The organism is Oceanisphaera sediminis (assembly GCF_039539745.1).
GTDB lineage: Bacteria > Pseudomonadota > Gammaproteobacteria > Enterobacterales > Aeromonadaceae > Oceanimonas > Oceanimonas sediminis.
Window position 1 is genome coordinate 1 of the sequence record NZ_BAABDS010000032.1, and the last position, 57,671, is coordinate 57,671.

Here is a 57,671-nt window from a genome sequence, read left to right on the forward strand (position 1 = left end):
AGAAACACTACACCGCCATGCTCAGCCTCGTATCAACGGTGATATGGCTGGCATGATTGAGAACGCTCCCTAGGCCTGAATAAAATCCGGAATTAAGCAGTATCCTCTATGAATAAAACAAATATTACCGTGGCCGGGCTGGGTTATGTGGGCTTGGCCAATGCAGTGCTGCTGGCCCGCCATCACTCTGTGGTGGCTTACGACATCAACCCCTCCCGGGTGGCGCAGCTGGCCGAAGGGCAAAGCCCGGTGCAGGATGAAGACATCAGTCACTACCTGGCCACAGAGCCGCTTAACCTGCATGCAACCACGTGCCCGCAACAGGCGTTTGCCGAAGCCGATTATATTGTGGTGGCTACCCCTACCGACTACGATCCGGAGACCAATTTCTTCGATACCAGTTCGGTAGAAGCCGTCATTGAGCTGGCCAGCGCCATTAACCCCACAGCTGTGTTTATTATTAAATCCACCGTGCCGGTGGGCTTTACCGCCCAATTGCGCCAGCGACTGGGTTATGAAGGCATTTTGTTTTCGCCCGAGTTTTTGCGCGAAGGCCAGGCTCTGCAAGACAACCTCTATCCTTCCCGTATTGTGGTGGGTGGCACCAGCCCTGCCGCACACCACTTTGCGGCTCTGCTGCAACAAGGCGCGCTGGCCAATGACGTGCCCGTGCTTTTGGTAAACAGCTCGGAGGCCGAAGCCATCAAGCTGTTTGCCAATACCTATCTGGCCATGCGAGTGGCCTATTTCAACGAGCTGGATACCTACGCCGAAAGTCATGGTCTGAATGCCCGCCAGATCATAGAGGGTGTGGGGCTGGATCCACGTATAGGCCAACACTACAATAACCCCTCGTTTGGCTATGGCGGTTATTGTCTGCCCAAAGACACCAAGCAGCTGCTGGCTAACTACCAGAACGTGCCCAACAACCTGATCAACGCCATTGTGCAGGCCAACCGCACCCGCAAGGATTTTATTGCCGAATCGGTGCTTAAACGCCAGCCCGGGGTGGTGGGTATATACCGACTGGTGATGAAGTCGGGCTCCGACAACTTTCGTGCCAGTGCCATGCTGGGAGTTATAAAACGGCTTAAGGCCAAAGGCACCAGTGTCGTTATTTATGAGCCAGCACTGAACCAGCCAACCTATGCTGGCTGCCCCCTTGTTACCAGTCTGGCTAATTTAAAACAGCAGGCCGATGTTATTTTGGCCAACCGACTGACCACCGATTTACAAGACGTTGCCAACAAAGTATACACTCGGGATATTTTTGGCCAGGACTGATAAAAAGCCCCATTGGGCGCAAGATAAAAATATTAATTTGCAGGAGCACGCATGAATTTGACTATCGCCGCCGCGGCATTTTGTAACTGGCAGCAGGCAACACCCATATTGCAGCAGCTTGGCACTGGCAGCCAGCCAGCCGCTACCGAGCTGGCTACCGAGGCTACTATGCAGCAACTGGCTGAGCTACTGGCTAGGCACGGCAACGGCGCTGTGGTGTTGTATGCCCCATTAAACATGGCGTTGGAACATGCGGCTGACATGGGCATAGAGCCTTCTCAGGCTATGGCGTTATGGCAGCTTAATACCACTCAGTTAATCCGCTTTTGCAAGCAGCAGCGTGGCAAGACTCTGTTATTCAACCTTGCAGATGTGCTGGCTGCTCCGCAGCTGTTCAAAACCCTGTGCGCCCAGAATTGGTCCGACCTTACGGTAAAGCAAGCGCCGGCAGCGGCCGGTGTGCAGCCGGTAGCTACCCTTTATCGTTTGCTTGGGCAATGCTTGCTCTCCAGCACTCCTGGGCTGCTTGCACTCTCTCAACAACTTGACGCACTGGCGCAGCCCTTGTCATCGGCGCCGACCACAGCCCCCACTGCCAGTGAGCTTAACCAACTGGTAGCAGACCACCATGCAGGCAGCCTTGCCCAGCAGCAACTGAAAGAGGCTAACCAGCAAAATCAGTGTTTTAGCGAGCAGGTAAGTACCCTTATCAAAGAAAAAGAAGCCGCCTTGCAATCGGCCAGTGCCCGAGCTGAACTTGAGCAAGAAAACACCTTATTGCTGGAGCAGCTGCACCAGGTTCAGGAAGCGTTAGAGTCCAATTCCCTGAAGCACAACGCGCAAAAAGTGGAGCAGGAAAAGACTCTGATCCAGGCCAGAGAGCAGCTGAATCAGGCACAAATAACGCACAAAAAGCAGCTAGAGGCGCTTACCCAAGAAAAAGCAGCCGCCCTGCAATCGGCCAGTGCCCGAGCTGAACTTGAGCAAGAAAGTGCCTTATTGCTGGAGCAGCTGCACCGGGTTCAGGAAGCGTTAGAGTCCAGCTTGCTAGAGCACAACGCACAAAAAGCGAAGCAGGAGAAAACTCTGGGCCAAGCCAGAGAGCAGCTGAATCAGGCACAAACAACGCACAAAGAGCAGCTCGCCACACTGCGCCAGCAACTGGAGGCGCTCACCCAAGAAAAAGCAGCTGCCTTGCAATCAGTCAAAGCCTATGCCGAGCTCAAGCAAGAAAATACCCTCTTGCTTGAGCAACTGTTTGTGGTGCAAGAAGAATTGGAAAAACACCTTACTGCCAGTCAGCCACAAGCAGAACAACACACCAGCATGGCCGTCAGCGCACAAACAGATGCCAATGAAGGTGTTAAACCCGCTAAACAGCCTTCTGCGCTCAATCGCCAGCTTAAAAAGCGAGCAGAGAAAAAAAGGCTCAAGCGCAAGGCAGCCGAGCTTGCCGGCTCACCGCTGTTCAATACCGAATGGTATCTTAAGGAGTATCCGGATGTGGCTGCCGACAAAACATTCAGTCAGGATCCGGCTCTGCATTATTTAACGTGCGGTGGTTTTGAAGGCCGTAACCCCAGCCCGCATTTCAACAGTCAGGATTATCTGAATGCCAACCCGGATGTAGCCACTGCAGGCTTTAACCCGCTATATCACTATTTGCGCTTTGGCGAGGCCGAGAACAGGCCGCGTTATTAATGACTATTTCTGTATTTAATACTGCAATTGATGAACCGGCTTATCGCGCTCTGTTTAATGCCAACTGGTATCTTGACCACTATAAAGACGTGGCAGCTGCCGGTATGGATCCCTGGCAGCACTTTATTCGCCACGGCATGAGTGAGCAGCGCCTGCCCTGCCCGGTAGCTGCGTTATCACTGGAAGAGCAATTATGGCAAGGCCATGCCTCTGCGCTTGAGCCATTGCAAGCCCTGGCCCGGCAACAGGGGCTGGAAGGTGCCGTGGCCGGCTGGGTACTGGGCCGCTGGCACTCTGCCCATGGTGACCATGCTCTGGCAGAGCCCCTGCTTTGGCATTTTTTTTCCGAGCCTGCTGCCCGGCTGGTGGTCCGTCACGCCGGCCCTTGTTTATTGCTGTTCAGCGCACTCTGGCACCAGAACAAAACAAGTGAGGCAGCAAGCTGGCTGGCCAACCCGCACTGGCCAGAGGTGGCAGATCAGGCCCTGGCCCGGTTGATGCTGCCCCAACACCATCGGCTGACTACACTGAACCGGTTTTTTCAGGCCCATGCCTTGTGCCCAGTTGAGCTGCAAAACCCTAATGCCGGACTCATGCTCGATAATCTTGCCGCACACACCGTACCGGCCGTTCAACGCCGGCATTGGTGGCAACGCCAGCCTCTGGTGACGGTGATCATGCCTTGCTATAACGCCGAGGCTACCATTGCTACCGCGTTGCGCAGCCTGCAGCAACAAAGCTGGCAGAATCTGGAGATCCTGGTGGTGGATGATGCCTCAACCGATGGTTCCGCCAACCTGGTAGCCCACCTGTCCGCACAAGACCCCCGCATCTCACTGCTGCGCCATTCAACAAACCAAGGGGCCTATGCCGCTCGCAACACCGCACTGGCAGTGGCGAAAGGGCATTTCATTACCATCCATGATGGTGATGACTGGTCACACCCACAAAAAATTGAACGACAGGCAGCAGGGCTGTATGCGTCAAAGCGCGCCGTGGCAAGTGTCAGCCATTGGGTGCGTTGTACCCCGGAGGTGAATGTTACGCCATGGCGGCAGGAAGAAAGCTGGGTTTACCGTAATGTGTCGTCGCTTATGTTTCGCCGTGTTGTTTTGCGCAAACTGGGCTTTTGGGACAAAGTATCGGTCAATGCCGACACCGAATATTATTACCGTATTCTCAAACGGTTTGGTACTGCCGCCATCACCGAAGTGATGCCGGGTATTCCACTGGCATTTGGCCGGGTTGATGATCAATCGCTCACGCAGCAAAGCCATTCTCACCTGCGCACCCAATACCTTGAAAATGGTCTGCGCCGCCGTTATCACGAGGCGGCACAGCAGTGGCATAACACTGCAGCTGCCCGCAATTTGTATTTGTCCCAAGCCCCTGGCCAGCGCCCCTTTTCCGCCCCTGCCCCCATGTGCCGGGGAACAGAAGAGCAAAAGGCGCACAACCTGGCGTTGCTGGCGCAACAAAGCGGGCTGTTTGATGCTGCCTGGTACTTGCGCCGCTATCCGGATGTGGCTGCCGCCGGCATGGATCCCTGGCTGCATTACCTGCGCCACGGATATAAAGAAGGTCGCGATCCTGGGCCCGGTTTCAGCGGATCTGGCTATCAGTGGGCTGAGCCCAGGGCCCAAGGGAAAAACCCGTTGCTGCATTTGCTGAGCACAGACCAGGCGGTTGGCTACACACTCCCCATTCACCAGGGGAGGTTAACGTGGCAGCCGGGCAGGCCGTCATTACTGTTGTGCGCCCATCAGGTAACCGAACAGTGCTATGGGGCCGAACGCAGCTTTATTGATGTGTTGCAGGCCTTGTCTGCCCTGCCCTTTAACCTGGTGGTAACCTTGCCTTCGGCCATCGCTGCCGGCTATGTTGAGCAAATAAAGGAGCTCAGCCATCGGGTTGTGATTTTACCCTATCACTGGTGGCAAGCCGGTCGAACGGTTGAGACTGAGACCGTTAGTCAGTTTGCCGAGCTCATTCGGCAGTTCAATATCACCCTGGTATATTGCAATACCCTCACCCTTTTAGAGCCCCTGCTGGCGGCCAAAGAAACCTCTGTGCCAAGTATTACCCATGTACGTGAGTTGCCGGAGCATGATGCACCTTTATGTGAGGCCTTGCAGTGTCAGCCCGAACAAATACGACAGCACCTGCTGCAGCATTCGGACTTTTTTATCGCCAATTCACAAGTGGTTGCCAATTACCTCAATGCTCCCGAGCGGGTGTGTATCATTCCCAACATCATTGAATCCGCCAGATTTGATCTCCCCCTGCCCCGTTGTGCTCGTCTGCAACTGGGGATGATCAGCAGTAATCTGCCCAAAAAAGGCCTGCACGATTTTGTTCGGCTTGCGGCGCTGCTGCATGAGCAGGGCGTTACCGTAGATTGTGTGCTGATTGGCCCGGAAAACGAGCATACTCGGGCTCTGTTCATCGAGCAGGCTCCTCCCGCTAATCTGCGTTTTGCCGGATATCTGCCTTCACCGCAAGAGGCCATTGGCCAGCTGGATGTATTGGTCAACCTGTCGCATTTTCAGGAATCGTTCGGCCGTAGCGTGCTGGAAGCCATGGCCGCCAGTCGCCCCGTTATCTGTTATGACTGGGGCGCCTTGCCGGAGCTGGTGGTGCATGGTAAATGCGGCTTTTTAATCCCCATGGGCGATGTAAAACAAGTCGCGGAATATGCCACTCTGTTGGCAAGCGATAAAGCCATGCGCATAAGTATGGGACTCGCAGGTAAGGCCCGTGCACAAGAATTATACAGCCCTGTTGTGATGCAACAGGTAATGGAAGCTTTGTTTAAAGCCCGTTTGGGCAATAATTTTTAACCAAGAGAAATACACATGCAATATCAGTCGTTCCCTGGTGTTAAGGGTGGTTCAGCGTCCTTGCAAAAACTGGCAGCATTACGCCTGCCTTCGCTTACTGGCAAGCGCTTTCTTGATGTTGGCTGTAATGAAGGTTTTTTTTGTGGCTATGCCCTGTTTGATGGTGCCACCCGTATTGTGGGCATGGACAAGTCTGCCCAGGCCATCGGCAAGGCCTCGGCCCGCTTTCCGGATGTGGAATTTATCAACCAGTCGTGGGATGCCCTGCCGGAGGGGCCCTTTGACGTTATTACCCTGCTTTCTGCCCTGCATTATGCCGAGGATCAGACCGAGCTTATCCATCGACTGATGGGATTACTGGCGGATGATGGCCTGCTGGTACTGGAGATCAGCATGGCGCCAGGCCAGAAAAATGACTGGGTTAAGGTAAAGCGCGCCATAGACGAACGCTATTTCCCTACCCGCATTAAATTAGGCCATGTGCTGAAAGACTATGCCTGGAAGATAATCGGCCACAGTGTGATGCAAGACGGAGATCCTCTGCCGCGCTATGTTGTGCATATTCGCAAGTTACAACCGTATGCTTGGCTATTGATGCAAAACCCGGGCTCAGGCAAGTCAACCATCGCCCGCAGAGGTTTTGGTAACAGGAAAGATTTACCAATAATATCTGGTGATCTAGTTTACCGGAGAATATCCACAGGGCAGCATGAAGTAACCACAAAGTTACATAAACTAGTCCAGGAAACATATCGTAGTACCTGCATAGATAAAGTTACTCAAAATGTCATGTCTCAGGGCTTAGCAGATGAAATGGTGGCTTTGTGGTCAAGCCTTGCTGGCTTTCAGGACTTTGTGCTCGACTCTTATGTGCCGGAAGAGTTCCGCCAACAGATAAAAGATGCTCTGCAATCTCTCGGTTATTTTCCGGTTGAGGTATCGTGGGATAATAACAGCCCTCTGACTAAATCACAGACTACCTCAAGCAAGGCCAGGCAGTATGAAGCTCACTTGAAAAAGGAGCAGTCTGCCCTTGACTACCAAGGTGTTCAGGTTACCAAACAACTGAAAAAAGAGCTTAAACCTCTCATTCAGTGGCATCTGGATTCTCCCGGTAGCGGAGAATGGTGCGCCGGCGCAAAAACCGTCCGCATTGCCGGCTGGGCGGTTACCAAAGATTATCTGCAAACCAGCTACCGCCTTTACGCTACCGGGCCGGAGGGCGAAGTGTATTTTTCACCAAACAAGGTAAGAGCAGATGTGCTGGATGCCGTTTTTGGCAGCGCGGAGGCCTCTCCCGATTTTTGGCAGGCTCATCCCTGTGGCTTTTCCTTTGACCTGCCTGCTGGATGGTTGGAAAGCGGCTTTGAATTAGGGCTGGTGATCAATGATGCCCGCATTCCGCTGGCGCGCATTGACATTTCGCAACCCAGAGCCGCCAGCCTGGGCACGCAATTGGTGCAAGGTATAAAACGGCTACGGGGTTAACATGACGCGATTACCGGCCTTGACGGTTAAAACACAACTGCAGCATCTCCAGCTTGATATTGGCTCTGCCATTGGCCCTGGTTGGGTGCTGGTAAGTGGCCAGCTGGAATATGATGAGCCGGAGCTGGAAGCCGTTCTGGTTACTGAAAGCAAGCAAGGGGAAACGCTGTCGTTTAACCTGCCGGTGGCGCTTAAAGGCAAACTGTATGAGCTGGTTCGATTGCCAAAACAGGTTACTGATACTTGGCTGGAGGTAAAGAGTATCGGCTCGGTGACAGGTGCAGACTCGGTGCGGATTGAATCCATCAATCCTTTCACCAGCCGCTATTTGATGTGGCGAAGGCTGTACAACACTTACACCCTTGCTTCAAAATCACAACGCCGCCTTTTAGGTCTGACTACGGGAGGCATGCTGTTCAAGCCTTATCCGTCTTACGCCTTGGTCGGTAAAAGTCGCTACTATACCGCCTCTCCTTCTTACCCCGAATGGGTTGCCCAGTCCGAGCAATTCACCTCGGCGGATAGCCTGCGCCTGAAGCGTACCGTCAAACGGCTCGGATTAAAGAGCATGATGGTCGAAGTGGTTATCGATGCCCGGAGCCTTGACTCGGCAGAACCTGTTTTGGAGTCACTGACCTCCCTGCACGCCCAACTGGAAATCCCTTTCCGGCCATGGGTGCTGACCTCTGCAAACGCTTTGCCCCAGTGGGCAGAAATACTGCAGGATCAGGCTGAATTAATCAGTGACGATAGCCTCGCCGCACACGCTGGTTTGCCCTGCTCATATCAACCCCAATGGGTATTCATGATGCAGGCGGGCACTCGGCTAGCGCCCTGGGCCCTGGCTTGGATGGCCACGGAAACCAGGAATTCGAACACGGCCTTTATTTATTCGGATCACGATTACCTGGTTGACGGTAAACGGGTGAATCCTCAGTTCAAACCGGATTGGTCTGAAGAGCTGGCCCGCACTTCCGGCTATGTGGGTTCTGCTTTTGCGCTGCGGGCCGATCTGTTTAGCCAGGTTGTCCAAGAAACCGGTTTTGATTGTGCCTATCAGCTGGTGCTGGATGCAGCGGCACTGACCGGCCCGGAGGCGATAAGCCATATTCCCGCGGTGCTGTGTCATTACGGGCCTCAATGCGCCGTAACCGCCAGCCAACAAGCACTGGAACAGCACTTGCGCCGGCGTAATATAGCGGCAAGGGTAGAGCCACAGGGGGCCCATCAGCGAGTGCGTTATCAACTGCCTGCCAATCTGCCCAAGGTGTCTATTGTGGTACCCACCCGGGATGCATTGAGTTACCTGAAAACCTGTGTAGAAAGCCTGTTGCAAAAAACCACCTGGCCGGACTACGAACTGCTTATTGTGGATAACCAGAGCAGTGAGCCGGCGGCTCTGGCCTATCTTCGGCAGCTAGATCAGGATGCCCGGGTAAAGGTGCTGCGCTACGATCAACCCTTTAACTTTTCTGCCATCAATAACTTTGCGGTGAAACAGGCGAACGGTGAAGTTATTTGCCTGCTGAATAACGATACCGAAGTGATCAGCCCCGACTGGCTGGAAGAAATGGTCTCTCGCCTGCTGCAATCTGGTGTTGGTGTGGTGGGTACCCGGCTGTACTTCAGTGATGGCCGGGTGCAACATGCCGGAGACGTGCTGGGCCCCGGCGGCTGCGCTACCCATTTGCACGGCATTCTGGAGGCAGACGACCCAGGCTATATGCACAGGGCTGTGCTGGCTCAGGATTTGTCTGCGGTAACAGCTGCCTGTTTTGTAACCCATAAACAGCTATATCAGCAATTGGGCGGCCTGGATGAAACCAACCTGACCGTGGCTTTTAATGATGTGGATTATTGCCTGCGGGTAAGAGAAGCCGGACAACGGGTGATTTATACCCCTTACGCAGAGCTGTATCACCATGAGTCCGTTTCTCGCGGCAAAGATGATTCACCGGAGAAACAGGCCAGGGCCAAACGTGAAGCGAAATATATGCGCAGCCGCTGGGGGCACATCATTGAACGCGATCCCTTTTATAATCCCAACCTGAATTATTCGCAACCTAATTTCAAGCTGGGCAAGATCCCCCGGGTAAGCTGGCCGTGGTAAGCCAGCAGCCCAGGGCCCTGATAGTGGAACAGGGCGCCAATCCTTCCAGCGATTTTTTTGTGCGGCCATGCCTTGTGGCAAAGAGTGAACGCATTATCGTTGCCGGGCTTGATGCACCTGCACCCTTGTTAACCGGGCCATTGGCCAGAGTGGTATTTGTGCGCTATGTCACCCCGGCCTGGCGGCTATGGGCGGAAAAACATCGCTCGCAACTGGGCCAGGTGGTGTTTTTTATGGACGACGACCTGTTCGATTTACGCGCTCATGCCGGCCTGCCGCTGCGCTACCGCTGGAAGCTGTACCGGCAGGCCTGGCAGCACCAGGCCTGGTTTAAAAAAATGGGCGCACAGCTGTGGGTGTCTACTCCCTGGCTGGCAGAAAAATACGCCGGCTGGCAGCCTACCGTCCTGCAACCGCAGTCACCCTACTCTGGTTTGGGCTCGGGCTTGAGTGTGCAAAAAACCCTGTTTTATCATGGTTCTGCGTCGCACAAGTCTGAGTTTGAGTGGCTCTATCCGGTGTTTGAACAGGTGTTAAGCCAGGAGCCCACCTTAAGTGTTGAGCTAATTGGCAATAGCAAAGTACGCAACAGGTTTGCGGCCTTGCCCCGGGTGCATGTACTGCACCCCATGAAATGGCCAGCCTACCAGGCCTTACTGGCCCGCCCGGGTCGCACCATTGGCCTGGCGCCGCTATTGGATAATGGCTTTAACGCCGCCCGCGCCCCCACCAAGTTTTTTGATATTACCCAGGCCGGTGCCGTAGGCATTTATGCAGATCACCCGGTTTATCGCCCCCTGGTGCGCCATGAGCATAACGGCCTGCTGTTACCTATGAAGCAACAAGTGTGGGTAGATGCTATTTTGCGCTTAAGTAAAGATGACTCAACTCGGGAAATGATAAGAGAAAACGCAAAAAAGATAAGCCATGCGTAGGGTCGAATTCATTCGACCAAACCCAGTGTGCTGTTCTAAAATCGGTCGAATACACCTTATAAAAAAATGGCCCCTACAACAGCACGAAACTGAAAACTTAGGTTAAAGATTTCAACAATAAGAGATGCAATAATGCGTAAAATTTTGATTACTGGCGGAGCCGGTTTTATTGGCTCGGCAGTGATCCGCCATATTATTCAGCACACATCAGATACGGTAGTAAACCTGGACAAGCTCACTTATGCAGGCAATCTGGAATCATTGGCCACGGTCGCGAATTCGCCTCATTATCATTTTGCTCACCTTGATATTTGTGACCGTGCCGGACTGGATACTTTGTTTGTCGAACATCAACCCGATGCGGTGATGCATCTGGCGGCGGAAAGCCATGTAGACAGATCCATTTCCGGCCCGGCGGAGTTCATCAATACCAATATTGTGGGCACTTATACCTTGCTGGAAGCGGCACGCGCATATTGGAATGAGCTGAATGCTGAACGCAAAGCGGCGTTTCGTTTTCATCACATTTCTACCGACGAAGTGTATGGCGATTTGCACGGCACCGATAACCTGTTTACCGAGGCCACGCCTTATGCCCCAAGTTCACCCTACTCTGCCTCAAAGGCCTCCAGTGATCATCTGGTCAGAGCCTGGCACCGTACCTACGGCCTGCCCTCGATCATTACTAACTGTTCCAACAATTACGGGCCTTATCACTTCCCCGAGAAGTTGATCCCGCTGGTGATTTTGAACGCGCTGGAAGGCAAGCCCCTGCCCATCTACGGCAAGGGCGATCAAATTCGTGACTGGCTATATGTAGAAGATCATGCCCGCGCTTTATATGAAGTGGTCACCCGTGGTGAACCAGGTGAAACCTATAACATTGGCGGCCATAACGAAAAGACTAATCTGGAAGTGGTGAATGCCATTTGCAGTATTTTAGACAAACTGGCACCTTCACCATTTTCACCCTACGCCTCTCTGATCACCCATGTGGAAGATCGCCCCGGTCATGATGTTCGCTATGCAATAGATGCTGCCAAAATTGAGCGCGAATTGGGCTGGGCGCCGCAAGAAACCTTTGAGTCCGGCATTCGTAAAACCGTAGAGTGGTACCTGATCAATGAAGATTGGGTAAGTAATGTGAAACAGCGCGGTAAGCCTTAAGAAAAGAGTTCAAACATGCATATTGTGTTACTGGGTAAAAATGGTCAGGTAGGCTGGGAGCTACAACGGGCGTTGGCGCCATTGGGGCAAATAACGGCACTGGATCGGCACAGCACCGAGTATTGTGGAGATTTAAGTCGCCCGGATGAACTGGCACGCACCCTGCGCAAACTCAAGCCTGATGTGATTGTGAACGCTGCCGCTTATACCGCCGTAGACAAAGCCGAACGAGAGCCAGAGCTGGCCTACCAGATTAATGCGGCCAGTGTGGCCGTGCTGGCAAAAGAGGCCGAGGCGTTGGGGGCCTGGCTGGTGCATTATTCCACCGATTATGTGTTTAACGGTAAAGGCACTCGCCCATGGCAGGAAACCGATACGCCCGACCCACTCAATATCTATGGCAAAACCAAGCTGGCCGGCGAACAGGCCATTACGATGTATTGCTCTCGCCACCTTATTTTTCGCACCAGTTGGGTATATTCGGTACGCGGCAATAACTTTGCCGGCACCATGTTGCGCCTGGCGCGGGAACGGCAGGAACTGGCGGTAGTGAGTGATCAGATTGGCGCCCCCACAGGTGCAGAGCTCATTGCAGACTGTTCGGCTCAGGCATTGCGCATGGCGCTCGCCAAGCCAGAACTGGCAGGCCTGTATCACCTAACCGCCACGGGTGAAACCAGCTGGCACCACTATGCCGCCTTTGTCTTTGATCATGCCCTCTCGTTAGGTGAACCACTCAAGCTGGAGCAACTCAAGGCCATGTCCAGTCATGACTGGCCTGCTCCGGCTCAGCGCCCCACTAACTCCCGCCTGAACACTCAGTCATTTACTACTGCTTTTCAGCTTACGCTTCCCCCTTGGCAAATAGGTGTCACCCGCATGCTGAACGAACTATTGGATAAAAAATCATAATGAGCACTCGAAAGGGGATTATCCTCGCCGGTGGATCCGGCACTCGGCTGTATCCGGTAACCATGGCCGTAAGTAAACAACTGCTGCCGGTGTATGACAAACCCATGATCTACTACCCGCTGTGCACGCTTATGCTGGCGGGTATTCGCGATATTCTGATCATCAGTACCCCACAAGATACGCCGCGTTTTGAGCAGCTACTGGGAAACGGCAGTCAGTGGGGTCTTAACCTGCAATATGCCGTGCAAGAAAGTCCCGATGGTTTGGCACAGGCATTTTTGATTGGTGAAGACTTTATTGGTCAGGATAATTGTGCGCTGGTGCTGGGTGACAATATTTTTTACGGTCACAATCTTCAGGCGGAACTAATGCAGGCCAGTGCTCAGGCAGAAGGCGCGACTGTGTTCGCCTATCATGTGCAGGATCCTGAACGTTACGGCGTGGTGGAATTCAATGAACAAGGTCAGGCACTGTCACTGGAAGAAAAACCGACTGAGCCGAAAAGTAATTATGCCATTACCGGCCTGTATTTTTACGATAACCAAGTAGTGAATATAGCAAAAGGATTGCAACCTTCCGCTCGCGGCGAGTTGGAAATTACCGATATTAATCGGCACTACCTGGAGCAAGAAACACTGTCTGTATCAATCATGGGCCGGGGGTATGCCTGGCTGGACACAGGCACTCACGAAAGCCTGAACGAGGCCAGCAATTTTATTCAAACCATAGAGCACCGGCAGGGGCTGAAAGTCGCCTGCCCTGAAGAAATTGCCTACCGAAAAAGCTTTATTAATGACAATCAGGTGCGCCAACTAGCCGCTCCTCTCGCTAAAAACGCGTATGGCCAGTATTTACTACGCCTTATCCAACCTGGGTTTAAAGCATGAATATCATTAAAACCAACATTCCCGACGTTTTGATTATCGAGCCCAGAGTGTTTGGTGACGAACGCGGCTTCTTTTTTGAAAGCTTCAACGAACGACAATTCGAGTTGGCTGTCGGCAGACCGGTTAAATTTATTCAGGATAATCATTCCCGCTCAGCCAGGGGTGTACTACGTGGCCTGCATTACCAAGTTACACAGCCCCAAGGAAAACTGGTGCGATGTACCCAGGGGGAAGTGTTTGATGTGGCGGTAGATATTCGCCCCAACTCCCCTACATTTGGTCAGTGGGAAGGTATATTTTTATCGGCCGAGAACAAGCGTCAGGTGTGGATCCCCGAAGGCTTCGCCCATGGTTTTGTGGTGATCTCCGAGATAGCCGAGTTTTTATACAAAACAACCGATTATTACGCCCCCGAGCACGAGCGTAGCATTAGGTGGGATGATCCCACACTTGCCATAGACTGGCCGGTGCCCTGCCCGCCCGTGCTTTCGGAAAAAGATAAAAAAGCGCTACTGTTTGCCAATACCGAACTGCCTGGCTAAATGTCAGCCACAGCACTCAATTCATAACCTCGACGTTTGGCTAGGTGTAGGCGCCGCTTCAGCTGGCGCGAGTTTGCAAACAGCGTGGCGTCTGAAGCATTGGCACCGTCTGATCCGGCAGCTGAAGCGCCGGCTACAAAAATTACAGGGCTTTATATCTTTTATGCTGCTTACCACCTCACGCGGTATCTGGCGCCAGCGCCAGGTGCTGAATACGTTTCTATCTCCTCATTATCTTGGCAAGCAGGCAACCCCCGAGTTAGCGGCTGTGGTCGGCTGGGGCATAAAACCCAACACCGAACGCGCTCGTGCGTTGGCAGCCAAGCGTGCCCTTCCCTTCTGGCAGCTGGAAGACGGCTTTATTGGTTATATCGGTCATCCGGCCAGTGGTTCTACCCGCCTGTCGCTGATTGTGGATCAAGTGGGTGTGTATTACGACGCCACTCGCCCTAGTCAGCTAGAACAAATGCTGGATAACATCAGCTGGTGGAATAACGACTGGCAACAGCGTGCTGAGTTGCTGCAAGCCACGCTGGTTAATGAAGGCATTACCAAATACAACCACTATGCGGATAACAGGTTGCCGACAGCCATTGCTGAACGGCTGGACTCTTCGCGACCTAAGGTGTTGGTGATTGATCAAACCAAAGGCGATCAATCTGTGCGGTTAGGGTTAGGCGACGAGCAGAGCTTTGCCGATATGCTGGCTGCCGCTAAGGCAGATAACCCAACGGCACAAATTATTGTGCGCACCCACCCGGATGTGCTGCTGGGCAAGAAGCAGGGTTATTTAACGAAAGCGGCCGAGAATGATACAGAGAGTAATGTATTGCTGCTGGCCGAGTCGGTTAACCCGTTTGCGCTGATGGCGGCGGTAGACAAGGTATATACGGTTACCTCGCAACTGGGCTTTGAAGCCTTGCTGGCCGGCAAGCCGGTGGTCTGCTTTGGTGCCCCCTTTTATGCGGGCTGGGGGGTAACGGACGACAGAGTGAGTATTCCGCGCCGTGGTCAGCCACGCACCGTGCCGCAGTTGCTGGCCGCTGCTTATCTGCGTTATTGCCGCTACGTGGACCCGGTTACCGGTGAGCGCTGCCAGCTGGAAGATATACTGGATTTGGTTCTGGCGCAGCGCAGCCCGGTACCGATGGTGGATACCCTGTATGCGGTGGGATTTTCGCTGTGGCGGCGACGCTTTACGCCCCGGTTTTTAAGCCGCTATGCCAGAGAAGTGAAGTTCGTCGATGTCCTGCCTGCTTCTGTCGGGTCGGGTTCACACGAGCGGTCCATTGAAATGGACCCTACACGTTCCGTAGGGTCGAATTCATTCGACCAACTGCAGAATATGGATTCCCGCCTTCGCGGGAATGACAGGGGTATGGATTCCCGCCTTCGCGGGAATGACCAGAACCTGGTTTCTTCTCCCCCTGTAGGGTCGAATTCATTCGACCAACCGCAGAGTATGGATTCCCGCCTGCGCGGGAATGACGGGAAGGAGCGCGGGAATCCCCCCCCCCCTCCGTCGCCCCTGCGAAGGCAGGGATCCAGTGCCGTGCTGATCTGGGGCCGCAAATTTGAAGCGGAGCTGGCCGCCAGTACCTTGCCGGTGTGGCGCATGGAAGACGGCTTTTTACGTTCGATAGGGCTGGGGTCGGATCTGCGCCGGCCGGGCTCACTGGTGGTCGATAATCTGGGCATGTATTACGACCCCCGCACCTCCAGCGCCATTGAGCAGTATCTTGTCGGGCATGAGTTTTCTGCTCTTGAGCTGCAATTGGGTGAGCAGCTGGTTAGTCATTTTAAAGAGCAGGCGCTCACCAAATATAATGTAGGCAATAATACCCAACTAAACTGGCGCCAGCATGCCGGCGATCGCCCTATTCTATTGGTGCCGGGCCAGGTGGATGACGATGCTTCTATTCAGCTGGGCAGCCCCTTTGTAAAAGGCAATGCCGCTTTGTTGCAGGCGGTACGCCGTGAGCATCCCGAGGCTTTTATTGTGTTCAAGCCCCATCCGGATGTGGTGAGTGGCAACCGTATAGGTCAGGTGCCCAATGCCGTGCTTGAGCAATGTGTAGATGCGATTGAAACTCAAGCCGGTATTGTAGCTTGCCTGGATGCCTGTGATGCGGTACATACACTAACGTCACTAACGGGGCTGGAAGCCCTGATCCGTGGCAAGCCGGTTACCGTGTGGGGCCAGCCGTTTTATGCGGGTTGGGGGCTGACCCAAGACAAGCATCCCGTCACACGCCGAGGTCGTGCCCTGCCCTTGGCCGCTCTGGTGTATGCCACCTATGCCTGGTACCCGACTTATGTGGATTATCCCAGCGGCCTGTATAGCACACCATTGCGCATGGCCTGGCGGCTGGCGCAAGAACGGACACAGTTCAAAGAGCCGGACAACAGCGTATTGCGCTGGGTCCATCGGCGCCTGCGCAAAGCCCGGTTTTTGTGGGAAGCGTTAAAGGGGTAAGCTCTGGCAAGCTGTACAAGGCGCCGCTTTCGCTGGCGCGAATTTGCAAACAACGCCATATCTGCAGCATCGGTGTCGTCTGCTCCGGCAGCTAAAGCGCCGGCTACAAAACATGGCTCCGGTGTTTGGATTGGGCTGTAGGCGCCGCTTTAGTCGGCGCAAACTCACAAACAACGCCATATCTGCAGCATCGGTGTCGTCTGCTCCGGCAGCTAAAGCGCCAGCTACAAAACATGGCTCCGGTGTCTGGATTGGGCTGTAGGCGCCGCTTTAGCCGGCGCAAACTCACAAACAACGCCATATCTGCAGCATCGGTGTCGTCTGCTCCGGCAGCTAAAGCGCCGGCTACAAAAACACGGTGCCGGTGTTTGGATTGGGCTGTAGGCGCCGCTTTAGCCGGCGCAAACTCACAAACAACGCCATATCTGCAGCATCGGTGTCGTCTGCCCGGCAGCTACAGGGTGGGCTTACCGTTTTCTGCCAGCAACTTTTTCATCAATGCCGGATTTCGTGGCAACAAGCCGGCCTTGAGGCCAAACGGTTTGAATATGGCATTGAGTACCGCCAGCGAGGGGCTGCCGGTGTCCCGTTCTATGTCCGACAAGGTGCGCCGGCTCACGCCCACCAAGGTTGCGTATTCGGTTTGCGACATGTTCAGCAGATCTTTTCTGAGGGTTCGCAGCAGCTGGCCTTCGGTGATCTCGCCGGTAAACAGCCGCGTCAGCAAGGCTATTAGCAGGGCTTCTCGTTCACTGGAGCTCGGCTTGTTCATGGCAGCTTCCAACTGTTCAATTTTTCGTCCAGATAATCAAGCCCCATTACCGGCATGCGGATAATACTGTCGGGTACGCCTCTTCTCTGAAGTCGCTGCTTGAGTCCACTCAGTTGCCGGGCCAACGTTCCCAGCTCGGCCAGCAACTGTGCCGGATCCACCACATCCGCCAGACGCTCGGCAATAGCCTGCCAGTTGTAACTCCCTCCTTCTTCCAGCGGACTGCCCCAAGTAGTGGTGCGCGGCACCGTTTCCGGATCCGCTTTCATGGGCGCAAAATCATAGATGGGCGATAGCCAGATACCGTCCGGCTTTTTCAGTAAGGCGGTATTGCGACCATGATTGTCCGAGTTGCCAAACACCACATTCAGCAGATCCCGCTTGGCCCACTCAATAACAAACCCTTGCCGATTAAACGCCTCTCCCTGTTCCGTTACCCGGTATTGTTGTTCCAGCAAGCGAATCAGCTGCCGTAATGTTTCTTCGTGGTTCAGGTAGCTACCCGGCGCCTTATTCAGCACCGAATAAACAGACTCCAGCCCGTAACGGGTTAGCTGGCCTTTTACCATTGCCACATCAAAGCGGGGCAACCAAAGCGAGGGAAAACGATCGCCCTCTATCAGCCGCATGCCTTGAGTGCTGATGGTGCTGATGCCCAGGCTATGCAGTTCCTGATAGTAGTGATATTCGGCCCGCAGAATATCGCAGTCGATGGCAGTGCGATTATTACGAGGAAACTTGACCAGATAATGGGTATCCGGGGTGTGCAGATCATCCTGAAAGGTGTCTATCCAGACTTGGTTGCGGTCTGAGCAGCGGAGCAACAATTTGGGGGCCTCGCCACCGGCACCGGTGGCGCCACCGCTGGCTACCCCCATTTGCTGAGCATATTCCAGAAAGTCGGTGTTGCGCTCTACCACTTCTGCCATGGGAAAACGTCGTTGTTTAAGGCCGCTGCCGACAGGTAATTCGGGCAGTGATTCTTTAATGCGCAAGTTGCCAACCGGCGCTATGGTGCCCCTGCACAGCAACTCTGTGTCTTGTTTATCGGGTGACGTGTTACCAAGCCCCAGCTGATTAACCCAATAGCGGCGGGCCGCACCGGCGGGCATGATGTCGTCAAGAAAGCCAAACCAGGTGGGCGAGTCGTGGGGTATCATCAGCTCAATAGGCAAAACCAGACTGCAGGCATGCTCATCATCCCTTTGTAGCCATTGCAGGGCATAGTCAAACTCGTACCCCAACCGCACCGATCCACCTCTGCCCAGTTGTGGCTGTTTAAGGGTCAGCTCGGCCGCATCATGCCAGGCTCCCTGATGGAAGATCTGAACAGTCAGATCGATAGGATTCATCACACTACCATGAGAAAATTATTGCTCAACAATAACATGAATAGCTTAAATTGAGCAAAAATACACTCAAAATGTAGTTTGGTTTTTATTTTTGAGCAATTTATTGCGTATTTTCATTTTGAAGAATAGCTGTAGGTTTGTATAAACATGCAGATGGCTCGTAAGCCAGCTTTAGCTACGCTAATTTGCAAGCGGTGCTGTGTCTGCAGCATCGATGTCGTCTGCTCCGGTAGCTAAAGCGCCGGCTACAAAAACACGGTGTCGTGCTACAACCAAACCGCATCCCATAACGGGTAATCGCCCACCCGCCGTACCAGCCCTGCTCTTATCGGATTGGCCACGATATACCTGGCCACCTGTTGCAGGTTTTCATCTTGCCTGATGGCATGATCGTGAAAGCCTTTCTGCCATAGTCCACCGGTACGGCCGAGATAGTGATTGGCGGTTTTCGCCGATCGCCCTTTGAACACGTGCAAAGTGCGCGCCAGCGTGGTTGTTTCGTTAAGTTGTATCAGCCAATGCAGATGATCAGGCATCAACACCCATGCCAGAGACTGTACGTCCAGATACGCCTGCACATGTTGCAACTCCCGTACAACCAAACGACCAATCTGCCAGTCGGAAAAGAATGGTTGCCGGTAACGGGTACAAACGGTGAGGTGGTAGATATGCCCGGGCAAAGAACATCGGCCGGCCAAGGCATCATTGTAAGACATGGTGGTGACTCAGACGTGAGTGGTGACTGTCAGTTTAGCCGTTTCTGTAGCGGCTCAATGATGCTGCAAACTCGGCATCATCTGCTCCGGCAGCTAAAGCGCCGGCTACAAAAGCACCCCGATGTCTGGGTTGGGCTACAAGGCGCCGCTTTAACCGGCGCGAATCTGCAAGCGGTGTTATGCCTGATGATTCGGCACCGTCTGCTCCGGCAGCTAAAGCGCCGGCTACAAAAGCACCCCGATGTCTGGGTTGGGCTGTAGGCGCCGCTTTAGCCGGCGCGAATCTGCAAGCGGTGTTGTGCCTGATGATTCGGCACCGTCTGCTCCGGCAGCTTCCGACCCATCCGGATTATGAAAGAAAGGTGTTAAAGTTGCCATGGACAGGAAGCTATGGTTTAACGTCTTATTCTCAGATTGCCAACCCACAGGAGTACACATGGAGCAACTGGCGAACATTATAGAACTGGCGCGCCAACGCTCAGATATTGCTGCTCTTTGGCTGTATGGCTCCCGGGCAAGAGGGGATTATCATGCCGGTAGCGACTACGATCTGGCGGTGGTCTTTACCTACTGGGAGCCAGATGCATTGTCTCGCCGGCTAAGGCCGGAAGAAGTAGCAATAGACTGGCAGCATCAGCTTGCCATGCAGGAAGGCACCATCAGTGTGGTGGACCTGGCCATTGCTCCCGTTCCCCTTGGCTGGAGTGTGCTGAGCCAGGGCAAGCTGTTACTGGATCTATCCCCTTCTCACCGAATGCAGGCAGAGCAGCGTATTTATTCCATGTGGGAGCTGGATTACGTTCATGCCCACAAAGTCGGAGAACAACATGGTTAACACCGGGCCAAATGCCTACCTGAATGCACAAAAAGAACACGTCGATCAGTGTGAACTGGATTTGACCGAGCTGCAGCAACGATTGCAACAAGCCCCCTGGAGCCGTTTTGAACAAAGAGCGGCAGAGAGAACCCTGCAAGTGCTCATAGAATCATGCATTGGTCTGGCCAAGCACTGGGCCAAAAAAGAAACCGGCATGGCCAGTAATGAGGCGCTTACCGCCTTCAACCGGCTGGTTGAAAAAGGGGTTATTGACAAAAGCACCCCCTGGCGCAAAGTAATCGGGCTCAGAAATGCGCTGGTGCATGACTACCTCGAAGTGGATCCCGCCATTGTGCACGATGTGATCGCATCGGATTATCATCAGGCGCTTATCGAGTTTGCCCGCTCGGGGATCAAGGCGCTGGGTTAACCATGCCGCTTACCAACAAGATCCTGATGTTCATCAGGTCGACGGCTTAAACAAAACCAGAACCAAGATCAACAAGGGTCGAATTCATTCGACCCTTGTTGATCTTGGTTTTTATGTGCCCGACTCTTGCTCCACTGCCCTGGATTTGAGTCCCAGGGCAAACAGCACCATGCCAGAGAGCAGTATGCCCACCGTGATCACCAGCAGCTTGCCGTAGCTGTGCTCCACGCCGAACAGCGGGCCTATCAGATCGAGCCGGCCGCCTTTTTCGAGGAAATACAGCCCGGCACCGGCCAGGGCCACGGCAAAGTTGGTCACGAAGCTCCAACGCGCCACCTCCCGCCCGGCGAAGATACTGAACAATATCACCGGGGTCAGCGCCAATGATGCGGTGCCGCTGACCGCGACCGCATCAAACAAGTCTTTGCTGCCGACAAACACCAGTATCAGGCCACCCAGGGCAAACAGCGCCATGGCCAGCCGGCCGCTGCCGGCAGAAGGTCGTCCCAGCCCCATGTCCACCACCAGCAGCTTGGATGCGCTGGACAGGGTCGAGTCCAGGGTGGAGGCGGCAGAAATGACCAGCGCCAACCCCAGCACCAGCATGGCCGGAGTGCCGAGCAATCGCTGCAGGGTGAGCAGCACGTCTTTGTCTTCTCCGCCCTGCAGGCCGGCAAACACCCCGAGCAGGCCGAAGGCCATGATCAGCAGCGCCGATAACCAAAAGGCATGCAGAAAGCTGCGTCTGGTAGTGTCCCGGTCGGCGATAAAGCCTCTGTCCATCATTACAGGATCGTGCAACGGGTAACTCAACACCTGCAACAGCGCCACCACCAGCAATATCCAGCCCGGGCTATTCCATTCGGGGCTGCTGGCCAGCACGCTTGACCAGTCGAACAGCGGATGCAGCAGCGCCATAGCGAACAGCAGCACGATGAGCACGATCAGCAGCCCCATCTGCAGCACATCGGTACGCAGCGAGGCGCGCAGACCGCCGGTCATGGAATACAGCAGCGTCAGCGCCGACACCGCCAGAATGGCCCCGGTGTAGGCGCCGGAGCCCGCCACCCCGAATACCATGCCCACCACCAGCAGATTGGCAAATACCTCGGTCAGCAGCCGTGTTGATATCAGCAGATTAAAGCAACTGCTGCCCACCCGGCCGAAACGGGCCACCAGAAACGTCTGAATATTATGCACACCGTATTGATAACGCAGCCGGTCCACAATCAGCCAGCCGGTAAGAAAAGAGCCGTAATAGGCGGTATAGGCCAGGGCGCCGGCGATACCATAGAAGTACCCTAAAATGGCGGCATTGAGCAGCGAGCGGGCGAATATCCAGGTGGTGACCTGGGAAAAGGTCAGGGTCAGCAGGCCGGGCTGGGCGCCCTGCTCGTCTCGCCCGGAGAAAAATCCTTCTGCGGTACGCACCCGCGGCGCGAGCAACAGGCTCAGCAGGCCCACGCCCGCAAGCATTACGATGAGTATGGACATGGGAAAGTCGGCCATGCAGATCTCCTTATCAACTGGTCAGTCGTCTGAACGATTTTGATGGGTAAAGCCTTTCACGTCTCTTTAGCCCGACACCGCCTCCAGCTCGGCCAGCCAGTCATCCACCGACATCGCCAGCTGACCGGTGATTTCCAGCGCTCGATGCTCGAAGATGTCCTGATCGGGATGCCGTGCCTGCCAATGTTCGATCACCGCATCCCGGTGTACCAGCAGCGCCTCGATATGGGGCCGGAACAACACCAGCATGTTGCTCAACCAGATATTCACCGGCCAGGACGGACTGGCATGATCGATAACGAAGCGGTCCAGCATGGCGATCACCGCCTCGGCCGGATACCAGCTTTCATCGGTCACCCAGCGATTGCAGGCGAACAGGCCTGAAGGGTAACCCCAGGCATCCATGGAAATGGCGACCAGATGCGCGATGGCCTTGTCCCCCCGGGGCCAGGGCGCACTGGCCCGGGGATACTCCAGCATACTCAGCTCAGCAGGTATGCCTGCCCCGCGCAAAAAGGTATGGAAGTGGCCATGCTCCGGCTCGCCACCACGATGGGCATGATAGTAATACTGGCTGTGGCTCTCTGTATCGAACACATCGTCCAGGGGATAATGGGTCATCTCGAAAAAGGTCCCCTGCCCCTTGAGCACTTCTCCGACGATATTGACTCCGCCCTTGGTCATCACCCGGTAGCATTCCCGAATACGAGCACCGGCCTCGCGCATCCGGCTGATGTCTGCTGGCCTGAGCCGGGCCGCCACCGGCGGCACCAGTTCGGGCAAGGGTTGGAGTGTGAGTGCAGTCATAATCGCCCTTACTGTGACTTGACGGCGCAGGGATTCTTCGCCGCACAAGGATTAGCCGCACACGGGTTCTTCACCGCACAGGGATTGGCCGCACACGGGTTCTTCACCGCACAGGGATTGGCCGCACACGGACTCTTCACCGCACAGGGATTGGCCGCGCACGGGTTCTTCACCGCGCACGGATTGGCCGCGCACGGGTTCTTCGCCGCACAGGGGTTATTCACAGCACAAGGGTTCTTGGCGGCACAGGGATTAAAACCGGTCTGCTCCGTTTGTACGTAAGCCACCAGAGCCGCCAGCTCTTTCGAATCCCAGGCCAGAGGCTGAGACGCCATGGGCGCCACCATGCAAATCTGGATCATCTCATCCAGATGCACCTGGCTCAGGCCAAACTGGTTCTGCGCCATCGCCACCGGATGCGGGTACGCCATGGCAAAACTGCCCTGATACATCTGCTGACCCTGATGGCAGCTGCCGCAAGAAAGACCGTTGCTGCTGAGGCTGGTGTCATTGAACAGCGCCTGGCCCAGGCTCACCAGCTCGGCGTTGTCGCCCTGATAGGGCTGATAGTCGGCCGGGCGCTGCACGGCCTTGGCGGCACAGGGATTGACCGCCGCCGGTTTGGCAGCGCACGGGTTCTTGGTCGCACAGGGGTTGGCCGAGCACGGATTAGCCGCACAAGGGCTCTTCACCGCGCAGGGATTCTTGGCGGCGCAGGGATTAGGTGCACAAGGGCTCTTCACCGCGCAGGGGTTCTTGGCGGCGCACGGATTAGCCGCACAGGGGCTCTTCACCGCGCAGGGATTCTTGGCGGCGCAGGGATTAGGTGCACAAGGACTCTTCACCGCGCAGGGGTTCTTGGCGGCGCAGGGATTAGGTGCACAGGGGCTCTTCACCGCGCAGGGGTTGGCGGCGCAGGGTTTCTTGCTGAAGGCAATCAGCTGGCTGCCACTGGCTCCCGTCTCAATGGCCTGCACCGGGCCCGACAACGCCAGAGCCAGCAAAGAGGCCGACACCAGGGCGGCCACGGGGGTAATACGAAAGTGAGTCTCGGACTGAATATGACATAGACGCATGATCATGCTCCTCAAGATAAAATCATCCATGAAAGGCTCGGGATAAATCAGCCTTACCGGTAAATACAGTCGCGAGACAGGTACCGGTTATTACACCAATCGACCCGCCTTTTTATCGCGATAACAAGACGGGCAGCTTCACGTTATACCCATACCACCAAAGAATCGACTGTTTATCCTCATGTGAATCCCAAATACGACGCCCGAATATCAATCCGAATGGGCTCCCCGTGTTCATGGCTTGCCATGCTGCCGGGCGATCAGCATATAGAGTGAGGGCACCACGAACAGGGTGAACAGGGTACCGATGGCCATGCCGCCCACCAGCACCAGGCCGATGGAGTTACGCGCCGCCGCCCCCGGCCCCTCCACCAGGGTCAGCGGAAAGTGCCCCGCCACGGTAGCGACCGAGGTCATCAGCACCGGGCGAAAGCGGGTCATGGCCGCCTCTTCGATCGCCGCCAGCTTGTCTTTGCCCTGCTGCTGCTGCTTGTTGGCAAACTCGACGATCAGGATGCCGTTCTTGGCGATCAGCCCCACCAGGGTCACCAGCCCGACCTGGGCGTAAATATTCAGGGTGGTGGTCCAGCCGTCGGTCCAGTAAGGCAAGTCCGGATTGGGCATTTTCAGCACGGTGAAGATCAGCGCGCCGAACATGGCCAGCGGCACCGAGCCCAGTAAAATCACCAGCGGGTCGCGAAAGGAATTGAACTGCACCGCCAGCACCAGAAAGATCATCAGTATCGCCAGCCCCAGCGCCGGCAAAAACTTGCCCCCTTCGGTACGCAACTGGCGCGACTCGCCGGTGTAGTTGACGGTATAGTTCGCCGGCAACAGCTCTTGCGCCGCGTCTTCCAGCACCCTCAGTCCTTCGTCCAGCCGGGGCGTGATGCCCGACAGCTTGACCGCATTGAGTTGCTGAAACCGGTTGAGGGAGCGCGGCACCGTGCTGTCGCGCAGGGTGGCGATGGCGCCGAGCGGGATCAATTGCCCACCCGGCCCGCCGATATAGATGTCGGTCAGCTGATCCGGGTTGAGCCGCTCGCCCCGCTCCAGCTGGGGGATCACCTTGTAGGCCCGACCCGCTATGTTGAAGCGATTGACATAGTTGCCTCCCAGCGCCGCCCCCAGATCCGCCCCCACCTGCCGCTGGGTCAGCCCGAGGGCGGCCAGCTTCTGGTAGTCGAGCACGATTTCCGACTGGGGCTGATCGATCTTGAGATCGATCACCGGCGGAAAATAGAAGATTCCGCTTTCCATCGCCTTCAGCTGCAGCTGCTCGGCATACGCCAGCATCTGCTCCGGCTCGTCGGTGGAGGAAATAATGAATTCCACCGGGAAATTACTGCCCCCGGGCAGTGCCGCCGGCTGACTGGCGAACACCTGCAGGCCGGGAATGGCGGACAGACCGGCCTGCATCTCGGGCACGATTTCCCGAATCGAGCGGCTGCGCTGATCCCAGGGCTTGACCACCATGCCGCTGAAACCGCCGATGCCCAGGGCCGCCGAGAACGGATCCGAGGGCGACAGCAAAATCTGGAAGGTCAGCTCCCGCTCGGGTGCGCCCAGAAACACCTGCTCCGCCGCCCGCCCGAAATGAATTTTCTGATCTGCCGAGGCGTTGGCCGCGTTGTTGATGATGCCGAACATGAACCCCTGATCCTCGAGCGGCGCCAGCTCCTTGGGCGAAAACAGATACATGGGCCCCACCAGCAGGGTCAGCACGGCCCAGAAGACATAGACCGCCGGCCGTATCGTGAGCACCCGCGCCAGCCCCCGGCCGTAGGCCAGACGAAAGCGGTCGAATCTGTGGTTGATCCAGCCGGTAAAGCCGCGCTCTTCCCGCTCGGCGCTGCGCAACAGACTGGCACTCATCATGGGAGACAGGGTCAGCGCCACCACGCCGGAAATGGTCACGGCCCCGGCCAGGGTGAGGGCAAACTCGCGAAACAGCGAGCTGGTCAGGCCGCCCTGCAGGCCGATGGGAGTATAAACGGCGGCCAGGGTGATGGTCATGGCAATGACGGGGCCAATCAGCTCTCGGGCGCCGATCAGCGCCGCCTCCACCGGCGTGCGCCCCTCGCGCAGGTGCCGCTCGACGTTTTCCACCACGACGATGGCATCGTCCACCACCAGCCCCACCGACAACACGATGGCCAGCAGGGTCAACAGGTTGAGGGTGAAGCCGAAGGCCTGCATCAGGAAGATGGCGCCGACCAGCGACACCGGAATGGCCACCACCGGCACCAGCACAGAGCGCCAGGAGCCGAGAAACAGAAAGATCACCACGATAACGATAAGCAGGGTATCCATCAGGGTGCCGACCACCTCGTGAATGGCGTTGTCGATATATTCGGAGGCGTCATAGCCTATCTGGGCGCTCAGCCCGGCGGGCAAGTCCCGGCCCAGAGCGTCCAGGTCCGCGCGCACCCCCTGAATCACCTCTATGGTATTGGTGTTGGGCAGCGGAAAAATCCCCATGAACACCGCCGTCTGGCCGTTGAAGCTGACCTCGGTGTCATAGTCCTCGGCGCCCAGCTCCACCTCGGCCACGTCCTGCAATCGCACCAGGGTATCGCCCTGTTGGCGCACCACCAGCTGGCGGAACTGCCCGGCGGTATGCAGGTCGGTATTGGCGGTCAGATACACCTGCACCTGGGCCCCCTTGGTGCTGCCCACCGCCGACAGAAAGTTGTTGGCGGCCAGGGCCGCATTCACCTGGGACGGGCTGATATTGAGCGCCGCCATGCGATCCGGCTTGAGCCAGACCCGCATGGCAAAGGTACGGGCGCCGAAAATCTCGGCCCGCTGCACTCCCGGCAGTGCCGCCAGCCGGGGCTGCACCACCCGCACCAGATAATCGGTAATCTCGCTCTGAGACAACCGTTCGGACGAAAAGCTGAGATAGGCGGCGGCAAATTCCGAGTCTGCCGACTGCACGCTGATCGCCGGCACCTCCGCCTCCGCCGGCAGTTCGTTGCGCACCTGATTGACCTTGGCGGTAATGTCGGCCAGCGCCCGGGTCGGCTCGTAGTTGAGCTTGAGCCGGGCGGTCACCAGCGACAGGCCGAGCAGGCTCTTGGACTCCACGTAATCGATGCCGTCGGCGGAGGCGATGGCGCCCTCGATGGCGGTGGTAACGAAGCCGCGCACCACCTCGGCACTGGCGCCGATATAGGGGGTGGCCACGATCACCGAGGCGTTCTCGCTTTGGGGATACTGGCGCACGCTAAGGGACCACCAGGCCTGCAGACCGGCGATCACAATCACGATGCTGACCACCAGCGCCAGCACGGGGCGACGGACGAAGATATCGGTGAAGGCGACCATGATCAGCTGTTACCCGGCTGGGGATCGAGTTTGAAGTCCGGCGCCAGGCTATTGTCGACCACCACCACCATGCCCGGGCGCAACTTGAATACGCCGGTCGACACCACCCGCTCGTCCACCGCCAGCCCCTCGGTGACCGCCACGAAGTCGCCACGCCGAACGCCGAGGCGGACCGGCCGCGACTGCACCACCAGTGACGAGGCGCCATCCGCCGCCTGCTCTCCCTCTTCCAGCACGAAAACCGCATCACCATAGGGGCCGTGCACCACCGCCGTCTGGGGGATCAGCAAGACGGTGTTCGAACGCGCCAGCTGCATGTTCACCGCCACAAACATGCCGGGCCGCAAGCGGCCGTCCGGGTTGGCCAGGGTCGCCTGGGCACGCACGCTGCGGGTGACGGCGTCTATCTCCGGGTTAAAACCGGAGACCTTGCCCGCAAACGCCTGTTCGGGGTAACTGTCGGAGGTGATCGTGACCGCCAGCCCCTGCTGCAGATCGGCCAGCCGTTGCTGAGGCAGGGAAAAGTCCACATAGACGGGGTCGAGCGATTGCAACGACACCACGGCGCTGCCCTTGTCGAGAAACTGACCCTGACTTATCTGACGAATGCCGACTTGCCCGGCGAAGGGGGCACGCAGGGTTTTTCTGTTGATCAGGGCGCGAAAAAAGTCGACCCGGGCCTGGCTCTGCTTCAGGTTGGCAGACACCTGATCCAGCTCGCTCTGGGAAATACTCTGGCTCCTGCGCAGTTGCTGCGCCCGCCGGAAGGAAAGCCGCGCCAGGGCGGCGGCAGACTCGGCCTCGCGCAACTGGGCCTGTTCCAGCTCGGCGTCGAGCCGCAACAAGACATCACCGGCCTCGACCCGGGCCCCCGCCTCGAAACCGATGCTGTTCACTATGCCTTCGGCCTCGATACGCAGCAGGGCACCCTGCACCGCCACCACGGAGCCGACCGCCGCCACCTTCGGCTGCCAGCGTGCTTCGCGCACCTTCATCACGTTCACCGGCTCCGGTGGCAGCTGTTGCTGCTCGCCCGCCGTGGTCATGGCGTCGAACTGGTTCAACTTGATCATCACCAGCAGGGCAACCATGGGCAGCACGACAAGCAGGCCCACACCGGCCCAAAGCAATCTTCCTGGCATCTGTCCCCCGGATCTGCGGCTTGATGGCTTGTCTCAGATTGAAGTCTAGTCGCCCCGGAAGCGGGTGCTCGGCGTAATCAGCCGGGCTACTGGTTTGCCTGGTACAAGTGAGAGGGCGCGGGAATGACGACAGCACCACACCTGTAATGTCGTACTGCTTGAAGGTCATTGATTCATTCCGGACATAGGGCCATTCGGTCCTCAGGAAGAAGTATCGCTGTAATAATGGGCCGCCCCCTTGCGACTTTGTGCATAACCTTCATCATGATCATCGGCGCAGACCCCGCCTCCTCGCCCTAAAAGGACATTTTTATGCGCAAACCCCTGCTGCTTACCCTGCTGTTACTGCTGGTCGCCCTGTTTTTCATCTTCGATCTGGGCGAATGGTTCACGCTTGAAAGCCTGAAACAACAACAGGCTGATATTGCCGAGTTACGGGCCGCGTCCCCCTGGTTGATGGCTTCCGGCTTTTTCGTGCTCTATGTGCTGATGGCGGCGCTGTCTTTGCCCGGCGCCGCCATCATGACCCTGGCTGCCGGGGCCTTCTTCGGCATCTGGCAGGGGCTGGTGTTGGTGTCCTTTGCCTCGAGCATCGGTGCCACCCTGGCTTTTCTGGTGTCCCGTTTTCTGCTGCGGGATCAGGTACAGCAGCGCTTCGGTGACCGACTCAAGGCCATCAACAGGGGCATCGGCCGGGACGGCGCCTTCTATCTGTTTACCCTGCGGCTGGTGCCGGTGTTTCCGTTCTTCGTCATCAATCTGCTGATGGGGCTGACCGCCCTGCCCGCCCGCACCTTCTACTGGGTGAGCCAGCTCGGTATGCTGCCCGGCACCCTGGTTTATGTGAACGCCGGTACCCAGCTGGCCGCCATCAACAGCCTGAGCGGCATACTGTCGCCGACCCTGCTGGCCTCCTTCGCCCTGCTCGGCGTCCTTCCGCTGCTGGCCCGGGCCGTGCTGCGCCTGATACAGCGCCGCCGGGTCTATGGCGACTTCGAAAAACCTCGCCATTTCGACCGCAACCTCATCGTGATCGGCGCCGGGGCCGCCGGTCTGGTCAGCGCCTACATAGCGGCGGCGGTCAAGGCGAACGTCACCCTGATTGAAGCCGACAAGATGGGCGGCGACTGCCTCAACACCGGCTGCGTGCCGAGCAAGGCCTTGATCCGCAGCGCCAAGCTGGCCCATCAGATGCGCCACGCCCAGCAGTACGGCCTGACCGGCAGCCAACCGGCGTTCAGCTTCAAACAGGTGATGCAGCGGGTGCAGGCCATTATTCAGAAGGTCGAGCCTCACGACAGCGTCGAGCGCTATACCAGGCTGGGGGTGGAAGTACTGCAGGGGCACGGCAAGCTGCTCGATCCCTGGACGGTGGAAGTGACGCTGGCCAACGGCACCACGGCCGATGGCAAAACCCGGAGGCTGACCGCCCGTAGCATCATCATCGCCGCCGGTGCCCGTGCAGCCGTGCCGCCGATACCCGGGCTGGATGAGGTGGATTACCTGACCAGCGACACCCTGTGGGACACCCTGGCCGCGCGGGATACACCACCCAAACGGTTGCTGGTCATGGGCGGCGGCCCCATCGGCTGCGAGCTGGCGCAGACCTTCGCCCGGCTGGGCTCCGAGGTCACCCTGCTGCAACGCAACAAGCACCTGATGCCGAAAGAAGATCCGGAAGTCAGCGAATGGGTCAAAAACGCCCTCAGCAAAGACGGGGTGCGGGTGCTGACCGAGCATAGCCCGCTGCGGGTAGAGCGAGGCGCCGCTGGCATTCGGGTCATCGCCACGCATCAGGATCGGGAGCTCATACTGGAGTGCGACGATCTGCTGCTGGCGCTCGGCCGCCAGGCGCGCCTGCAGGGCTACGGGCTGGAAGCCCTGGGTATCCCCACTGAGCGCACCGTCACCACCAACGAGTATCTGGAAACCCTGTATCCCAATATTTACGCCGCCGGCGACGTGGCCGGCCCCTATCAGTTTACCCACACCGCTGCCCACATGGCCTGGTATGCCAGCGTGAACGCCCTGTTTGGCCACTTCAAGCGCTTCCGGATCGATTATTCGGTGGTGCCCTGGTGTACCTTCGTCGATCCCGAGGTCGCCCGGGTGGGCCTGAGCGAACAGGAAGCCAAAACGCAGGACATCGCCTATGAGGTGACGCGGTTCGAGTTGGACGAACTGGACAGAGCCATTACCGATGGCTCGGATCAGGGCTTTATCAAGGTGCTGACCGAGCCCGGCAACGACCGGATACTGGGGGTGACCATCGTCGGCGAGCATGCGGGTGACCTGCTGGCCGAATACGTGCTGGCCATGAAGCACAAGCTGGGTCTGAACAAGATACTGGGCACCATTCATGTCTACCCCACCCTGGCGGAAGCCAACAAGTATGTGGCCGGAGAATGGAAGCGCGCCCATGCGCCCGAACGAGTACTGACCTGGCTGGGCCGTTATCACCGGTGGCGGCTGGGTAAGGGGTAATACCAATTTGAATAAACATCTGATCATTTTAACCCCGGGATCAGAGGCAACACAGTCGCCTCCCACGACACGCCACTGGTAAATGACACTCACCGTTGCAGCCTACTGCGAACATTCACTGGATGTTCGGTCAGGCTGCAACCGTTCGTCACGGCGAGACAAGCTCGCCCCCTGAGGGCTCGGGAAATGCCGTCTGACCGCCAGGGAGGGCGGGAATGCCGGAACGGCAGGAGCATTTTCCGGCCATGGCATTTCACGGTCGTGGGAGTCGATCTCTGTTGCCTCTTCTCGAGCATCGAGTTGTCTGTAGACGGCGCTAACAGGCAACGCCGGAGCATCAAGGAGAGCAAAGGGATCTGCTCAGCCGACCATCCGCGCCACGGATGGCGCGGCTGAGCCTACACGGATGTATTTACGGCGAGTCGGCGGAGCGGGCCCTTTGTTCGACTTTTATACAAAAATGAAATAGATCATTTGTTTAGCGGGATTGGTATAACCACAAAAACGGGCCGGAATGCTTTCGCATTCCGGCCCGTGTGCTGCAGCCTGGCTGTTAGCCTTTAAGGTCTGCAATAACCGGGGGCTTTCATGCCCCGTTTTTTCATCAGCATGCAATGACGACTATCTACCCCATCACCCATCGACAAGGTTTGGGTAATAATGCCCGTGTTAGCCGATACTGTCGCTGCCTGAGCAGGCACCATCGCTATGGTAAATACTGCCGTCAGCATAAGAGCAATCATGGCTTTCATAATGCTTCCCTCTCGCCTAAGTGAATGGCCTTGTGATCATCCCCGTTGCCAGCAAGACCTGAATCAATCAACAGGGCTTATGCCCTTCCGTCACGGCAACGCTGTCTAACGGTTACTCATAAAGACGCAACAAGGCCCAACTTTCTTACAAAAAAAGAACAATTTTCGTTCATTTTATAAGCGAAAAAGCAGCGTTCAGCCCAGCGCTTCACTCAAAAAATCCAGCAACATCCGCACCTTGGGCGACAAATGACGGTTATGCGGATACAGCGCCCAGATGCCGTCGTCCGGCTCCTGATAATGCTCCAGCAGGGAGATCAACCGGCCCGAGTCCAATGCCGGCTGCACATAGTAGTCCGGCAGTTGCACGATGCCGATCCCCTTCAGCGCCGCATCCAGCAGCGCCCAGCCACTGTCGCAGCGAATATTGCCCTTTACCCGCACATTGCGCGCCTTGCCCTGCTCCTGAAAACGCCAGTAGTCCAGGTTGCCCTGCAAACAGTTATGCAGATCCAGCTCCGACAGCGAATGGGGCACACCATAGGTCGACAGATAGTGAGGCGAGGCGCACACATACTGGGTACGGGAAGCCAGCCGCCTGGCCATCATGCTGGAGTCTTCCAGCTTGCCCAGCCGTATTGCCAGATCGTACCCTTCAGCCACCAAATCCAGCTTCTGGTTGGTCAGTTTCATCTGCACCTCCAGTTCCGGATAGCGCAACACGAAGTCGTTCACCAAAGGCGCTATGGTCTTCTCGCCATAGGTCACCGGCGCCGTCAGCCGCAACTTGCCTTTGGGGGCCAGCTGCAGGTTGGTGATGGTGCGTTCGGCCTCTTCCAGCCCGTCCAGCACCTGGCGGCAGTGCTGATAATAAATCTGTCCGGCTTCGGTTACCGACACCTTGCGGGTGGTGCGATAAAACAGCTTGGTCGACAGCCGGGTTTCCAGGGCGCTGATCTGTCGACTGACCTGAGCGGTAGAAATGCCCAGCCTTTTGGCCGCGCCGGTAAAGCTTTCCATCTCGGCCACCGCCACAAACTCACTCACCCCTTCCCAGATAAACATGCCTACACCCTTACGCCTGCCGCCGAAAACATCGATAACGCCGATTATATTGTTACTTTATGGTAAAAGTAATCCTGAATTCTCGAACATTATCGATACTCATGGACAAAAAGACCAGGCAAAACCGGCACCGACAAGTATCGATCATTGGTTTCACCCGCAAAGCCCTTTATCCTGACCACAGCGCTGTCGGCGAGGGTGGTATTGCCCTGTCAGCAACCCGACTCCATGAGTTTACAAACGGTGACATTGTAAATGACATTTACCCTTTTTCTGCTGGCCACCATCATGAACGCGGCGATGACGCTGTTGCCGATGTCGCGTTACGAAATCTGGTGGATTCGTGGGCTCGACTTTCCCCGCGTGCAACTGATAACCCTTATCCTCTTCACCCTGCTGCTCGCATGCTGGCTGCCGGAGTGGTCCCATTCAGGCAACCTAGCGCTCTTCGGCATCAATGTCGCCTGCCTGCTTTATCACTGCTGGTGGATAATGCCCTATACCCGATTGCACCCGGTGGAGGTAAAGTCCGTCCCTGCAGGCAAGGCCCTGCATCCCTTTACCGTCCTCACCGCCAATGTGCTGGCCAGCAATCGCCATGCCGACTGCCTGATTGCTCTCGTCAAACAACACAAGCCCGATATTCTGGTGACACTGGAGTCCGACAGCTGGTGGCAACAGCAACTGGAGGCGCTGGAAACGGACTATCCCTACACCATTAAATGCCCGCTGGATAACCTGTATGGCATGCATGTCTATTCGCGTCTGCCGCTGGAAAACAGCACCATCGAATATCTGGTCGAGCCGGATGTCCCCTCCATGCACACCCGGATCCTGCTGCCTTGCGGCGCCAGGGTGCGGGCGCATTTTGTTCACCCCGCACCGCCCAGCCCGACCGAGAATGAAGAGTCCGCCGAGCGTGATGCCGAACTGCTGGCCGTGGCCCGGAGTGTGGCCGCCGCCACCTTGCCGGTGGTGGTCACCGGAGATCTGAACGATGTCGCCTGGTCCACCACCACCCGCCTGTTCAGAAAGATAAGCGGCCTGCTCGACCCCCGTATAGGACGAGGCATGTTCAATACCTTCCATGCCGAACACTGGTTTATCCGCTGGCCGCTGGATCATCTATTCCACAGCCATCATTTTCGGGTGATCCGGCTGCAACGTTTGAAGCTGCAAGGCTCGGATCACTTCGCCCTGCTCACCAGCCTGGACTTTCGGGCCGGTCACAATAACGGCAACCGCATGCTGCACGCCGATGCCGAAGACAAAGAGCTGGCCAACGACAAGATGGAGCATAAAAACGTCAAGAAAAGCGACGTGCCCATACCGGTGAAATAACGGCCTGCGACTATTACTCACTGGTAAAGGTTATTTAACAGCTTCGGCCATTATCACCAGACGGAATGTGAATATAATATCGCCATTGCCATCATGGCACCCGTTTTCTGGGAGATACAGATGAGTATTGAAAACCTGAGCTGTAACAAGAGCTTCGATGGCTGGCACAAACAGTACAGCCATTATTCTGAAACACTGAATTGCACCATGCGGTTTGCCATTTATCTGCCGCCGCAGGTTTCCAGCGGTGACAAGGTGCCGGCCCTGTACTGGCTGTCCGGCCTGACCTGCACCGATGAAAATTTCATGCAAAAAGCCGGTGCCCAGCGCATCGCCGCCGAACTCGGCATGGCCATTATTGCGCCGGACACCAGCCCCCGCGGCGATGAAGTGGCGGATGACGACGGCTACGATCTCGGCAAGGGTGCGGGCTTCTATGTCAACGCTACCCAGGCGCCCTGGAACCGGCATTACCGCATGTACGATTATGTGCTGAACGAGCTGCCGGCGCTTGTCGAGTCCATGTTCCCGGTCAGCGAGCAGCGCTCCATCGCCGGTCATTCCATGGGTGGCCACGGCGCCCTGGTGCTGGCTATGCGCAATCCCGAGCGTTATCGCTCGGTGTCGGCCTTCAGCCCTATCGGCAACCCGGTTAATTGCCCCTGGGGCAAGAAAGCCTTCAAGGCTTACCTGGGCAAAGACACCGCCGCCTGGGCCGATTACGATGCCAGCCTGCTGATGCGCCAAGCCAGCCGGTTTGTGCCGGCGCTGGTGGATCAGGGCGAGGCGGATGACTTTCTCACCGAGCAGCTCAAGCCGGAGGCACTGGAAGCCGCCGCCCAGCACAGCGGTTACCCGCTCGAACTGAACCGGCGGGAAGGCTTTGATCACAGCTATTACTTTATCGCCAGCTTCATCGAACAGCACCTGCGTTTTCATGCCGAGCACCTGACCCGGTAATGCCCCGACCCCGAAGGCCACCTGCCTTCGGGGCTATTAGCCCCTCCGACTACACTTGAATGATTTCCTGTAGGTATGCCACGCTGCAAACACAGCGGCGCAAAGCCGCGCCTATCGGGAACAAGAATGAGCACAGGCTGGCTATTGCTACGGGGGCTGATGCGCGAGCAGCGTCACTGGGAAGGATTTCCCGCGCGGCTGCAACACGGCTTTCCCGCTGACCGGGTGATACCGGTGGACTTGCCCGGCTTTGGCCGTGAAGTTCATCGGCCGAGCCCGCGCCGTATTCCGGACATCACCGACTGGTTAAGAGAACGATGGCAGGCGGAGCGGGCCCGGGGCCCGCTGAAGCTGCTCGCCTTGTCGCTGGGCGGTATGGTGGCGCTAGACTGGGCCTGCCGTTACCCGACCGAGCTGAGCGCCGTGGTGCTGATCAACAGCAGCCTGGCGGGCGTCAGCCCCTTTTATCACCGATTGAGACCGAGAGTATACTGGCCGCTGCTGAAATGGTGTCTGTGGCAGCGGGATCCCCTGCTGCAGGAAGCCGCCATACTGCAACTGACCAGCCGTTTTTTTGCCCATGACGCTGATATTCTGACCCGATGGGCTGCCTATGCCCGGCAATATCCGCCATCACGCCGCAATACCTTGCGCCAGTTGCTCGCCGCCCTCCGCTATTGTCCGCCATCCACCCGCCCTCAAGTGCCTATTCTGGTGCTGAACAGTCTGGGTGACGATCTGGTCAGCCCCCGCTGCAGCCAGGCCATTGCCGAGCACTGGCAACTGCCCCTGCGCCGCCATCCCGATGCGGGGCACGACCTGCCCCTGGATGCCCCGGACTGGGTCTGTAAACAGATACGGGCGTGGCTGCCGGGTTGAAGCCTGGACGAGGGCTAATCGCGCCATATCTTGAACTGCAGAAAATGGGTGGAGCAGGAAATGCAGGGGTCGTAATTGCGGATCAGCCGCTCGCAAAACAGCTTGAGTTCCCGGTCGCTGTGGCTCAGGCCAAAGCGCGACACCGAGGTTTTCAGATCCTGCTCGATGCGCGCCTGGTTCTGGCTGGTGGGCGGTATTATGGTGCACGACAGCACCCTGCCCTGCTCGTCCAGCCGGTAACGATGGTAGATAAGGCCTCGCGGCGCCTCGGTGCAAAAACAGCACTCACCGGCCCTCGGCGTTACCGGCAGGCAGGCTTCGCCGGTCGGGCAGCCCATGGCCAGCAGCCAACGTGCCTCGAACAAGGCCCAATAGATTTCCAGCGCCCGGGCCTGAATGCTGGTGAACATGTTGCGACTGGGAAAGTCGAGTCCGCATTCCCGGGCCAGGTTTTTGACCTCATCTGGCAGCAGCGCAAAGCTGTTGTTCATACGGGCCAGCGGGCCCACCAGATAATCCTTGCCATCGAGCAGCGAATACAGGGCGGTGGAATGGGGTTCCTGGTGCTCGGCAAAATGACCGGCATACTCGTCATGACTCAGGCTCAACCCCTTGCTACTGGTAATAAGGCCGCCGTTGATGGCATAGCTATCCGGCTCGGTCAGGCTGACCCAGGTAAAGTCATGGGAATAATCGGGCAGCGTCAGTTCCGCCGTCCAGTGCACCAGCTGCTCGGCCGCCGGCAATGCTTGCTCCACCAGCCTCCGAACTTCATCCCAACGTTCCACATCGGGCAGGCGACCGAAGCCGCCCACCTGTAACCCCACCGGATGCACCGAACGGCCCCCCAGCAAAGCCATCAGGGCATTGCCGGCTTCCTGCAGTTGCATGCCCCGCCGCAATACTTCGGGATGCTGTTTGGCCATGGCCAGGGCATGATCGAAACCAAGAAAGTCCGGTGCGGCCAAAAAATGAATATGCAGCGCATGGCTCTGCACCCACTCGCCCAGGTTCATCAGCGTTCTGAGTTGTACCAGGTGCGTGGGCAGCGTGATATCGAAGAGCTGCTCCATCGCCTGAATGGAAGTCAGCTGATAGGCCATGGGGCAGATACCGCAGATGCGGGCATTGAGATCCGGCACCTCCCGATAGTCACGCCCTTCCAGAAACTTCTCGAACAACCGGGGCGGCTCGAAAATGGCCAGGTGCAGCTTGTCGATACTGTTCCCACGGGCGCTCAGCTCCAGCGAGCCCTCTCCCTCCAGCCGGGTGACGAAGGGCACCTTGAGGGAAATGCGACGTTTGCCTTTTTTCTTCATTCATCCAGCTCCCGCACATCAATACGCTGCCAGCGCAGGCTTTGCGCACGAAATGGCGCGCTGTGGCTGTGAATGGCGGCGAAGCGCCGGGCAATCTCATCGGGCATCAGCCCCAGACCGGCGAAGCGGTTGGCCAGGCTGTCACAGTTGGGCTGCTCGGACGGGCCGAAGCAGCCGTAGCAGGCGCGACCGAAGGCCGGGCAAAGTGCGCCACAGCCGGTGCGCACCACCGGGCCTAGGCAGGGAGCGCCCCGGGTCACCATCACACACACCTGCAGCCGACGCTTGCACTCCATGCACAGCTTTTCGGCCTCGGGCCTGGGCTGCACGCCCAGTCGCAACTGGCGCAAAAAATGCCGCATTTGCTCGACGGTAATCGGGCAGCCCCAGAGTTCGAAGTCCACCTTGATGTGTTCGGCCACACCGGTAGACGTATTCAGGGTGGCGATGAAATCGGGATGAGCATACACCGCCGCCTTCCAGGCCGGACCATCGGCCATGTTGCGCAAGGCCTGTATGCCGCCGCTGGTGGCACAGGCGCCGATGCTGACCACCAGCTTGCTGTTGCGACGCAGCGCCCGTGCTCGCTTTAGATCTGCCGGGGTAGAAATGCTGCCTTCCACAAAGGCCACATCCACGGCTTGTTCCGGCCCTTCGATGCCGGCTTCGATGAAATGCAGAAATTCCACCTCTTCCAGCAGGTCCAGCAACGCCGACCCCTGATTGAGAAAGGCCAGCTGACAGCCGGAGCAGGAAGTCAGCTTGTGTACCGCCAGGGTCAGCTTGCGCTCGGCCATCAAAGTCCCTCCCGCCCCAGCCAGGACTTGACCTGCGGATAATGAAAAACCGGGCCGTCCTTGCAAACGAAATACGGGCCGAGTTGGCAATGACCACAGAGCCCCTGACCGCACTGAAAGTTGCGCTCCAGGCTCATATAGACGGCGTCATCCCCCACCTGCTGCTGCGCCAGCTGCTTGAGCGCCGCCAGCATCATGATCTCGGGTCCGCACATCAACACAGCGCAATGGTCCGGATCGAACTCGGCCAGCGCCAGTAACTCGGTCACCAGCCCCAGCCGCCAGCGGTACCGATGCCGGTGCTCCTCGCTGGCGGCCAGCAGCACCTGACAGTTGCCCAATGCCTGCCAGCGCCGGTACTGCGCCTGCCAGAGCAGGTCCGCATGGTGCTTGACCCCCTGCAGTATCACGATGCGGCCATATTGATCTCGGTTGGCAACCGCATAATGAATGGCGGCCACCACCGGCGCGCAGCCCAGCCCGGCGGTGATGAACACCAGATCCTTCCCCTGCAGTTTCGCCAACGGCCAGCCCTGACCGAAGGGGCCACGCAGCCCCAGCTGCTGGCCGACCTGCAGCTCCACCAGGGGACGGGTCACCCGGCCGACGGCGCGAATGGTGTGCTGCAACAGCCCCTGATCCCAGCCCATGATGGAAATGGCCACTTCACCGGCGCCAAACAGATAAAGCATGTTGAACTGGCCAAAATCAAAATCGAACGGCGCCCGGGTGTCCAGGGCCAGGCTCAGGGTGTAAACCCCCGGCAACTCCATTTTTTTCGCCGCCAGGGTGGCGGTCATGGGCAGAAAATCAGCCATGCTCGTCCTCCTGCGATTTGTCTGCCAGTGGTTTGTCTGCCAGCAGGGCCTGGGCTTCTTCCACCAGATCGATGGCCACCGGACACCAGGCAATACAGCGACCGCACCCCACGCAGCCACTGCGGCCAAACTGCTGCTGCCAGGTGGCCAGCTTGTGCACCAGCCACTGCCGATAACGATGGCGAATGTCGGCACGCACCACCTTGCCGGTAATGTAGCTGTGCTGCTCGCTGAAGCAGGAATCCCACCGCTGTACCTGCTCGGCCTGCCGCCCACGAATATCGCTCTCGGATTCCTGTTTCGAACAAAAGCAGGTGGGACAGACCGAGGTGCAGTTGCCGCAGGCCAGGCAACGCTCGGCCACCTGCTGCCAGCGCGGATGATCGAGCCGCTCCACCAGTTGCACCAGTTCGGCCTCACTCGGCATCACCCGCTGCTGCTGGCGGGCGCCCGCAAGCCAAGCCTTGGCCTCGGACACTTGTGCGCCGCTGGCGTGTTGCAACGGCAGCTGCGCTGCTATGGCCGCGCCCCGTTCGCTGCCGATCTGCAGCAGGTAGCCGTTATCCAGTTCATCGAGCAGCAGATCAAAGCCGGACCTCGCCTCGGGGCCGTCACCGGTCGACACACAAAAACAGGTACTGGCGCTGCGGCCACAATTAACCGCCACAATCAGCAGTTGTTGGCGCTGGGCCCGATAGAAAGGGTCGGCATAAGGCCCCTCGAGAAAATGCCGGTCCTGAATGGCCAGCGCCGCCAAATCACAGCCGCGCAGGCCGATAACCGCGAGTCGTCTGGGTTGCGGCTCTACGGCCCGAAAGTGCAGACCCTGATCGGTATTGTCGGCCCGCCACAGCGTTTGTTGGGGTTTGAACAGCCAGGGCTTTAGCCCCTGAGGGCCGGTATTCCAGGCAAAGGCGCGCCGACTGCCGGCATCATGCTGCAACCGGTAGGCACCGGCGTCGGCCTGCTCCTGCCAGCCCCAGGGCAGCTGGTCGATACTGTTGAGGGGAGCAAACAGAATGGCATCGTCTTTTACCTGGGGGCCTATCACCTCAAAACCGGCCTGCACCAGCGCCTGATGCAGCCGCTGCAGATGCCGATGCGCCAACAAGCGCCTAGTCATGGTGAGCTCGGGTCAGCAGCCAGTCGCGCCAGGCATCCAGCCCCTCACCGGTGTTGGCCGACAGCTCCAGTATCTCGACCCGCGGGTTCAGCCGTCGTAACGAGGCTTTCGTCTTTTTCAAATCGACATTGAGATAAGGCTGCAGATCGATTTTATTGATCACCACCAACTCACAGCCGGCAAACAGATGCGGGTATTTCTCCGGCTTGTCTTCGCCATCGGTCACCGCCATCATGGCCACCCGGTGCTGCTCACCCAGATCGAACAACGCCGGGCACACCAGATTACCCACGTTTTCGACCAGCACCAGAGATCCGGGCAGCGGTGCCAGGCTGGTCAGGCCCGCCTGTATCATCTGGGCATCCAGATGACAGCCGGTGCCGGTGTTGATCTGCACCGCCCGACCGCCGCAAGCCTGAATGCGGCGGGCATCATTCTGGGTTTGCTGATCGCCTTCCAGTACAGCCATCGGTGGCCAGCCGGTGTCGGCCCCTTTGAAGGTCGCCTCCAGCAATTGGGTCTTGCCGGCACCCGGCGTGCCCATCAGGTTGATACAGGTGATGCGATTTTCCGTCAGCCACTGCCGGTTGTGCAACGCCAGTTCATCGTTACCGGCCAGCAACGCCTGCTGCAGGTGCAAGCTGTCACCATCCTGATGCAGATGACTATGCGCCTCGACTCCCGGCTCCGACAGCCGGGCTTTCTCGCTGGAACACCCACAATGTCCACACATCATTCGAATCCTATTTCCGTCAACAGCAGTTGCCGTCCCGAGGTCAGAATATAATCATAGCTGCCACAGGGGCAGGCGTCCCCCGGGCCACTCGGGGCAAAGTGCCGGCCGCAATCGCGGCACTCTGCCTGTGCCGGCACCGCGTCGATGTCCAGTATCACACCACTCAGCCCGGCCTCTTCCTTCACCATATCGAAACAGAACTGCAGCCGCTCGCCATCGACACAGCTCAAGCCACCCACCTCGATGCGAATGCGAGTCAGCTTTCTGTGCGCATAGGGTTCAAGCTGAGTCAGCAGGGCCCGGACCACCGACAGCTCATGCATATTCAGCAGATCCGCGGCAGTTGCAGGCCATGAGGCACCTCCAGCAACCGCTCGCCGCCGTAAGGGGTCAGCAGACTCAAGCGTCCCGGTGACGAGGGAGCTAACACCTCGCCGATAATGCGGGCATGCCGGCCCAGGGGGTGCCCGCGCCACAACGCCAGCGCCTGCTCGGCCTGCTCGGGGCAGATCACCATGGCGGTCATTCCCTCGTTGGCGAGAAACAGCGGCTCCAGGCCCAGCAGTTCGCACAGGGCCAGCGTCTGGGGCCGGATCGGCAGCTCGCGCTCAATCAGCCGGATACCAACTTCCGACGCCCCGGCGATTTCGCTCAGCACGCCGCCCAGGCCACCCCGGGTTGCGTCGCGCAGGCAGCGCACCCCCGAGCACTGCGCCAGCACCGGCTGAATCAGCTCATGCAGGCCAGCACAATCGCTGGCCAGCTCCCCCACCAGTCCCAGATCTTCCCGGGCCAGCATGACGGCGGCACCGTGATCGCCCACATGACCGTTCACCAGCACCTGGTCGCCGGGCCGGGCCGAGCCGATGGAAAGACTCAGCCCCGCCGGTATCACCCCCACGCCGGTGGTGTTGATAAACAGCTTGTCGGCCATGCCCCGCTCCACCACCTTGGTATCGCCGGTCACTATGCTCACGCCGGCCTCACGGGCGGCCTCGGCCATGGAGCCGACCAATCGTTCAAGCAGCACCAATGGCAGCCCTTCTTCAATGATGAAGGCGGCACTCAGATAGAGGGGCATGGCGCCGCCCACGGCGAGATCGTTGAGGGTGCCGCACACCGCCAGCTTGCCGATGTCGCCACCGGGAAACTCCAATGGGCTGACCACAAAGCTGTCGGTGGTCAGCGCCAGTCGATCCCCCCGGGCGAGCAAGTCTGCCAGCGGTAGCCGGGCCTGATCCTCCTTCTGCAACAGGGGACCATCACCGAAGGCGGTGAGAAAAAGCTCGTCAATCAGGGCATGCATGGCCCCGCCGCCGGCACCGTGGGCCAGGGTAATGGTTTGCTCTTTGCGGCTCACCTCAGCTCCTCGGGTCGGTACTGATAATAGGCGGCACAGGCCCCTTCGCTGGAAACCATGAGGGCACCGACCGGATTTTGTGGCGTGCAGTGGCGACGAAACAAGGGGCATTGATGCGGTTTTATTCGACCGGTGAGCACGGCATTGCACCAGGCGGGTTCGGCCGTCGTTTTTATGTGAGGTGTTGATGCCAGAAGTTCGGCCGCATCCAGATGCCGATATGGCGCCCGCACCCGCACGCCAGAGCCGGGCACCTGACCGAGCCCCCGCCAGTGGCTGTCGATGCCCTGCTCGAAGGCCTCGGCAATCACCTTGAGCGCACTCGGGTTACCGTCTAGTGCCACCACCCGGGCATAGGCGTTTTCGATGGCACAGCGCCCCTCGGCCAGTTGCAGCACCAGTTGATACAACGCCTGCAAAAAGTCCACCGGCTCGAAACCGGCGATCACCAACGGCTTGTGGTACTGGCTGGCGATGGGTTCATAAACCCGGCTGCCAATCACCATGCTGACATGCCCCGGCCCCACAAAACCGTCGAGCCGAATATCATCGGCTTCCAGCAGCGCGGTCAGGGTCGGCATCAGCCGAATGTGATGGCAGAGAAAGCGCAGGTTGGTGAGCCCCGCCCGCTCGGCGGCCAGCAGGGAATAGGCGGTACCGGGCATGGTGGTGTCGAAACCGATGGCGAAAAACACCACCAGCTTGTTAGGGTTGGCTCGGGCCAGCGCCAGGGCATCGAACGGAGAATAAAGCACCCGTACCTCGGCCCCGTCGGCTTTGGCCTGCAGCAGGCTGCCTCGCGTGCCGGGTACCCGCAGCGGATCGCCGAAGCTGGCCAGAATCACGTCTTCTCGCCGCGCCAGACTGACCGCCTGATCAATCGCCTCTACCGGCAGCACGCAAACCGGGCAGCCGGGGCCGTGGATGAATTCGATGGAGGAAGGCAGTAACTGGTTCAGCCCGAAGCGAAAAATGGCATGGGTATGACCGCCGCACACCTCCATGATCTGCAAGGGCCGCCCGAGGCGTGCCGCCACCGGCTCGGCCGCAGCGGTAATGGCCGCCAGCAGGGTTTTGACCCGGCCGGCATCACGAAAGTCATGGGTCAGACTCATGGCTCGCCTCCTTCTTCCATTTGCGCCAGCGAGTCTATTTGTGCCAGCAGGGCCAGGGAACGGCTGGCTTCGGCCTGGTCGATCACCGTCATGGCAAAGCCCACATGCAGCAGCACCCATTGCTCCACCAGCGCCGAGGAATCGCCACCCTCGGCGACCAGCAGACCGATATTGATCTGGCGGCGCACCCCGGCGGTATCTGCCAGCGCCAGCCCGGCGTCGGCATCCACAATGGCGACGATTCTGGCCGGTATCCCCAAACACATAAGCTACTCCTTCCTCAGGGCTGATGCCGACAGCTAGAATCGGACAAAGGGCACTGCTCCGCCTACACGCCGTAAACCCTTCCCTGGGGGCTCAACCGCGCCATCCCTGGCGCAGATGGCCGACCGTCACAGGGATGTGCTCGAAGCGTGTCGGGGAGACAACCCTGCGGCCTTTCTGGTACACAACAACAAACCATAGACTTGTGTGCATTCATAGCCAAACAGAGAATGACGGAGAACGCCATTGGTCGAATAAATTCGACCCTACGAGACCGGCGACTTGTAGGTCATCCGACTTGCTGCCATTGCGCCAGTGCAATGGCGGCCTGACCCAGGGCGATACCGCCGTCGTTGCCGGGTGCCCGGCTCTGGGTCAGCACGGTCAGCCCCATGGCGTCCAGTTCTTCCATCAAGGGTTGCAGCACAAGGTGGTTTTGCATCACGCCGCCGCTCAGCGCCACGGCGCCGAAGGTCACGCCCTTCTGCCGACGCAACCGCCGCACCATGTGGCACAGCCCCCTCACTAAACTTAGGTGAAAATTGGCCGCCAGCACCGCTTTATCCTGCCCCGCCAGCAGGGCTGCGATCATCACCGGCCACAGCGGCGCCGCATCCAGTTGCCAGAGTTCACCTTCGCGGCTCAGCCCAAGCTCATAACAGGCGTTTGCCCGAGCCCTCAGTGCCAGCGCTTCCAGCTTCATGGCCGCCTCGCCTTCAAAGCTGAGTTCTGGCGGCGCCACGCCCAGCAGCGCCGCGGCGGCATCGAACAACCGTCCCGCCGATGAGGTCAGCGGGAAACGGTCGGCCATGTTCAACAATACGTCGGCCTCGGCGTGCATCAGCCAGGCCTGGCCCGGCTGAGTGGCAACCAGTGCAGACCGACACGACAGCTGTCTGGCCTGCGCCAGCTGGGCCAGCAGGTTGCGCCATGGCTGGCGGTTGGCCTTGTCATTTCCCAGCAAGGGGAAAGGCCACAGTCGCGCCAGCCTTTGATAACCCGAATAATCGGCCAGCAGAAACTCCCCGCCCCAGACGCCGCCATCACCGCCAAAACCCAGACCGTCCAGCACGATGCCCAGTACCGGCTCATCGGGCGGCTGCCCGTTCTCCACCAGGCAAGACACCAGATGGGCATGATGATGTTGTACCCGAACCAGCGGCAGCCCGCGTTTTTGCGCCAGCCGGGCCCCCAGACGACTGGATGCATAATCGGGATGCAGATCGACGGCGACAGCCTGGGGGGCCAGGCCAAGCAGGGTTGGTAGGCGGTCGCACTCCTGCAGCAGGGCATCGACGCAGGCCGGGCTGCTCAGATCGCCGTTATGGGCCGACAAGATGGCTTTTCCGTCACCGGCAAGACAGATGCTGTTTTTCAGATCTGCCCCCAACGCCAGTACCGAGCCATTCAATCCGTCCGGCAACGGGATGGGGCTGGGCGCATAACCACGGGCCCGGCGGATCAGTCGGGGCCGGTCGGCAAGCCAAGCCTGCACCGAGTCATCGCAACGATGCACTATAGGGCGGTTGTGCAGCAGAAAGGCGTCGGCCAAATTGGCCAACGCCGAGGTGGCTTGCCGGTTGTCGATACAGATGGGTTCGCCGCCAGCATTACCCGAGGTCATGACCAGGGGGCCTGCCACCTCGTGCAACAACAACCAGTGCAACGGCGAGCCGGGCAGCATCACGCCAAGACAAGCCATACCGGGCGCCAGTGACTCGACCATGAGTCCTTGCGCGCGGGGACGAAGTCGCTCTTTCGGCAACAGCACAATAGGCGCCGCCGGGCTGGTCAGCAGCTCAAGCTCGGCCAGGGTCAACTCGAAATAGAGCTGCACCTCAGCCAAATCTCGCAACATAACGGCAAAGGGCTTGGCGGGCCTGTGCTTGCGTTGGCGCAGCAGCGCGATGGCCGTTGCCGAACCCGCATCGCAAACCAGCTGAAAACCGCCGATGCCCTTGAGCGCCAGCACCCGGCCCTGCTTCAGCCAGAGGCCGCATTGCGCCAGCAAGTCCGCCGTCGGGCCCTCTCGCACCCCGCCCTCGGTGTCTTGCAACCAGATACGCGGGCCACATTCGGCACAGGCAACGGGCTCGGCATGAAAGCGACGGTTCGCCGGATCTTCATATTCTTTGCGACAGGTGGCGCACAGCGGAAAACCGGCCATGCTGGTTTTGGCCCTGTCATAAGGCAGGCTCTTGATAATGCTGTAGCGCGGCCCACAGTCGGTACAATTGATAAAGGGATAGCCGTAGCGCCGATCATCCGGGTCGGTCAGCTCGGCCAGACACCGAGGGCACATCGCCAGATCCGGCGGAAATCCGGCTCCCTGCCCCGCGCCTTGGCTGTCCACAACATTAAAGCCCGCGGGAGCGGCAGCAAAGCGGAACGGCTCGACAGTAATACCCTCTATGCGGGCATGGTCGGGGCACTCGGTCCGCAGCCGCTGGCAGAAATGCGCCACGGCATCGGCCTCGGCGGCCAGCCGAATCTCGACGCCGGCGCCAACATTGCAAACCTCGCCCGATAATCCGAGTTCCGTCGCCAGCCGATACACAAAGGGCCTAAAGCCGACCCCCTGCAAACAGCCGGTTATTCGCAACAGGCTTCCTGTTGCAGTGTTAGAAGCGCCGCTCATCGGCAGCCTGAGCCCGAAGGCATCAGCTCCTCGGTCACATAACGATGCAAACGCCGGCACAAGGTTGGCAAGGCACGCGCCACCCCGTCACTCAGTGTCGGGCTACAGGGCGTAAAGCAGCCCCCGCCAATCGCAAACAGATCGATAATGGGCACCGGCGACAGTAGCAGCGGTACCAGCGCCAGTAGGCCCTTGATGCCACCGCCATGCTCCAGATCTTCGCTTCCCGCCAGCGAGTCTGCCGTCACATTGCACCGCTGGCGAATCTCGCCCTCGTGACCCGGGCTCAGAAAAGCATCCACCAGTATGATACGCCGGCACTGCTTGAACAGCGGCAGCAGGCTCACGCCCCCGGTGCCGCCATCTACCAGCTCTACCCCGGCGGGCCAGCAGAGCGACTGGCACAAGGTAAAAGCGTGCATACCGGCCCCGTCATCTGCCTGCAGCAGATTACCGACAAACAGGATTCTTACGGCCGTATCCGGCGCCTTGTGCTTACTAGTCTTCGCGCTTGAGCGGGTCATGTCGGCCGCCGCTCCAAGCGCGCTGAAAACAGGCAATGGCGCTCAGACTGGGAGTTGCTCGCACATACGTTCATGATGGCCTCCTCGTGCTGACAAGTAACGACCGGTTGGCCCAATATTCAAGCCGGACCACCAGCGACTCGTTCAAATATGGCACGAGTACGGTGACTCACATGCCCGCGAGGCGCAGTTCCCCGAGATTTACAGTTCGATCCGGGGCTCTATGAAGTCGAGAAAGGCCGATATCCGTGATGACAACGCCGTATTACGGTAATACACCGCCTGTACCAGCTCTCGCGGATTGGGGTTGATGAGATCCGTCTCCAGAAAATGAACCAGCCGTTGCTGTTTCAGATCTTCAGCAATCATGAACCGGGATAACAGCGCAATGCCCTGCCCGGCCAGACAGAGCTGGCGTATGGTTTCACCACTGCTGGCAACGATGGCAGGACGGATGTCCGGCGGCACCAGCAGTGGCCAGCGATTAAGGTGGGCTGCATCGGTAAAACCAATAATATCGTGGTGTTTCAGTGCCGCCGTGGTTTCCGGTATTCCGGCCCTGGCCAGATACTCGGGGCTGGCAACCAGATGCAGGGGGCTTCTGCCCAACAGGCGGGCATGCAGGTTAGAGTCTTCCAACCTGCCGATCCTGATCGCCACATCGGTTCGTTTCTCGATCAGATCAATGATGTTCTCATTAGCCACCAGTTCCAGCTGTATCTGCGGATAGGCCTGCCGGAATCCACCGATGAGCGGCACCAGCTGATGCAGAATAAAAGGCGTTACCGCATCAATTCGCAGTCGTCCGGCAGGAGAACCTTTTAGCGACCGGAGGTGCTCTTCCGCCTCGGCCAGCTGGTTCAGCCCGCCTCTTACCTGTGCCACAAACAGCCGCCCCTCTTCGGTCAGCTCCACCCGCCGGGTCGTACGATTAAGCAGCGTGCAGTCCAGCTCGGTTTCCAGCCGGGCTACCGCCCGCGAAACCCGGGCAGTCTGTATGTCCAGCACCCTGGCCGCTGCCGAGAAGCCGCCACTGTCGATAATGGCCAGCAGGATCTCCAGATCTTCGGTGCGCGATATTATTGCCATAATTGATATAGTCTTTTGTGGTTGGTGCTGTTTTTGTAATAAATACCAGTCGGCATACTGCGCCGCAACTTCAATCATGCGGAAACCATTATGCCTATCGCGCTTTTTGCTCTGACGCTCAGTGCATTTGCCATCGGTACCACCGAGTTTGTTATTGTCGGCCTGGTACCCACTATCGCCCAGGATCTGGGCGTCACCCTTCCTTCGGCCGGCTTGCTGGTCAGCCTGTATGCGCTGGGCGTGGCCATCGGCGCCCCGGTGCTGACAGCATTGACCGGGCGCTGGAACCGAAAAACGGTGCTGCTGTCGGTCATGGCGTTGTTTGTAGCAGGCAATCTGTTGGCCTGGATGGCACCCAGCTACTCATTGCTGATCACCGCCCGCATTCTAACCGGGCTGGCACATGGGGTATTCTTCTCGATAGGCTCGACCATTGCCACCGGACTGGTCAGCAAAGAAAAGAAAGCCAGTGCCATCGCCATCATGTTTACCGGACTGACGGTCGCGCTGGTGACCGGCGTGCCTCTCGGTACCTGGATTGGCCAGAATGCCGGCTGGCAGGCCACCTTTCTGGCAGTGTCGGTGCTGGGGCTGATAGCTCTGCTCGGCAGCGCACTGTTGATACCGACCAACCTGAAGCAGTCAGCCCCGGTTCGTCTCTCGCAACAGCTCGGCGTGCTGACCCAGCCACGACTGCTGCTGGTATATGCCATGACGGCGGTGGGCTATGGCGGCACTTTCGTGGCCTTCACCTACCTGGCGCCGATACTGGAACAGGTAGCCGGCTTCGAGTCCGCCGCCATCGGCCTCATCATGCTGGTATACGGCGTATCTGTGGCCGTCGGAAATATCTGGGGTGGACGTCTGGCCGACCGGCTCGGCCCGATCAAGGCGCTGTACATTATCTTTTCTGCGCTGGCGCTGGTGTTACTGGTGTTCACCTTCACTGCCGGTCATCAGCTCGCCGCCGTGCTGACCGTGTTAATCTGGGGCGCTTTCGCCTTCGGTAACGTGCCCGGTTTGCAGGTTTATGTGGTTCAACTGGCCGAGAAACATACACCACATTCGGTAGACGTGGCATCGGGGCTCAACATCGCCGCGTTCAATGTCGGGATCGCATTTGGCTCTGTTATGGGTGGCGTCATCATAGAGCGTATGTCATTGACAGATACTCCCTGGGTTGGAGCCTTGATCGTGGTGCTGGCCCTGTTGCTGACTCTTTGGTCCGGTGCTCTGGATAAGTGGGAGCAGCTTCAGACCCTTTAGAATCTGTGGGGCCTACCCGGTTCGCAAATCATGTGACGCATACCGAAACAGACACGTACCGGTTTCAGATCGGCGGCAGCAGCTGCGGTGACCTGTGGGCCAGGACCTGATACACCCGCAGGCCGGCATAGGCATCGTTGGCGGCATAACGCTGCTGGGCGGCAGCTAACGATTCTGCCGCCCAGTTCGAGAGGGTGACCTTTCGGGATTTCGGCAGATATTCCCCCAGCACAATGGCCACCGCAGCCTGCAACCCCACTTGCTGGCGATACCCCAGCCGCTTGACCGCTCCCGACAGCTCGATGGTGGCGTGCAGTTCAACTCCCAGCAGGCGCTGCACCGGCCCCCGATCCGACTTGAGACCAAATCCGACCTTGATGATGTGTTGCGACTGCATGATGTCGGCCAGCAGTTCCCGGCCTGCTTCATTGTCCGCCAGGTGGCGAGCCATAAACAAAAAACCGTGTTCGGGCGTCGCCAGCTGCACCAGATGCGGGCCGGTACTGGTTTCACCCACCATAAAGGTCGGCTTGCTTTCGGTATCAAAACCGAGGTGGCTGTATTTATTCAGCTGCTCTCGCGCAAAACTCGCGTCTTTCTCCGTCTCAACCAGATGAATGTGATCCAGTGACAGGCCGCTAAACTCGGGGAGTGCGCGCATGGCCTGTTTGGTGGGTCTTTCTAAAAACTGACGTTCGTCCATGTGGCCTCATGTGATGGGGTTGAAAATGTCGGTGCCGCAGCGGACGATACACAGAAACTATCGCATTGATAAGGACAAGCAATTTAAGTTACCGGCACAGGAATGTTATATCTATCAGAACAAGACGGCGACAAGCCGGTGTAAACACCGGCGGTGACAAGTCATCGGTTTTAATGAGCAGTTCAATTAGTATCACCAACTCTGGAGAAATAATTGATGAGCGAACATAAACACGACGCAGGCAACGCCGGAAAATGCCCGGTCATGCACGGATCTCACACCAGGTTGGGTGACAAGGCCTCGGCCAATCGCCACTGGTGGCCAAACCAGCTGAATCTCAAGGTACTGCACCAAAACCCCGCCAACATGAGCCCCCTGGGCGAGCACTTCAACTACGCCGAGGCGTTTAAAACGCTCGATCTGGCGGCGGTCAAGCAAGACCTGCATACCCTGATGACCGACTCGCAGGACTGGTGGCCGGCCGACTACGGCCATTACGGCCCCTTCTTCATTCGCATGGCCTGGCACAGCGCTGGCACCTATCGCATCGGCGATGGCCGCGGTGGCGCCGGCAGCGGTTCGCAACGCTTTTCCCCGCTCAACAGCTGGCCCGACAACTGCAACCTGGACAAGGCGCGCCGTCTGCTGTGGCCCATCAAGCAAAAATACGGCAACAAACTCTCCTGGGCCGATTTACTGGTGCTAACCGGCAACGTGGCGCTGGAGTCCATGGGCTTTCAGACCTTCGGCTTTGCCGGTGGCCGTGAAGATATCTGGGAGCCGGAAGAAGACATTTACTGGGGCGCCGAAGAAGAATGGCTGGCCACCAGCGACCAACCCAACAGCCGTTACGCCGGCGACCGGAAGCTGGAGAACCCGCTAGCCGCGGTACAAATGGGCCTGATTTACGTCAACCCCGAAGGCCCGGACGGCAACCCGGATCCACTTGCCTCGGCCTTTGATATTCGCGAAACCTTCGCCCGCATGGCGATGGACGACTATGAAACGGTCGCCCTCACCGCCGGCGGCCACACCTTCGGTAAAACTCACGGTGCCGGCGATGCGTCCCAACTGGGGCCGGAGCCGGAAGCCGCGCCTCTCGAAGCCATGGGCCTCGGCTGGATCAACAGCATGGGCAGCGGCAAAGGCGAAGACACCATTACCAGCGGTCTGGAAGGCGCCTGGACCGCTACCCCAACCCAGTGGGACATGAGCTACTTCGACAACCTGTTCGGCTACGAATGGGAGCTGACCAAGAGCCCGGCCGGCGCCCACCAGTGGACACCGAAAGATGCGTCTGCCAAAGACACGGTGCCGGATGCCCACAACCCGAACAAACGCCATGCGCCCATGATGTCGACTGCCGACATGGCGATGCGGGAAGATCCGGCCTATCGCAAGATCTCGGAGCATTTTCATGCCAACCCGGACGAATTCGCCGACGCCTTCGCCCGCGCCTGGTACAAACTGACCCACCGCGATATGGGCCCCATTTCGCGCTACCTGGGCCCCGAGGTACCGGCAGAAGAACTGATTTGGCAAGACCCGGTGCCGGCGGTCGAGCACGAACTGGTGAACGAGCAGGACATCGCCGACCTGAAAAGCACGCTGCTGGCATCCGGGCTGTCGATCTCCGAGCTGGTGGCCACCGCCTGGGCATCGGCGTCCAGCTTCCGTGACTCCGACAAACGCGGCGGTGCCAACGGTGCCCGCCTGCGCCTGGCCCCGCAGAAAGACTGGGAAGCGAACCAGCCCGAGCAACTGGCCAAAGTGTTGAAGGTACTGGAAGGCATACAGAGCGACTTCAATCAGGCGCAAATCGGCAACAAGCGAGTGTCGCTGGCGGATCTGATCGTACTCGGCGGCGCCGCCGCCATAGAGCAGGCCGCCAAGGATGCCGGCTGCCCGGTACAGGTGCCCTTCGTGCCCGGCCGCACCGATGCTTCACAAGAGCAGACCGACGTAGACGCCTTTGCGCCGCTCAAGCCACAAGCCGACGGCTTTCGTAACTATCGCCGCACCAAATTCACGGTGTCGGATGAAGAAATGCTGATCGACAAGGCGCAGCTGCTGCAACTGACGGCGCCACAAATGACGGCGCTGGTGGGCGGCATGCGGGTGCTGGATGCCAACTATCGCCAGTCGCAACACGGCGTCTTTACCCGACACCCACAAACCCTGAGCAACGACTTCTTCGTGAATCTGCTCGACATGAACACGGTGTGGCAGCCCGCCGCCAGCGAAGAAGACGTGTTTGAGGGACGGGACCGCAAAACCGGCAACGTGAAGTGGACGGCAACGCGCGCCGATCTGATCTTCGGCTCCAACTCCCAGTTGCGGGCGGTGGCGGAAGTGTATGCCCAGGCCGACGCCAAGGAGCGGTTTGTGTGTGACTTTGTTAGCGCCTGGAACAAGGTGATGAACGCAGACCGATTCGATCTGGCCTGATATAGGTCAAGTCTCGAGTGATGTCGTGCCTGGCCCGGCATAGTGTAAACCTCATGGCCCCACCTCGGTGGGGCCTTTTTCGTACCCAGGCTTCGCTCATAATCACCGTTCTCGTAGAGTCCAATTTATTGGACCGCCCTGTCGGGCATGCAACTCCATTGGTGGAATAAATTCGACCCTACACGAAACGGTTGCCCGCTTATGCAGCGTACAGTGCCTCGTAGGGTCGATTTCAATCGACCAGCAGACCATCTGACAACACCATTGGTCGAATAAATTCGACCCTACGACGGTCAATACTGCGGCACCAATCGGCACATTTATCTCGCCGTCATCCCCGCGAAGGCAGGAGATCCATCCTGCATACGACTCAGCTCGCCTTCACGATTCAGGTGAAACACCTCCAGATCCCGGGCCAGAAACAGCTTGCCGCCGTAATGCGCCCTCGCCTCCTGCTCGATATCCCGGATGCTGATTCCCGGGCCGCCGTCTTTATAACGCGGGCTGAAATGGGTCAGAATCAGGTTGGGCACCGAGGCCTCGGCGGCAAATTGCGCGATGGCCATGGCCGAGCTGTGCTGCGGCCCGGGCCCCACCTTGTTGGCGATGGCCAGGGTAAAGGTCGCCTCGTGCACCAGCACATTGGCCGAATGAACACACTCGGCAAGCAGGGCCGGATTGTCGTTGTCACCACCGATAATCACCTTGCGCGGTACTCTCATCGCCAGCTGGTAATCATGGCCGTCAAGCACCCGCCCGTTTGCAAGGGTGACCACTTCGCCCCGCTGCAGCCGCCCCCATAACGGCCCGGGTTCAATACCGTCTGCTTTCAGCTTTGCCACATCCAGCTTGCGGGGCAGTCCGGTCTCGACAAATTCATAACCAAACGACGGTACCCGGTGCGACAAGGGCAACGCCGAAATATTAAAGCCTTCCATCGCCACCACTCCGGTCAGGGCCGCGACGTCGATAAAATGCAGCGAATAAGGCAAGGTCAGGTGCGTGGCCTGCTGGGTGGCCGCTATCCAGCCCTGCAGGCCGGCGGGTCCGATGATGGTCAGCGGCGCAGTGCGCCCCGCCATGGCCGCACTGGCCAGCAGACCCGGCAGCCCGTAGCAGTGATCGCCATGCACATGAGTGATGCAGATGGCATGCAAATTATTCAGCGACAAGGGAGTATGCAACAGCCGGTGCTGAGTCGCTTCGCCACAGTCGATCAGAATCCAGGGCCTGGCACCAACCTTTTTCAGCGCCAGCCCCGAGACGTTGCGGCTTTTGGTCGGCGATCCCGACGAGGTGCCTAAAAAGATGAGTTCCATGTTTCGCCTTTGGTTCGTTTATTGGCGCATATGCGGCATAAGCCTTAAAGCAGGCACGATATTGCAGGCATTGTCGCCGGGTTGGATTGCCCTGCTGCGCAGGGCCTGCCGACTGAAGTGGCAGCTACAGCTAGCGCGGTTGTTGTGCTCAAAGCGCTCATTCATGCGGTGCACCGTTACCGCTGCTCACGCCCTTACCCGGCGGGGCTGAAAAACACCGCCAGCCACACGGTCATGTCGTCTGGGTGGGTATGGCTGACCCGATGCCGGCAATGGGCGGGAATATGAATGAAATCGCCGTTGTTGAGGGTAACAACCCGGCCATCTGCAAACGCCAGGGTTCCCTCGCCTTGCAGCACCATGACCCACTCGTCTTCATCCTGATCGTACCAACCCGTCTCGGGCGAGCTGTGCCCCCTGGACACAATGCGCTCTATGCGAACATTCGGCGTGTTGAGCAGGTCCAGAAAATGCTCCCTCGACAGATCTGCAGGCATGTTTTCAGCGATGTTTTTCATGGCACTCTCTTTCGTGTCTCTCTTGGATACGGACTACTCTGCGATATTGAATCGTGATGAATGATCCGGTTAGGTGTCTTTGCCAACGCCCCAGTGCCGTTGCATTTCAAAGTACAAAAATGAGGCCGTCCAGGTAATGAGTACCAGGCCGGTCAACGACTCTATGCCGGTTAAATACCTCAGCTCGCCATTGGGCTCAATGTCACCAAAGCCCAGGGTGGTGAACACCGTGAATGAAAAGTAGGCGCAGTCCATCAGGCTGCCATCGAAGCTTCCGCTCAAATTCCCCCAGCCATCGCTTCTATTCATTAAGTAATAGGCAATGGCAAATATCCAGATTTCGAAGGCGTGGGCGATTAACGAGCCGCAAACCCCAAACACGATGCGATAGCGATGGTTTATCTTCATTTTGGGAATGAACAGGGTGATACGGTAAAGAAATTCGTAATGCACCATCACGGATACCGCCACCACCAGGGTATTGATCAGAAATACAGAGATCATCCAGCCTCGCTCGCCCTTGATGTTGCCTGTTTCATCATACTACTCGATGAAAAACGAAAGGCATAAGCTGCAATCCATGAATAATGAGATATTACTTACAGCCATTTTCTCGCCTCGGCCATCACGGTTTTGACCCGGTTGGGCAAGGCACGGTTGCGGTTGACCCCGAGATAGAGGATCTCACTCACCGGATGACGCAATGGATGGCTGTTCACCCGCTCTGGTTGTTGAAACGCGGCCACCGCATGGGCCGGCAAGACGGTAAATCCCAGCCCCCTGCTCACCGGCTCCAGAATCAGGTTTATCTGGTTGGAAAACCCCTTTTTTTCAAACAGATTGCTGTGTTGAAACTCGGGGTAGTTGGCCCCCAGCAGCAGGCCGGCATGGTGGGCCCCGTCGGGATGATCGATAAAACCCAGCTGCAGCAAGGTGGACCAGCTGGGGTCCTTCACCGCCGCCGGCGTGACCAGCAGCAAGGATTCTTCGGCAACAGGCTGGCAACGTACCTCATCCAGCGTGGCGAGACGGGTCATAAAGCCGACGTCCAGCGCATCGCTCGCGATGGCTTTTTCTACGTCGGCGTTGGGTGCAAAGCGATAATCGATAATCAGCCCCGGGTGCCGGCATTGCAGCGCCAGCAGATGAGGATACAACTTGAGGCCCACACTGCCCGGCGACATCAGCCGCACCAGGCCTTCATGGGGAGGGTCTTCCCCCACCAACTGCTCTAGATTGGCCAGTGAGCGAAGAATCTCTTTTGCCTCACGATACAAGCGCTCGCCCGCCTCGGTCAGCGTGAACTGCTTGCCTTGGCGGATCAGCAGGGGCCGCGCCAGCTGCTCTTCCAGCTTTCTGACATGCTGGCTAACACCGGATTGCGTCATGTGCAGCCGCTCTGCGGTGCGGGTGAAATGCCCCACTTCGACCAGAGTGCAAAAGCTTCGTAACCAGACCGGATTGATCATAACAAAACATACTCATCTTCATGACAGATGATAATTTTACGTAATCAACGCACCTTTGTAATCTGATACCAACCAATCAGGAGAACAAACAATGGCTAACGTATACCCGAGAAACTTCTCGCACATCGGCATTTCGGTACCCGACCTGGACGCCGCCGTTACCTTCTATACCGAGGTGATGGGCTGGTACCTGATCATGGCGCCTACCGAGATCACCGAAGACGACAGCGCCATCGGCGAAATGTGTACCGAGGTATTCGGCGCACAATGGAAAAGCTTTAAAATCGCCCACCTGTCCACCGGCGACCGCATTGGCGTAGAACTGTTTCAGTTCAACAATCAGGTCAACCCGGAAGACAACTTCGAGTACTGGAAAACCGGTATCTTTCACTTTTGCGTGCAGGACCCGAACCTAGAAGAGCTGGCCGAGCGCATTGTGGCCGCCGGCGGCAAAAAACGCATGGAAAAGCCGCGTTATTACTACCCCGGCAAAAAGCCCTACCGCATGATCTACATGGAAGACCCGTTCGGCAATATTCTGGAAATTTACAGCCACAGCTACGAGCTGATTTACAGCGAGGGCGCCTACTGAGGCGGCGACAGCAAGCGTGTGGGTGGCTTTTCTTTGCGCTGCGGCTTTGCAAGTGATTGAAATTTAACACGTCATTTTCTATGTGTTACCCTGCCCAATCGCCTTGTTTATTCGTGAATATTTATATAAGCAATGAAATAAACCCACACGCTGACCGCCAACAGGAGGCCACTGGTGAACCTGTTTTCAAGACTCACTCTGCTGACCCTGTGGCTGCTCTGTGCTCCCTTCTCGAGTATGGCGCATGCCCAAACCCAGGATACCACCACGGCTCCGCCTTACGATGCCCTGGCCGAGATACTGGAAAACGAGCAAGCCCGCCAAAAACTGATCGATGAACTACGCAGCATGGCCGAACAACAGGCCCCTTCGACCAAGGCAGCGGCCAGTGACGCTGCCGAGCCGGCCGAGCCCACCTTGCCCAGCCAGTTGGCTGAAACCACCAGCCAGATTGCCGGCGGTCTCGGCGATCAGCTCAATAACCTGATCGAAGTGACGACGAACCTGTTGGACGGCAATGTGGCAGGTGACAATGGCCGTTTCGATACGGCCGCCTTCATGAGCGCCAGCATCAATCTGGGGCTGGTGATACTGGCCACCCTGGTGCTGTTCTGGCTGCTACGCCGACTGGCCGGCCCCTTGTTCAGACGCCTCGCTCACTGGTCACGTCACGGAGAAGGTAAAACGCCGGTACTGCGGCTGGTGGTATGTGTGGCGCTGGCCAGTGCCGTCGATGTACTGGCCGTGGCGCTGGCCTATGTGGGCGGTAACCTGGTGGCGGCCTTTATGGTGGGAGAAATCGGCGAGCTGACCACCCAGGCGTCGCTGTTTCTTAATGCCTTTATGGTGATCGAGCTGCTCAAGGCCGGGCTGCGGGTGCTGTTTTCTTCCCGTTATGAAGGGCTGAGGCTGTTACCTGTCGACTCAAGCGAAGCCGAATACTGGAATCGCTGGCTGGCCCTGCTCATCGGCCTGGTCGGCTATGGTGTTATGGTGCTGGAACCCCTGATCAACATCAATATCTCGCCCACCCTGGGCCAGAGCGTGAATACGCTGATCATGTTCGGTGCCTTCTTCTATGCGGTGGCGGTGATCCTGAAAAATCGTCTGCGACTGCGCCATGCCATTCGTGCCAGAGCCGAAAAAAGCACCATCGCCGCGGGCCAGTTCAGTCTGATCCTGCTGTCTCGCACCTGGCATCTTATCGCCCTGACCTACTTTCTGGTGGTGCTGGTGTTAACGCTGCTCAGCCCGGCAGAAGCCCTGCCCTTTGTGCTGTTTGCCACCCTCAAGACTCTGGGCATAGTGGTGCTGGGCATACTGCTTTCCAGCCTGCTGAGCCAGACCATAGGCCGACGCATTACCCTCTCGGCCGAACTGCGCCGCAAGCTGCCGCTGCTGGAGGCACGGATCAACAGCTATGTGCCCAACGCCCTGCGCTTTCTTCGCTTGTTGATCGTCATTGCCGCCATTCTGCTGGTACTCAATGCCTGGCAAGCATTGGATCTGGCGGCCTGGTATGCCTCCGAGTCCGGCGGCAAGCTCATGGGCAAGATGATTGGGGTTGCCATCATACTGTCTGTGGCCGCCGCGCTCTGGGTCGCCTTTGCCAGCATGATTGAGCACAAGCTCAACCCCGAAACCGGCGGTGGCGAGCCTTCTGCCCGGGTGCAAACCCTGCTGTTGCTGTTTCGCAGTGCGCTGGCGGTCACCCTAGTCACCATGACCGCCATGATAGCGCTGGCCGAGATCGGCATTAACATAGGCCCGCTTATCGCCGGTGCCGGTGTGCTGGGCCT

General features: G+C 58.1%; 48 protein-coding genes (1 of these 48 running past the window's edge). 21 read left to right on the forward strand and 27 right to left on the reverse strand.

Annotated elements, in window-relative coordinates; genetic code table 11:
* Nucleotides 1–108 precede the first annotated feature (108 nt).
* The 11 genes from ABD827_RS10355 to ABD827_RS10405 all read left to right on the forward strand — a co-directional run bounded on the left by ABD827_RS10355 (nucleotide 109) and on the right by ABD827_RS10405 (nucleotide 16,342).
* Complete coding sequence (locus tag ABD827_RS10355; protein ID WP_344964714.1) at nucleotides 109–1,284, forward strand: nucleotide sugar dehydrogenase; 1,176 nt, start codon at nucleotides 109–111, stop codon at nucleotides 1,282–1,284.
* Nucleotides 1,285–1,335: 51 nt separating this feature from the next.
* Nucleotides 1,336–2,985, forward strand: a complete 1,650-nt coding sequence (locus tag ABD827_RS10360) for a coiled-coil domain-containing protein (RefSeq protein ID WP_344964715.1) — start codon at nucleotides 1,336–1,338, stop codon at nucleotides 2,983–2,985.
* A complete protein-coding gene (locus ABD827_RS10365; protein WP_344964716.1) occupies nucleotides 2,985–5,825 on the forward strand; it encodes a glycosyltransferase in 2,841 nt (946 codons plus the stop codon). The genes ABD827_RS10360 and ABD827_RS10365 overlap by 1 nt, the downstream gene beginning before the upstream one ends.
* Before the next feature lie 15 nt (nucleotides 5,826–5,840).
* The gene (locus ABD827_RS10370) at nucleotides 5,841–7,313 is read left to right on the forward strand and encodes a class I SAM-dependent methyltransferase (protein WP_344964717.1); all 1,473 of its coding nucleotides are present in this window, start codon (nucleotides 5,841–5,843) and stop codon (nucleotides 7,311–7,313) included.
* Between the two features lies 1 nt (nucleotide 7,314).
* Complete coding sequence (locus ABD827_RS10375; RefSeq protein ID WP_344964718.1) at nucleotides 7,315–9,423, forward strand: glycosyltransferase family 2 protein; 2,109 nt, start codon at nucleotides 7,315–7,317, stop codon at nucleotides 9,421–9,423.
* A gap of 74 nt (nucleotides 9,424–9,497) precedes the next feature.
* Complete coding sequence (locus tag ABD827_RS10380; RefSeq protein WP_344964719.1) at nucleotides 9,498–10,358, forward strand: glycosyltransferase family protein; 861 nt, start codon at nucleotides 9,498–9,500, stop codon at nucleotides 10,356–10,358.
* A 132-nt stretch (nucleotides 10,359–10,490) separates the two neighbouring features.
* Nucleotides 10,491–11,525, forward strand: coding sequence for a dTDP-glucose 4,6-dehydratase (rfbB, locus tag ABD827_RS10385; protein WP_344964720.1), 1,035 nt, complete (start codon nucleotides 10,491–10,493; stop codon nucleotides 11,523–11,525).
* 15 nt (nucleotides 11,526–11,540) lie between these two features.
* Nucleotides 11,541–12,437 (forward strand): dTDP-4-dehydrorhamnose reductase, encoded by an 897-nt coding sequence (gene rfbD / locus ABD827_RS10390; protein WP_344964721.1) that lies wholly within the window; start codon nucleotides 11,541–11,543, stop codon nucleotides 12,435–12,437.
* Nucleotides 12,437–13,324: a glucose-1-phosphate thymidylyltransferase RfbA gene (rfbA, locus tag ABD827_RS10395; RefSeq protein WP_344964722.1), complete on the forward strand. Its 888-nt coding sequence runs from the start codon at nucleotides 12,437–12,439 to the stop codon at nucleotides 13,322–13,324. The genes rfbD and rfbA overlap by 1 nt, the downstream gene beginning before the upstream one ends.
* Nucleotides 13,321–13,866 (forward strand): dTDP-4-dehydrorhamnose 3,5-epimerase, encoded by a 546-nt coding sequence (gene rfbC / locus ABD827_RS10400; RefSeq protein WP_344964723.1) that lies wholly within the window; start codon nucleotides 13,321–13,323, stop codon nucleotides 13,864–13,866. The genes rfbA and rfbC overlap by 4 nt, the downstream gene beginning before the upstream one ends.
* A 163-nt stretch (nucleotides 13,867–14,029) precedes the next feature.
* On the forward strand, nucleotides 14,030–16,342 hold the full coding sequence (locus tag ABD827_RS10405; protein ID WP_344964724.1) for a capsular polysaccharide biosynthesis protein: 2,313 nt from the start codon (nucleotides 14,030–14,032) through the stop codon (nucleotides 16,340–16,342).
* Nucleotides 16,343–16,796: 454 nt separating this feature from the next.
* Here ABD827_RS10405 and ABD827_RS10410 read toward each other — a convergent pair whose 3' ends face one another.
* The 3 genes from ABD827_RS10410 to ABD827_RS10420 all read right to left on the reverse strand — a co-directional run bounded on the left by ABD827_RS10410 (nucleotide 16,797) and on the right by ABD827_RS10420 (nucleotide 19,182).
* Nucleotides 16,797–17,114: a helix-turn-helix domain-containing protein gene (locus ABD827_RS10410; protein WP_344964725.1), complete on the reverse strand. Its 318-nt coding sequence runs from the start codon at nucleotides 17,112–17,114 to the stop codon at nucleotides 16,797–16,799.
* Nucleotides 17,111–18,466 carry a type II toxin-antitoxin system HipA family toxin gene (locus ABD827_RS10415; RefSeq protein WP_344964726.1) on the reverse strand — a complete coding sequence of 452 codons (1,356 nt, stop codon included), beginning with the start codon at nucleotides 18,464–18,466 and terminating at the stop codon, nucleotides 17,111–17,113. The genes ABD827_RS10410 and ABD827_RS10415 overlap by 4 nt, the downstream gene beginning before the upstream one ends.
* A 266-nt stretch (nucleotides 18,467–18,732) precedes the next feature.
* Complete coding sequence (locus tag ABD827_RS10420) at nucleotides 18,733–19,182, reverse strand: REP-associated tyrosine transposase (protein ID WP_344964727.1); 450 nt, start codon at nucleotides 19,180–19,182, stop codon at nucleotides 18,733–18,735.
* Nucleotides 19,183–19,618: 436 nt separating this feature from the next.
* Between ABD827_RS10420 and mntA the strand changes: the two genes are divergently transcribed.
* Nucleotides 19,619–20,017: a type VII toxin-antitoxin system MntA family adenylyltransferase antitoxin gene (gene mntA, locus ABD827_RS10425; RefSeq protein ID WP_344964728.1), complete on the forward strand. Its 399-nt coding sequence runs from the start codon at nucleotides 19,619–19,621 to the stop codon at nucleotides 20,015–20,017.
* Complete coding sequence (hepT, locus tag ABD827_RS10430) at nucleotides 20,010–20,429, forward strand: type VII toxin-antitoxin system HepT family RNase toxin (protein WP_344964729.1); 420 nt, start codon at nucleotides 20,010–20,012, stop codon at nucleotides 20,427–20,429. The genes mntA and hepT overlap by 8 nt, the downstream gene beginning before the upstream one ends.
* A 111-nt stretch (nucleotides 20,430–20,540) precedes the next feature.
* Here the strand turns inward: hepT and ABD827_RS10435 are convergent, their stop codons facing one another.
* The 5 genes from ABD827_RS10435 to ABD827_RS10455 all read right to left on the reverse strand — a co-directional run bounded on the left by ABD827_RS10435 (nucleotide 20,541) and on the right by ABD827_RS10455 (nucleotide 28,293).
* Nucleotides 20,541–21,938: a sodium:solute symporter family transporter gene (locus tag ABD827_RS10435; protein ID WP_344964731.1), complete on the reverse strand. Its 1,398-nt coding sequence runs from the start codon at nucleotides 21,936–21,938 to the stop codon at nucleotides 20,541–20,543.
* Between the two features lie 66 nt (nucleotides 21,939–22,004).
* Nucleotides 22,005–22,745, reverse strand: a complete 741-nt coding sequence (locus ABD827_RS10440) for a DUF6969 family protein (RefSeq protein ID WP_344964732.1) — start codon at nucleotides 22,743–22,745, stop codon at nucleotides 22,005–22,007.
* Between the two features lie 8 nt (nucleotides 22,746–22,753).
* The gene (locus ABD827_RS10445) at nucleotides 22,754–23,821 is read right to left on the reverse strand and encodes a c-type cytochrome (protein ID WP_344964733.1); all 1,068 of its coding nucleotides are present in this window, start codon (nucleotides 23,819–23,821) and stop codon (nucleotides 22,754–22,756) included.
* A gap of 234 nt (nucleotides 23,822–24,055) precedes the next feature.
* Entirely contained in the window at nucleotides 24,056–27,151 is a 3,096-nt protein-coding gene (locus tag ABD827_RS10450; protein WP_344964734.1) for an efflux RND transporter permease subunit, read from the reverse strand.
* A 2-nt stretch (nucleotides 27,152–27,153) separates the two neighbouring features.
* Nucleotides 27,154–28,293 carry an efflux RND transporter periplasmic adaptor subunit gene (locus ABD827_RS10455; RefSeq protein ID WP_344964736.1) on the reverse strand — a complete coding sequence of 380 codons (1,140 nt, stop codon included), beginning with the start codon at nucleotides 28,291–28,293 and terminating at the stop codon, nucleotides 27,154–27,156.
* A gap of 312 nt (nucleotides 28,294–28,605) precedes the next feature.
* Between ABD827_RS10455 and ABD827_RS10460 the strand changes: the two genes are divergently transcribed.
* Complete coding sequence (locus ABD827_RS10460; RefSeq protein ID WP_344964737.1) at nucleotides 28,606–30,777, forward strand: FAD-dependent oxidoreductase; 2,172 nt, start codon at nucleotides 28,606–28,608, stop codon at nucleotides 30,775–30,777.
* A gap of 560 nt (nucleotides 30,778–31,337) precedes the next feature.
* On the opposite strand, the gene ABD827_RS10465 is transcribed toward ABD827_RS10460, so the two are convergent.
* Nucleotides 31,338–31,529, reverse strand: coding sequence for a hypothetical protein (locus tag ABD827_RS10465; protein ID WP_298718729.1), 192 nt, complete (start codon nucleotides 31,527–31,529; stop codon nucleotides 31,338–31,340).
* 195 nt (nucleotides 31,530–31,724) lie between these two features.
* A complete protein-coding gene (locus tag ABD827_RS10470) occupies nucleotides 31,725–32,594 on the reverse strand; it encodes a LysR family transcriptional regulator (protein WP_344964738.1) in 870 nt (289 codons plus the stop codon).
* Nucleotides 32,595–32,849: 255 nt separating this feature from the next.
* Between ABD827_RS10470 and ABD827_RS10475 the strand changes: the two genes are divergently transcribed.
* The 3 genes from ABD827_RS10475 (at nucleotide 32,850) to ABD827_RS10485 (ending at nucleotide 35,774) form a co-directional block, all read left to right on the forward strand.
* Nucleotides 32,850–33,935: an endonuclease/exonuclease/phosphatase family protein gene (locus ABD827_RS10475; protein WP_344964739.1), complete on the forward strand. Its 1,086-nt coding sequence runs from the start codon at nucleotides 32,850–32,852 to the stop codon at nucleotides 33,933–33,935.
* A 120-nt stretch (nucleotides 33,936–34,055) separates the two neighbouring features.
* Nucleotides 34,056–34,895: an S-formylglutathione hydrolase gene (gene fghA, locus ABD827_RS10480; protein WP_344964740.1), complete on the forward strand. Its 840-nt coding sequence runs from the start codon at nucleotides 34,056–34,058 to the stop codon at nucleotides 34,893–34,895.
* Nucleotides 34,896–35,021: 126 nt separating this feature from the next.
* Nucleotides 35,022–35,774, forward strand: coding sequence for an alpha/beta fold hydrolase (locus ABD827_RS10485; protein WP_344964741.1), 753 nt, complete (start codon nucleotides 35,022–35,024; stop codon nucleotides 35,772–35,774).
* Between the two features lie 14 nt (nucleotides 35,775–35,788).
* On the opposite strand, the gene ABD827_RS10490 is transcribed toward ABD827_RS10485, so the two are convergent.
* From ABD827_RS10490 to ABD827_RS10545, 12 genes are all read right to left on the reverse strand, one after another.
* On the reverse strand, nucleotides 35,789–37,093 hold the full coding sequence (locus tag ABD827_RS10490) for a Ni/Fe hydrogenase subunit alpha (protein ID WP_344964742.1): 1,305 nt from the start codon (nucleotides 37,091–37,093) through the stop codon (nucleotides 35,789–35,791).
* A complete protein-coding gene (locus ABD827_RS10495) occupies nucleotides 37,090–37,890 on the reverse strand; it encodes an NADH-quinone oxidoreductase subunit B family protein (RefSeq protein ID WP_344964743.1) in 801 nt (266 codons plus the stop codon). Before ABD827_RS10495 ends, ABD827_RS10490 begins: the two co-directional genes overlap by 4 nt.
* Complete coding sequence (locus ABD827_RS10500) at nucleotides 37,890–38,708, reverse strand: FAD/NAD(P)-binding protein (protein WP_344964744.1); 819 nt, start codon at nucleotides 38,706–38,708, stop codon at nucleotides 37,890–37,892. The genes ABD827_RS10495 and ABD827_RS10500 overlap by 1 nt, the downstream gene beginning before the upstream one ends.
* Nucleotides 38,701–39,831, reverse strand: a complete 1,131-nt coding sequence (locus tag ABD827_RS10505; RefSeq protein WP_344964745.1) for a 4Fe-4S dicluster domain-containing protein — start codon at nucleotides 39,829–39,831, stop codon at nucleotides 38,701–38,703. Before ABD827_RS10505 ends, ABD827_RS10500 begins: the two co-directional genes overlap by 8 nt.
* Nucleotides 39,824–40,567, reverse strand: a complete 744-nt coding sequence (hypB, locus tag ABD827_RS10510; RefSeq protein WP_344964746.1) for a hydrogenase nickel incorporation protein HypB — start codon at nucleotides 40,565–40,567, stop codon at nucleotides 39,824–39,826. Before hypB ends, ABD827_RS10505 begins: the two co-directional genes overlap by 8 nt.
* Complete coding sequence (locus tag ABD827_RS10515) at nucleotides 40,564–40,890, reverse strand: hydrogenase maturation nickel metallochaperone HypA/HybF (RefSeq protein WP_344964747.1); 327 nt, start codon at nucleotides 40,888–40,890, stop codon at nucleotides 40,564–40,566. Before ABD827_RS10515 ends, hypB begins: the two co-directional genes overlap by 4 nt.
* Nucleotides 40,891–40,892: 2 nt before the next feature.
* Nucleotides 40,893–41,927, reverse strand: coding sequence for a hydrogenase expression/formation protein HypE (hypE, locus tag ABD827_RS10520; protein ID WP_344964748.1), 1,035 nt, complete (start codon nucleotides 41,925–41,927; stop codon nucleotides 40,893–40,895).
* Nucleotides 41,924–43,042: a hydrogenase formation protein HypD gene (hypD, locus tag ABD827_RS10525; protein WP_344964749.1), complete on the reverse strand. Its 1,119-nt coding sequence runs from the start codon at nucleotides 43,040–43,042 to the stop codon at nucleotides 41,924–41,926. The genes hypE and hypD overlap by 4 nt, the downstream gene beginning before the upstream one ends.
* Nucleotides 43,039–43,308 (reverse strand): HypC/HybG/HupF family hydrogenase formation chaperone, encoded by a 270-nt coding sequence (locus ABD827_RS10530; protein ID WP_344964750.1) that lies wholly within the window; start codon nucleotides 43,306–43,308, stop codon nucleotides 43,039–43,041. The genes hypD and ABD827_RS10530 overlap by 4 nt, the downstream gene beginning before the upstream one ends.
* Before the next feature lie 287 nt (nucleotides 43,309–43,595).
* The gene (gene hypF / locus ABD827_RS10535) at nucleotides 43,596–45,908 is read right to left on the reverse strand and encodes a carbamoyltransferase HypF (protein ID WP_344964751.1); all 2,313 of its coding nucleotides are present in this window, start codon (nucleotides 45,906–45,908) and stop codon (nucleotides 43,596–43,598) included.
* A 32-nt stretch (nucleotides 45,909–45,940) separates the two neighbouring features.
* Nucleotides 45,941–46,468, reverse strand: coding sequence for a hydrogenase maturation protease (locus ABD827_RS10540; RefSeq protein ID WP_344964752.1), 528 nt, complete (start codon nucleotides 46,466–46,468; stop codon nucleotides 45,941–45,943).
* Between the two features lie 201 nt (nucleotides 46,469–46,669).
* On the reverse strand, nucleotides 46,670–47,557 hold the full coding sequence (locus ABD827_RS10545) for a LysR family transcriptional regulator (protein ID WP_344964753.1): 888 nt from the start codon (nucleotides 47,555–47,557) through the stop codon (nucleotides 46,670–46,672).
* A 90-nt stretch (nucleotides 47,558–47,647) separates the two neighbouring features.
* Here ABD827_RS10545 and ABD827_RS10550 point away from each other — a divergent pair, with 90 nt between their 5' ends.
* The gene (locus ABD827_RS10550) at nucleotides 47,648–48,823 is read left to right on the forward strand and encodes an MFS transporter (RefSeq protein ID WP_344964755.1); all 1,176 of its coding nucleotides are present in this window, start codon (nucleotides 47,648–47,650) and stop codon (nucleotides 48,821–48,823) included.
* A 64-nt stretch (nucleotides 48,824–48,887) separates the two neighbouring features.
* Here ABD827_RS10550 and ABD827_RS10555 read toward each other — a convergent pair whose 3' ends face one another.
* A complete protein-coding gene (locus tag ABD827_RS10555; RefSeq protein ID WP_344964756.1) occupies nucleotides 48,888–49,526 on the reverse strand; it encodes a 3'-5' exonuclease in 639 nt (212 codons plus the stop codon).
* 216 nt (nucleotides 49,527–49,742) lie between these two features.
* On the opposite strand from ABD827_RS10555, the gene katG reads away from it, so the two are divergent.
* Nucleotides 49,743–51,974, forward strand: coding sequence for a catalase/peroxidase HPI (katG, locus tag ABD827_RS10560; protein WP_344964757.1), 2,232 nt, complete (start codon nucleotides 49,743–49,745; stop codon nucleotides 51,972–51,974).
* A 320-nt stretch (nucleotides 51,975–52,294) separates the two neighbouring features.
* Here katG and ABD827_RS10565 read toward each other — a convergent pair whose 3' ends face one another.
* The 4 genes from ABD827_RS10565 to ABD827_RS10580 all read right to left on the reverse strand — a co-directional run bounded on the left by ABD827_RS10565 (nucleotide 52,295) and on the right by ABD827_RS10580 (nucleotide 55,280).
* Nucleotides 52,295–53,293: an MBL fold metallo-hydrolase gene (locus ABD827_RS10565; RefSeq protein WP_344964758.1), complete on the reverse strand. Its 999-nt coding sequence runs from the start codon at nucleotides 53,291–53,293 to the stop codon at nucleotides 52,295–52,297.
* 194 nt (nucleotides 53,294–53,487) lie between these two features.
* The gene (locus ABD827_RS10570) at nucleotides 53,488–53,811 is read right to left on the reverse strand and encodes a cupin domain-containing protein (RefSeq protein ID WP_344964759.1); all 324 of its coding nucleotides are present in this window, start codon (nucleotides 53,809–53,811) and stop codon (nucleotides 53,488–53,490) included.
* Nucleotides 53,812–53,880: 69 nt separating this feature from the next.
* Nucleotides 53,881–54,315, reverse strand: a complete 435-nt coding sequence (locus ABD827_RS10575) for an ion channel (RefSeq protein ID WP_344964760.1) — start codon at nucleotides 54,313–54,315, stop codon at nucleotides 53,881–53,883.
* A gap of 95 nt (nucleotides 54,316–54,410) precedes the next feature.
* Entirely contained in the window at nucleotides 54,411–55,280 is an 870-nt protein-coding gene (locus ABD827_RS10580) for a LysR family transcriptional regulator (RefSeq protein WP_344964761.1), read from the reverse strand.
* 91 nt (nucleotides 55,281–55,371) lie between these two features.
* Here ABD827_RS10580 and ABD827_RS10585 point away from each other — a divergent pair, with 91 nt between their 5' ends.
* Together ABD827_RS10585 and ybiO are read left to right on the forward strand one after the other, a co-directional pair.
* Nucleotides 55,372–55,872 (forward strand): lactoylglutathione lyase family protein, encoded by a 501-nt coding sequence (locus tag ABD827_RS10585; protein ID WP_298718672.1) that lies wholly within the window; start codon nucleotides 55,372–55,374, stop codon nucleotides 55,870–55,872.
* Nucleotides 55,873–56,046: 174 nt separating this feature from the next.
* Nucleotides 56,047–57,671, forward strand: partial view of a mechanosensitive channel protein gene (gene ybiO / locus ABD827_RS10590; protein WP_344964762.1) — the 5' portion only. It continues 691 nt past the right edge of the window; the window shows 1,625 of its 2,316 coding nt (coding positions 1–1,625); it begins with the start codon at nucleotides 56,047–56,049; the stop codon falls past the right edge of the window.

Excerpts from the sequence above, each read along its gene's own strand:
- ABD827_RS10355 (WP_344964714.1), top strand. The coding sequence starts at position 109 with ATGAATAAAACAAATATTACCGTGGCCGGGCTGGGTTATGTGGGCTTG.
- ABD827_RS10360 (WP_344964715.1), top strand. The coding sequence starts at position 1,336 with ATGAATTTGACTATCGCCGCCGCGGCATTTTGTAACTGGCAGCAGGCA.
- ABD827_RS10365 (WP_344964716.1), top strand. The coding sequence starts at position 2,985 with ATGACTATTTCTGTATTTAATACTGCAATTGATGAACCGGCTTATCGC.
- ABD827_RS10370 (WP_344964717.1), top strand. The coding sequence starts at position 5,841 with ATGCAATATCAGTCGTTCCCTGGTGTTAAGGGTGGTTCAGCGTCCTTG.
- ABD827_RS10375 (WP_344964718.1), top strand. The coding sequence starts at position 7,315 with ATGACGCGATTACCGGCCTTGACGGTTAAAACACAACTGCAGCATCTC.
- rfbB (WP_344964720.1), top strand. The coding sequence starts at position 10,491 with ATGCGTAAAATTTTGATTACTGGCGGAGCCGGTTTTATTGGCTCGGCA.
- rfbD (WP_344964721.1), top strand. The coding sequence starts at position 11,541 with ATGCATATTGTGTTACTGGGTAAAAATGGTCAGGTAGGCTGGGAGCTA.
- rfbA (WP_344964722.1), top strand. The coding sequence starts at position 12,437 with ATGAGCACTCGAAAGGGGATTATCCTCGCCGGTGGATCCGGCACTCGG.
- rfbC (WP_344964723.1), top strand. The coding sequence starts at position 13,321 with ATGAATATCATTAAAACCAACATTCCCGACGTTTTGATTATCGAGCCC.
- ABD827_RS10405 (WP_344964724.1), top strand. The coding sequence starts at position 14,030 with ATGCTGCTTACCACCTCACGCGGTATCTGGCGCCAGCGCCAGGTGCTG.
- ABD827_RS10410 (WP_344964725.1), bottom strand. The coding sequence starts at position 17,114 with ATGAACAAGCCGAGCTCCAGTGAACGAGAAGCCCTGCTAATAGCCTTG.
- ABD827_RS10415 (WP_344964726.1), bottom strand. The coding sequence starts at position 18,466 with ATGAATCCTATCGATCTGACTGTTCAGATCTTCCATCAGGGAGCCTGG.
- ABD827_RS10420 (WP_344964727.1), bottom strand. The coding sequence starts at position 19,182 with ATGTCTTACAATGATGCCTTGGCCGGCCGATGTTCTTTGCCCGGGCAT.
- mntA (WP_344964728.1), top strand. The coding sequence starts at position 19,619 with ATGGAGCAACTGGCGAACATTATAGAACTGGCGCGCCAACGCTCAGAT.
- hepT (WP_344964729.1), top strand. The coding sequence starts at position 20,010 with ATGGTTAACACCGGGCCAAATGCCTACCTGAATGCACAAAAAGAACAC.
- ABD827_RS10435 (WP_344964731.1), bottom strand. The coding sequence starts at position 21,938 with ATGGCCGACTTTCCCATGTCCATACTCATCGTAATGCTTGCGGGCGTG.
- ABD827_RS10440 (WP_344964732.1), bottom strand. The coding sequence starts at position 22,745 with ATGACTGCACTCACACTCCAACCCTTGCCCGAACTGGTGCCGCCGGTG.
- ABD827_RS10445 (WP_344964733.1), bottom strand. The coding sequence starts at position 23,821 with ATGCGTCTATGTCATATTCAGTCCGAGACTCACTTTCGTATTACCCCC.
- ABD827_RS10450 (WP_344964734.1), bottom strand. The coding sequence starts at position 27,151 with ATGGTCGCCTTCACCGATATCTTCGTCCGTCGCCCCGTGCTGGCGCTG.
- ABD827_RS10455 (WP_344964736.1), bottom strand. The coding sequence starts at position 28,293 with ATGCCAGGAAGATTGCTTTGGGCCGGTGTGGGCCTGCTTGTCGTGCTG.
- ABD827_RS10460 (WP_344964737.1), top strand. The coding sequence starts at position 28,606 with ATGCGCAAACCCCTGCTGCTTACCCTGCTGTTACTGCTGGTCGCCCTG.
- ABD827_RS10465 (WP_298718729.1), bottom strand. The coding sequence starts at position 31,529 with ATGAAAGCCATGATTGCTCTTATGCTGACGGCAGTATTTACCATAGCG.
- ABD827_RS10470 (WP_344964738.1), bottom strand. The coding sequence starts at position 32,594 with ATGTTTATCTGGGAAGGGGTGAGTGAGTTTGTGGCGGTGGCCGAGATG.
- ABD827_RS10475 (WP_344964739.1), top strand. The coding sequence starts at position 32,850 with ATGACATTTACCCTTTTTCTGCTGGCCACCATCATGAACGCGGCGATG.
- fghA (WP_344964740.1), top strand. The coding sequence starts at position 34,056 with ATGAGTATTGAAAACCTGAGCTGTAACAAGAGCTTCGATGGCTGGCAC.
- ABD827_RS10485 (WP_344964741.1), top strand. The coding sequence starts at position 35,022 with ATGAGCACAGGCTGGCTATTGCTACGGGGGCTGATGCGCGAGCAGCGT.
- ABD827_RS10490 (WP_344964742.1), bottom strand. The coding sequence starts at position 37,093 with ATGAAGAAAAAAGGCAAACGTCGCATTTCCCTCAAGGTGCCCTTCGTC.
- ABD827_RS10495 (WP_344964743.1), bottom strand. The coding sequence starts at position 37,890 with ATGGCCGAGCGCAAGCTGACCCTGGCGGTACACAAGCTGACTTCCTGC.
- ABD827_RS10500 (WP_344964744.1), bottom strand. The coding sequence starts at position 38,708 with ATGGCTGATTTTCTGCCCATGACCGCCACCCTGGCGGCGAAAAAAATG.
- ABD827_RS10505 (WP_344964745.1), bottom strand. The coding sequence starts at position 39,831 with ATGACTAGGCGCTTGTTGGCGCATCGGCATCTGCAGCGGCTGCATCAG.
- hypB (WP_344964746.1), bottom strand. The coding sequence starts at position 40,567 with ATGATGTGTGGACATTGTGGGTGTTCCAGCGAGAAAGCCCGGCTGTCG.
- ABD827_RS10515 (WP_344964747.1), bottom strand. The coding sequence starts at position 40,890 with ATGCATGAGCTGTCGGTGGTCCGGGCCCTGCTGACTCAGCTTGAACCC.
- hypD (WP_344964749.1), bottom strand. The coding sequence starts at position 43,042 with ATGAGTCTGACCCATGACTTTCGTGATGCCGGCCGGGTCAAAACCCTG.
- ABD827_RS10530 (WP_344964750.1), bottom strand. The coding sequence starts at position 43,308 with ATGTGTTTGGGGATACCGGCCAGAATCGTCGCCATTGTGGATGCCGAC.
- ABD827_RS10540 (WP_344964752.1), bottom strand. The coding sequence starts at position 46,468 with ATGACCCGCTCAAGCGCGAAGACTAGTAAGCACAAGGCGCCGGATACG.
- ABD827_RS10545 (WP_344964753.1), bottom strand. The coding sequence starts at position 47,557 with ATGGCAATAATATCGCGCACCGAAGATCTGGAGATCCTGCTGGCCATT.
- ABD827_RS10550 (WP_344964755.1), top strand. The coding sequence starts at position 47,648 with ATGCCTATCGCGCTTTTTGCTCTGACGCTCAGTGCATTTGCCATCGGT.
- ABD827_RS10555 (WP_344964756.1), bottom strand. The coding sequence starts at position 49,526 with ATGGACGAACGTCAGTTTTTAGAAAGACCCACCAAACAGGCCATGCGC.
- katG (WP_344964757.1), top strand. The coding sequence starts at position 49,743 with ATGAGCGAACATAAACACGACGCAGGCAACGCCGGAAAATGCCCGGTC.
- ABD827_RS10565 (WP_344964758.1), bottom strand. The coding sequence starts at position 53,293 with ATGGAACTCATCTTTTTAGGCACCTCGTCGGGATCGCCGACCAAAAGC.
- ABD827_RS10570 (WP_344964759.1), bottom strand. The coding sequence starts at position 53,811 with ATGAAAAACATCGCTGAAAACATGCCTGCAGATCTGTCGAGGGAGCAT.
- ABD827_RS10575 (WP_344964760.1), bottom strand. The coding sequence starts at position 54,315 with ATGATCTCTGTATTTCTGATCAATACCCTGGTGGTGGCGGTATCCGTG.
- ABD827_RS10580 (WP_344964761.1), bottom strand. The coding sequence starts at position 55,280 with ATGATCAATCCGGTCTGGTTACGAAGCTTTTGCACTCTGGTCGAAGTG.
- ABD827_RS10585 (WP_298718672.1), top strand. The coding sequence starts at position 55,372 with ATGGCTAACGTATACCCGAGAAACTTCTCGCACATCGGCATTTCGGTA.